Annotated in this window: 57 protein-coding genes (1 of these 57 only partly in view); 25 read left to right on the plus strand and 32 right to left on the minus strand. The window is 63.2% G+C overall.

From position 1 onward, the window contains the following. Positions 1-165 precede the first annotated feature (165 nt). Genes BGO80_RS04860 through BGO80_RS04870 form a run of 3 tightly spaced genes read left to right on the plus strand, consistent with a single transcriptional unit; the run spans position 166 to position 3117 of the window. Positions 166-1497 (plus strand): MurL-like N-terminal domain-containing, encoded by a 1332-nt coding sequence (locus tag BGO80_RS04860; protein ID WP_286719480.1) that lies wholly within the window; start codon positions 166-168, stop codon positions 1495-1497. Beyond that, positions 1487-2788: a UDP-N-acetylmuramoyl-L-alanine--D-glutamate ligase gene (murD, locus tag BGO80_RS04865; RefSeq protein ID WP_286719482.1), complete on the plus strand. Its 1302-nt coding sequence runs from the start codon at positions 1487-1489 to the stop codon at positions 2786-2788. Before BGO80_RS04860 ends, murD begins: the two co-directional genes overlap by 11 nt. Then, the gene (locus tag BGO80_RS04870) at positions 2785-3117 is read left to right on the plus strand and encodes an SMR family transporter (protein WP_286719484.1); all 333 of its coding nucleotides are present in this window, start codon (positions 2785-2787) and stop codon (positions 3115-3117) included. The genes murD and BGO80_RS04870 overlap by 4 nt, the downstream gene beginning before the upstream one ends. A gap of 179 nt (positions 3118-3296) precedes the next feature. Here the strand turns inward: BGO80_RS04870 and BGO80_RS04875 are convergent, their stop codons facing one another. Continuing rightward, positions 3297-5045 (minus strand): hypothetical protein, encoded by a 1749-nt coding sequence (locus BGO80_RS04875; RefSeq protein WP_286719485.1) that lies wholly within the window; start codon positions 5043-5045, stop codon positions 3297-3299. A 283-nt stretch (positions 5046-5328) separates the two neighbouring features. Between BGO80_RS04875 and BGO80_RS04880 the strand changes: the two genes are divergently transcribed. After that, positions 5329-5775 (plus strand): hypothetical protein, encoded by a 447-nt coding sequence (locus tag BGO80_RS04880; protein ID WP_286719486.1) that lies wholly within the window; start codon positions 5329-5331, stop codon positions 5773-5775. 284 nt (positions 5776-6059) lie between these two features. Here the strand turns inward: BGO80_RS04880 and BGO80_RS04885 are convergent, their stop codons facing one another. The 3 genes from BGO80_RS04885 to BGO80_RS04895 all read right to left on the minus strand — a co-directional run bounded on the left by BGO80_RS04885 (position 6060) and on the right by BGO80_RS04895 (position 8528). Further along, entirely contained in the window at positions 6060-6572 is a 513-nt protein-coding gene (locus BGO80_RS04885) for an MgtC/SapB family protein (protein WP_126151159.1), read from the minus strand. A gap of 121 nt (positions 6573-6693) precedes the next feature. Further along, positions 6694-7467: an SDR family NAD(P)-dependent oxidoreductase gene (locus BGO80_RS04890; protein WP_286719489.1), complete on the minus strand. Its 774-nt coding sequence runs from the start codon at positions 7465-7467 to the stop codon at positions 6694-6696. A gap of 11 nt (positions 7468-7478) precedes the next feature. Then, positions 7479-8528: an NAD(P)-dependent alcohol dehydrogenase gene (locus BGO80_RS04895; RefSeq protein ID WP_286719491.1), complete on the minus strand. Its 1050-nt coding sequence runs from the start codon at positions 8526-8528 to the stop codon at positions 7479-7481. A 172-nt stretch (positions 8529-8700) separates the two neighbouring features. Here BGO80_RS04895 and BGO80_RS04900 point away from each other — a divergent pair, with 172 nt between their 5' ends. After that, complete coding sequence (locus BGO80_RS04900; RefSeq protein WP_286719493.1) at positions 8701-10179, plus strand: sensor domain-containing diguanylate cyclase; 1479 nt, start codon at positions 8701-8703, stop codon at positions 10177-10179. 6 nt (positions 10180-10185) lie between these two features. Here the strand turns inward: BGO80_RS04900 and BGO80_RS04905 are convergent, their stop codons facing one another. Next, positions 10186-10344: a hypothetical protein gene (locus tag BGO80_RS04905; RefSeq protein WP_164550402.1), complete on the minus strand. Its 159-nt coding sequence runs from the start codon at positions 10342-10344 to the stop codon at positions 10186-10188. Positions 10345-10452: 108 nt separating this feature from the next. Here BGO80_RS04905 and ade point away from each other — a divergent pair, with 108 nt between their 5' ends. Both ade and BGO80_RS04915 read left to right on the plus strand, forming a co-directional pair. Further along, entirely contained in the window at positions 10453-12183 is a 1731-nt protein-coding gene (ade, locus tag BGO80_RS04910) for an adenine deaminase (RefSeq protein ID WP_286719495.1), read from the plus strand. A gap of 4 nt (positions 12184-12187) precedes the next feature. Next, a complete protein-coding gene (locus tag BGO80_RS04915) occupies positions 12188-13828 on the plus strand; it encodes a CocE/NonD family hydrolase (RefSeq protein WP_286719497.1) in 1641 nt (546 codons plus the stop codon). A gap of 200 nt (positions 13829-14028) precedes the next feature. Here the strand turns inward: BGO80_RS04915 and BGO80_RS04920 are convergent, their stop codons facing one another. The 11 genes from BGO80_RS04920 to uraH all read right to left on the minus strand — a co-directional run bounded on the left by BGO80_RS04920 (position 14029) and on the right by uraH (position 29039). Beyond that, positions 14029-16191: a malate synthase G gene (locus tag BGO80_RS04920; protein WP_286719498.1), complete on the minus strand. Its 2163-nt coding sequence runs from the start codon at positions 16189-16191 to the stop codon at positions 14029-14031. Between the two features lie 168 nt (positions 16192-16359). Continuing rightward, positions 16360-17655 carry a guanine deaminase gene (guaD, locus tag BGO80_RS04925; RefSeq protein WP_286719500.1) on the minus strand — a complete coding sequence of 432 codons (1296 nt, stop codon included), beginning with the start codon at positions 17653-17655 and terminating at the stop codon, positions 16360-16362. Continuing rightward, entirely contained in the window at positions 17652-18878 is a 1227-nt protein-coding gene (locus tag BGO80_RS04930) for a urate hydroxylase PuuD (RefSeq protein WP_286719502.1), read from the minus strand. Before BGO80_RS04930 ends, guaD begins: the two co-directional genes overlap by 4 nt. Positions 18879-19077: 199 nt before the next feature. Beyond that, positions 19078-20160, minus strand: a complete 1083-nt coding sequence (locus tag BGO80_RS04935; RefSeq protein WP_206437850.1) for a BMP family ABC transporter substrate-binding protein — start codon at positions 20158-20160, stop codon at positions 19078-19080. Positions 20161-20198: 38 nt separating this feature from the next. After that, complete coding sequence (locus BGO80_RS04940) at positions 20199-21125, minus strand: ABC transporter permease (protein ID WP_286719504.1); 927 nt, start codon at positions 21123-21125, stop codon at positions 20199-20201. After that, complete coding sequence (locus BGO80_RS04945) at positions 21122-22207, minus strand: ABC transporter permease (RefSeq protein WP_164550403.1); 1086 nt, start codon at positions 22205-22207, stop codon at positions 21122-21124. The genes BGO80_RS04940 and BGO80_RS04945 overlap by 4 nt, the downstream gene beginning before the upstream one ends. Then, positions 22204-23721 (minus strand): ABC transporter ATP-binding protein, encoded by a 1518-nt coding sequence (locus BGO80_RS04950; protein WP_286719506.1) that lies wholly within the window; start codon positions 23719-23721, stop codon positions 22204-22206. Before BGO80_RS04950 ends, BGO80_RS04945 begins: the two co-directional genes overlap by 4 nt. A 1-nt stretch (position 23722) precedes the next feature. After that, positions 23723-24577, minus strand: coding sequence for a xanthine dehydrogenase accessory protein XdhC (xdhC, locus tag BGO80_RS04955; RefSeq protein WP_286719508.1), 855 nt, complete (start codon positions 24575-24577; stop codon positions 23723-23725). Between the two features lie 147 nt (positions 24578-24724). Next, entirely contained in the window at positions 24725-27055 is a 2331-nt protein-coding gene (gene xdhB, locus BGO80_RS04960; RefSeq protein WP_286719510.1) for a xanthine dehydrogenase molybdopterin binding subunit, read from the minus strand. Positions 27056-27215: 160 nt separating this feature from the next. Beyond that, the gene (gene xdhA / locus BGO80_RS04965) at positions 27216-28682 is read right to left on the minus strand and encodes a xanthine dehydrogenase small subunit (RefSeq protein WP_286719513.1); all 1467 of its coding nucleotides are present in this window, start codon (positions 28680-28682) and stop codon (positions 27216-27218) included. A gap of 3 nt (positions 28683-28685) precedes the next feature. Continuing rightward, positions 28686-29039 (minus strand): hydroxyisourate hydrolase, encoded by a 354-nt coding sequence (gene uraH / locus BGO80_RS04970; RefSeq protein ID WP_286719515.1) that lies wholly within the window; start codon positions 29037-29039, stop codon positions 28686-28688. Positions 29040-29202: 163 nt separating this feature from the next. On the opposite strand from uraH, the gene BGO80_RS04975 reads away from it, so the two are divergent. The 6 genes from BGO80_RS04975 to puuE all read left to right on the plus strand — a co-directional run bounded on the left by BGO80_RS04975 (position 29203) and on the right by puuE (position 33398). Beyond that, the gene (locus tag BGO80_RS04975; protein ID WP_164550404.1) at positions 29203-30183 is read left to right on the plus strand and encodes a LysR family transcriptional regulator; all 981 of its coding nucleotides are present in this window, start codon (positions 29203-29205) and stop codon (positions 30181-30183) included. A 67-nt stretch (positions 30184-30250) separates the two neighbouring features. Continuing rightward, the gene (locus BGO80_RS04980; protein WP_126151175.1) at positions 30251-30580 is read left to right on the plus strand and encodes an ArsR/SmtB family transcription factor; all 330 of its coding nucleotides are present in this window, start codon (positions 30251-30253) and stop codon (positions 30578-30580) included. Next, positions 30577-31014 (plus strand): DUF1801 domain-containing protein, encoded by a 438-nt coding sequence (locus tag BGO80_RS04985; protein ID WP_286719519.1) that lies wholly within the window; start codon positions 30577-30579, stop codon positions 31012-31014. The genes BGO80_RS04980 and BGO80_RS04985 overlap by 4 nt, the downstream gene beginning before the upstream one ends. A gap of 4 nt (positions 31015-31018) precedes the next feature. Further along, the gene (locus BGO80_RS04990) at positions 31019-31438 is read left to right on the plus strand and encodes a DUF1801 domain-containing protein (RefSeq protein WP_286719520.1); all 420 of its coding nucleotides are present in this window, start codon (positions 31019-31021) and stop codon (positions 31436-31438) included. A gap of 13 nt (positions 31439-31451) precedes the next feature. Continuing rightward, complete coding sequence (locus BGO80_RS04995; protein WP_286719626.1) at positions 31452-31871, plus strand: SRPBCC family protein; 420 nt, start codon at positions 31452-31454, stop codon at positions 31869-31871. 108 nt (positions 31872-31979) lie between these two features. After that, complete coding sequence (gene puuE, locus BGO80_RS05000; RefSeq protein WP_286719522.1) at positions 31980-33398, plus strand: allantoinase PuuE; 1419 nt, start codon at positions 31980-31982, stop codon at positions 33396-33398. Here the strand turns inward: puuE and BGO80_RS05005 are convergent. Together BGO80_RS05005 and BGO80_RS05010 are read right to left on the minus strand one after the other, a co-directional pair. Beyond that, a complete protein-coding gene (locus BGO80_RS05005) occupies positions 33395-33847 on the minus strand; it encodes an SRPBCC family protein (protein WP_126151180.1) in 453 nt (150 codons plus the stop codon). The two genes, puuE and BGO80_RS05005, sit on opposite strands and share 4 nt — an antisense overlap. Then, positions 33844-34302, minus strand: a complete 459-nt coding sequence (locus BGO80_RS05010; protein WP_286719524.1) for an SRPBCC family protein — start codon at positions 34300-34302, stop codon at positions 33844-33846. The genes BGO80_RS05005 and BGO80_RS05010 overlap by 4 nt, the downstream gene beginning before the upstream one ends. 50 nt (positions 34303-34352) lie before the next feature. Here BGO80_RS05010 and BGO80_RS05015 point away from each other — a divergent pair, with 50 nt between their 5' ends. From BGO80_RS05015 to BGO80_RS05040, 6 genes are all read left to right on the plus strand, one after another. Next, entirely contained in the window at positions 34353-34685 is a 333-nt protein-coding gene (locus BGO80_RS05015) for an ArsR/SmtB family transcription factor (protein ID WP_126151182.1), read from the plus strand. An 89-nt stretch (positions 34686-34774) separates the two neighbouring features. Further along, positions 34775-35893, plus strand: coding sequence for a baeRF8 domain-containing protein (locus BGO80_RS05020; RefSeq protein ID WP_286719527.1), 1119 nt, complete (start codon positions 34775-34777; stop codon positions 35891-35893). Between the two features lie 74 nt (positions 35894-35967). After that, the gene (locus BGO80_RS05025) at positions 35968-36786 is read left to right on the plus strand and encodes a bifunctional allantoicase/(S)-ureidoglycine aminohydrolase (RefSeq protein ID WP_286719529.1); all 819 of its coding nucleotides are present in this window, start codon (positions 35968-35970) and stop codon (positions 36784-36786) included. A 3-nt stretch (positions 36787-36789) separates the two neighbouring features. Further along, positions 36790-37284: an ureidoglycolate lyase gene (locus BGO80_RS05030; protein WP_126151185.1), complete on the plus strand. Its 495-nt coding sequence runs from the start codon at positions 36790-36792 to the stop codon at positions 37282-37284. Positions 37285-37377: 93 nt separating this feature from the next. Beyond that, positions 37378-38151: an META domain-containing protein gene (locus BGO80_RS05035; RefSeq protein WP_286719532.1), complete on the plus strand. Its 774-nt coding sequence runs from the start codon at positions 37378-37380 to the stop codon at positions 38149-38151. After that, a complete protein-coding gene (locus BGO80_RS05040) occupies positions 38148-38777 on the plus strand; it encodes a nucleoside deaminase (protein WP_502686541.1) in 630 nt (209 codons plus the stop codon). The genes BGO80_RS05035 and BGO80_RS05040 overlap by 4 nt, the downstream gene beginning before the upstream one ends. A 9-nt stretch (positions 38778-38786) precedes the next feature. On the opposite strand, the gene BGO80_RS05045 is transcribed toward BGO80_RS05040, so the two are convergent. Continuing rightward, a complete protein-coding gene (locus tag BGO80_RS05045; protein ID WP_164550405.1) occupies positions 38787-38954 on the minus strand; it encodes a hypothetical protein in 168 nt (55 codons plus the stop codon). Between the two features lie 337 nt (positions 38955-39291). Between BGO80_RS05045 and otsB the strand changes: the two genes are divergently transcribed. Next, positions 39292-40074, plus strand: a complete 783-nt coding sequence (otsB, locus tag BGO80_RS05050) for a trehalose-phosphatase (protein WP_286719536.1) — start codon at positions 39292-39294, stop codon at positions 40072-40074. Positions 40075-40118: 44 nt separating this feature from the next. After that, positions 40119-41528 (plus strand): alpha,alpha-trehalose-phosphate synthase (UDP-forming), encoded by a 1410-nt coding sequence (locus tag BGO80_RS05055; protein ID WP_286719538.1) that lies wholly within the window; start codon positions 40119-40121, stop codon positions 41526-41528. 57 nt (positions 41529-41585) lie between these two features. Here BGO80_RS05055 and BGO80_RS05060 read toward each other — a convergent pair whose 3' ends face one another. The 5 genes from BGO80_RS05060 to BGO80_RS05080 form a co-directional block, all read right to left on the minus strand. Continuing rightward, positions 41586-43016, minus strand: coding sequence for a DEAD/DEAH box helicase (locus tag BGO80_RS05060; RefSeq protein ID WP_126151190.1), 1431 nt, complete (start codon positions 43014-43016; stop codon positions 41586-41588). 276 nt (positions 43017-43292) lie between these two features. Continuing rightward, a complete protein-coding gene (locus BGO80_RS05065; RefSeq protein ID WP_286719541.1) occupies positions 43293-43691 on the minus strand; it encodes a hypothetical protein in 399 nt (132 codons plus the stop codon). Between the two features lie 82 nt (positions 43692-43773). Further along, positions 43774-44565, minus strand: a complete 792-nt coding sequence (locus BGO80_RS05070; RefSeq protein WP_286719543.1) for a molybdopterin-dependent oxidoreductase — start codon at positions 44563-44565, stop codon at positions 43774-43776. Further along, complete coding sequence (locus tag BGO80_RS05075) at positions 44562-45410, minus strand: cytochrome b/b6 domain-containing protein (protein ID WP_126151193.1); 849 nt, start codon at positions 45408-45410, stop codon at positions 44562-44564. The genes BGO80_RS05070 and BGO80_RS05075 overlap by 4 nt, the downstream gene beginning before the upstream one ends. 85 nt (positions 45411-45495) lie before the next feature. Continuing rightward, positions 45496-45783: a hypothetical protein gene (locus BGO80_RS05080; RefSeq protein ID WP_286719545.1), complete on the minus strand. Its 288-nt coding sequence runs from the start codon at positions 45781-45783 to the stop codon at positions 45496-45498. A 159-nt stretch (positions 45784-45942) separates the two neighbouring features. Between BGO80_RS05080 and BGO80_RS05085 the strand changes: the two genes are divergently transcribed. Next, entirely contained in the window at positions 45943-46494 is a 552-nt protein-coding gene (locus BGO80_RS05085; RefSeq protein WP_286719547.1) for a sigma-70 family RNA polymerase sigma factor, read from the plus strand. Further along, positions 46491-47129, plus strand: coding sequence for a DUF1109 domain-containing protein (locus tag BGO80_RS05090; protein WP_286719549.1), 639 nt, complete (start codon positions 46491-46493; stop codon positions 47127-47129). The genes BGO80_RS05085 and BGO80_RS05090 overlap by 4 nt, the downstream gene beginning before the upstream one ends. 6 nt (positions 47130-47135) lie before the next feature. On the opposite strand, the gene BGO80_RS05095 is transcribed toward BGO80_RS05090, so the two are convergent. Beyond that, positions 47136-47786, minus strand: a complete 651-nt coding sequence (locus BGO80_RS05095) for a ThuA domain-containing protein (RefSeq protein ID WP_126151196.1) — start codon at positions 47784-47786, stop codon at positions 47136-47138. Positions 47787-48031: 245 nt separating this feature from the next. Between BGO80_RS05095 and BGO80_RS05100 the strand changes: the two genes are divergently transcribed. After that, a complete protein-coding gene (locus BGO80_RS05100; protein ID WP_126151197.1) occupies positions 48032-49639 on the plus strand; it encodes a bifunctional metallophosphatase/5'-nucleotidase in 1608 nt (535 codons plus the stop codon). Positions 49640-49683: 44 nt separating this feature from the next. Here the strand turns inward: BGO80_RS05100 and BGO80_RS05105 are convergent, their stop codons facing one another. After that, on the minus strand, positions 49684-50055 hold the full coding sequence (locus BGO80_RS05105; protein ID WP_286719552.1) for a response regulator: 372 nt from the start codon (positions 50053-50055) through the stop codon (positions 49684-49686). Positions 50056-50284: 229 nt separating this feature from the next. Here BGO80_RS05105 and BGO80_RS05110 point away from each other — a divergent pair, with 229 nt between their 5' ends. Further along, positions 50285-50680, plus strand: coding sequence for a hypothetical protein (locus BGO80_RS05110; protein WP_286719553.1), 396 nt, complete (start codon positions 50285-50287; stop codon positions 50678-50680). 70 nt (positions 50681-50750) lie between these two features. Here the strand turns inward: BGO80_RS05110 and BGO80_RS05115 are convergent, their stop codons facing one another. The 6 genes from BGO80_RS05115 to BGO80_RS05140 all read right to left on the minus strand — a co-directional run. After that, on the minus strand, positions 50751-51002 hold the full coding sequence (locus BGO80_RS05115; RefSeq protein ID WP_126151200.1) for a GlsB/YeaQ/YmgE family stress response membrane protein: 252 nt from the start codon (positions 51000-51002) through the stop codon (positions 50751-50753). A 117-nt stretch (positions 51003-51119) separates the two neighbouring features. Continuing rightward, a complete protein-coding gene (locus tag BGO80_RS05120; protein ID WP_126151201.1) occupies positions 51120-52163 on the minus strand; it encodes a Gfo/Idh/MocA family protein in 1044 nt (347 codons plus the stop codon). A gap of 157 nt (positions 52164-52320) precedes the next feature. Further along, positions 52321-53109 carry a ThuA domain-containing protein gene (locus tag BGO80_RS05125; RefSeq protein WP_286719561.1) on the minus strand — a complete coding sequence of 263 codons (789 nt, stop codon included), beginning with the start codon at positions 53107-53109 and terminating at the stop codon, positions 52321-52323. A gap of 174 nt (positions 53110-53283) precedes the next feature. After that, positions 53284-54288 (minus strand): ABC transporter ATP-binding protein, encoded by a 1005-nt coding sequence (locus tag BGO80_RS05130; protein ID WP_126151203.1) that lies wholly within the window; start codon positions 54286-54288, stop codon positions 53284-53286. 13 nt (positions 54289-54301) lie between these two features. Beyond that, complete coding sequence (locus BGO80_RS05135; RefSeq protein ID WP_126151204.1) at positions 54302-55147, minus strand: carbohydrate ABC transporter permease; 846 nt, start codon at positions 55145-55147, stop codon at positions 54302-54304. Continuing rightward, positions 55147-55628, minus strand: the end of a protein-coding gene (locus BGO80_RS05140) for a carbohydrate ABC transporter permease (RefSeq protein ID WP_126151205.1). It continues 502 nt past the right edge of the window; 482 of the gene's 984 nt are visible here — the last part of the coding sequence; the start codon falls outside the window, past its right edge; it ends in the stop codon at positions 55147-55149. The genes BGO80_RS05135 and BGO80_RS05140 overlap by 1 nt, the downstream gene beginning before the upstream one ends.

A 55628-nucleotide genomic window follows, 5' to 3' on the forward strand; every position in this document is an offset into this window, starting at 1 on the left:
CTGTAAGCGAAGGCGCGGCGGTGGCTTGACTTTAGGTCAGCAGGCCATGTGACCTATGCGCCAATGGCCGTGATGCAGCCGACTACCCATAACCGCGCTGCCGAAACCCCACTCCCGCCACACGCGCAAATCACCTATATGGAGAGAACATCCAGCGAGTTGCCCGTGACCGAATTCTTCCGCATCGAGCGTCCTTCCTTCGACCCGGCAACGGGCGAAGCCCGCTTTTTCTACCGCCTCAACGATCTCAGCTTCACCGAGACACTGCAACTGCCCATGGGGGCGGATGCTGCGATGGCGGTATCGCCGGCCTTTGCCAAGCTGCTTGGATTGACCGGGCTGGTGCTGGGCGTCAGCTATTTCAAGCTGCGCGCGCCCTTTGCCATAGAGGCTCCCGAAATTGCGCTGACCGATGCCGAGCGCGCCTTTGTCATCGATGTCTATGAAAATGGGCTCGGCGAATTCTATGCCCGCAACGAGCTCTCTCGCTTCGGCAAGCTGAGCCTCGTCGCCCCTACCGACCCGGGGGCGCGCCAGCCGGCGCTGGACCTGCCCGACCGCACGCTGCTGCCCATCGGCGGTGGCAAGGACAGCCTGGTCAGCGTCGATCTGCTCACCCATACGGGCGTCGATTTTACCCCCTTTGCGGTCAATCCCAAGGGCCCGATCCTGACTTCGGTCGCCGCCATCGGCACAGCCCCGCTTTACGTCACCCGCACGCTCGATCCGGAGATGATCCGGCTGGGCAAGGAACCGGGCTATTACAATGGCCACGTGCCCTCCACCGCCATCAATTCGATGATCGCGGCGCTCTGCGCCCTGCTCTACGGCTATAGCCAGATCGTGCTCTCCAACGAGCGCTCCGCCAGCGAGGGCAATGTGGTTTTCGACGGGCGCGAGACCAATCACCAATATTCCAAGTCCCTGGGCTTCGAATTGCTGATCGCCGACACGCTGGCCAATGCCACCGGCGGCGCGCTCAAATATTTCTCGCTGCTGCGCCCCTATTCGGAAGCGCGCATCGCCTCGCTCTTCACACAAAGCACCAAGTTCGATGCGGTATTTTCGAGCTGCAACCGCAATTTCCGCCTGACCGGCAATGACGGGCCGCTCTGGTGCGGGGAATGCCCGAAATGCCATTTCGTGTTCCTGATCTTCGCGCCCTTCATGAAGAAGGAGCGGCTGCTCGCCATTTTTGGCAAGAACCTGCTCGATGAACCCAAGAACGAGCATTCCTTCCGCGAACTGGCGGGACTGACGGGGCAAAAGCCATGGGAATGCGTGGGTGAAATTCTCGAGGCGGCGGCATGCTTCTATACGCTGACCCGCCATGCCGACTGGCATGAGGATGCCGTGGTGCGCGCGGTCAAGGCCGACCTCTTCGCCCAATATGGCGAAGAGAAGCTGCAATTGGCCATGGCCGAATGTCTGACCGACAGCCGCGACCATCATATCCCGCCGGCGCTGGCCGCCAAGGTGGCCGCCTATGCGGTTTGACGCGCCGATCCTGCTCTATGGGGCGGGCAAGGAAGCCCTCTCCACCCGCGCTTTTCTCAAGGCAAGCCAACCTGACCTGAAGGTTTTCGTGGCCGTCGACAGCGGCACGGCCGATATTGCCGAGACCGAACAGATCGCCATTGCCGATCTGCCCGACGCCATGGCGGCGGGCCGCTTCGGCCTTATCGTCAAAAGCCCGGGCGTGTCTCGCTACAAGCCGATCTTCGAGACGGCGCGGGCGCATGGCATCGCGGTCACCTCCAACCTCAATCTCTGGGGCAGGACCTATCGGCGCGACCGCACCGTCATCGCCATTACCGGCACCAAGGGCAAGTCGACGACGGCGACGCTGACCCATCTGATGCTGGTGCAATCGCGCATCGATGCGGGGCTGGCCGGCAATGTCGGGCTTGCCCCGCTCGATATCGCCGACAAGCATCAGGTGGTGATTTTCGAGCTCTCGAGCTACCAGACCGCCGATATGGATTTTCTGCCCGACGTGGCGGCAATCACCAATCTCTACCCCGAGCATGTGGACTGGCACGGTTCGGTCGAGCGCTATTATGCCGACAAGCTCCATCTGGTGGATCGCGACGGACCACTTACCGTGGCTCTTGGCGCCGCGGCCAAGGGCAATGCTCTGGTGGCCCGCGCCGTGCGCGACCATCGCCGGCTGCTGCGCGATCTCACGCCGGAGGAGGCATTGGCCATCGAGAATGCCAGCGCCCATTCGCGCCTGCGCGGCGCCCATAATCTCGACAATGCCCTCCTGGCAGCGCAGATCGCTCTCGCCGTCGGCGGCACCATGGACGGCGTATTGCGAGGGATTGCCGCCTTCCGCCCCCTGCCCCATCGGCTCGAAGAGCACAGGCTGGCCGCGCTGACCATTGTCGACGACTCCATCTCGACGACGCCCGAAGCCACCAAGGCGGCGCTGGCGGCCTATCCCGGGCGCCGCATTGCCCTGATCGCCGGCGGCCACGAGCGCGAGCAGGACTATGCCGAGCTTGCCGGCCTGTTACACGGGCGCGGCGTCACCACATTGGCCACATTGCCGGTGACGGGGCTGCGCCTGGCCCAGCAGGTACGGGCTGCGGCGCCACAGATCGAAGTGGTGGAGGCCCCCACACTCGAAGACGCGATCTCTGCGCTGGCCGGTCTGCGGACGCGGTTCGATACCCTCATCCTGTCGCCCGGCGCGCCGTCCTATAATCAGTTCAAGAATTTCGAGCAGCGCGGCGACCGCTTCGTGGCCTTGTGCCGGGACCATTTTGCGGAGAGTGCGGCATGAACGGGGCACTTTACCTGGCCATTGCCATTGTCGGCGAGGTCATCGCCACCTCCTTCCTGCGCGCCTCGGCGGGGTTCACCCAATTGGTGCCCAGCGTCGTGGTGGTGGTGGGCTATGTCATCACCTTCTATTTCTTCTCGCTGGCGCTGCAGACCATCCCGGTTGGTATCGGCTACGCCATCTGGTCTGGCGTCGGCATTATCCTCGTCTCCATCATCGCCTTTTTCGCCTATGGCCAGACGCTGGACCTGCCGGCCCTGATCGGTATCGGGCTGATCCTGGCGGGCGTGTTGGTGATCAACCTCTTCAGCCACGCCTCAACGCACTAAATCATTTCAAACCGAGGTGGACGCTGGGCGCTCTCGCCTCCCTCCCCCTTGAGGGGAGGGATTGAGGGAGGGGGTCTATCAGTGAATCACTGAACCACCCCCCACCCCGGCCCTCCCCCTCAAGGGGGGAGGGAGCGATGGAGCCGCGTCAACAAGAGCGTGAAAAGCTCTAGCAGGGGTCAGAAGGGGCCGACCAGGGCCGCGGGTGAGAGGCCGGCGGCGACCAGCGACTGCCGCACCCGCGCCAGCAAATCGTCATCGGTAATGCGGCGGCGCAATTGCGTCAGCACCCCGGCGCGGCGGAAGGCCTGCACATCGAGCACGCGCGGCAGGTAGCGATTGACCATTTCCCCGTCGCCCAGCCCCTGCGCCGCCATGATGGTGAGGATAGGCCCCAGTTCCCGGTCGGTCTCGGCATAGCGCTCCGCCAGCTCCATGGCTGCGGCAAACTCTCCATCCTTGAGCGCCACCAGCAGCGGCACGCAGAGATACCAGGCCGGTGCATCGGGCGCGGTGTTGATGGCGCCCCAGGCCAGCGCCTCGGCGGCCTCGAGCCGGCCGGTAAAGGCCAGGTGTCGGGCCCGGGCCGCAATGGTGTCGGTATTGGCGGAATTGAGTTGCAGCGCCGAACCATAGGCCGCCTCCGCCTCGCCATGGCGCCCCATGGCTTCGAACAGGCGCGCGCGCTGCTCCCAGACAAAGCCGCTGGTGGGCGATGCTTCGATCGCTTCGTTCAGCATGACCTGGGCAAGGTCCACCACCTCCATGCGCGAACGCCCGCCGGAATCGGCGCCGGTGGTCTCGACCAGGAGACTGGCGAGGCCAGCCAGCGCCTGGCCGGAGCGCCGGTCGCGCTCAGGCAGGGTCTGGAAGCAGTTCGAGGCCCGTTCCGCCATGGCTGCATTTTCACGCTCGCGATAGAGGTCGAAGAGCATGCGGCAGAGATAGAGATTTTCGTCGGCGGCGCTGAGCGAGCCATTGAGCAGCAGCGCCCGCGCCTTGGCATGCACCGGTCCGCGCGGACTGCCCAGCACCCGGCCCAGCAGTCCCGACACGTAATCCAGCACGTCCGGGCGCGCCGCCTCCTCCGGGGTCAGTGACACCACCTTGCTCCACACCACCGAGCTGGTGACAACTTCGGTGAGGATGGCGCTATATTGCAGCATCTGCCCCTCGCGCCGCACGATGCCGCTGAGAATATAGTCGACGCCATTGCCGGCGGCGCTGCCGCCCATGCTACCGCCGTAAAGCGTGGTGATGGTCTCGAACTGGTCGAGATCGGTGACCAGCTCTACCGCCAGCCCGGCGGCGAGACGTGTGTCGGCGGGATCGCCGGTGAGGCTTTGAAATTCCACCACCGAGGCGATGGGGCGACTGAGCAGGCCTGCGGGACTGGCCTGCACGGGCTGGCGGGGGCCGAGGGTCAGCAGCGAATAGGCCAGGGCCAGGATGGCGAATATCCCAACCACCAGCACGAACCACGGCACGGTGATTTCGCCACGTTTTCGGCGCGGCGGAGCGACGGAGACAGCTGGCGGCGGCGGTTGTGGGGGCGCCATGTCCTGCTCTATTTCGGCTTTGGACGCGGCACCGGCGGCGAGGAAGTCGGGGATGTAACGGCCCACCGGCAAATGGATATGCACCACGTCCCCGGCGCCATCGGTGCGATAATATTGCTCGAGCAGCGCACGTAACCGACGCGCCTGCACGCGCACGATGGGATCGGATTGCGGATCGAAATCAGGCGGCCGGCCGAGCACATCGACGGCAATGGAATAGGCCTTGATCGACTGCTCGTCGCCGTCGAGCTTGCGCCGCACGATATAGTCGATGAAGCGGGCCAATTGCGGGGAGCGGGCGATCTCGGGCCAATCGAGCACTTTGGCGAGCGCCCGTTCAATATCATCCCGATTTGGGTCCCCCGCCACCAAATCTCCCCCTCTCATCAGCAGATGACTTTCGGCGCGTTACATGTAAAACGCAAGCCGGGTTACATCAGTTTTACCTCAGTTTGCCTGTTCAGCTTCCCGGACATCCACCATATGCCGGCCAGTCGATGTGTTGCACTCGGCGCTTTTTCCGACGGCTAGGCCCCGCCGGATGATTTGACCACCCGTTATAAATCCATCTGCCCGCGCCGGTCTTGTCGACGCGCAGGGCGAAGTTTTTGCTTTCGAATTGTCCCGCGCGGCGCGGGGCAAGAGGTGTCCCATGAGTGCTGCGTCCCACGACAATTCCTTTATCGCCCTGATCGATGATGATGGGCATTCGGCATATCTGCTGACCCGCATGCTGCTCGGCCAGGGCTCGCCCGATGTCCGTCATCTCGGCGACGCCGCTTCAGGCGAAGCGGCCCTTCTGGCGCTGCTTGCCGACGCCGGCGGCGACTGGCCGGACCTGGTGATCGTGGACCTCAAGTCTCATAGCGGCGCCAATCTCGAATTCCTGGCGCGCAATCAGGCGGTGCTGCGCCCGAAGGGCGTGCGCATCGCGGTGATGGCGCAGATCGCAGGGCTGCAAGCCCGCGAAGCGCTGCTCGCCGCTGGCGCCACGGCAGTATTCTGCCGCCATGCCGAGCTAGATGCCTATCGGCACGAGGCGGCTGATATCGTGAGTTTCTGGGCGCAATCGCAGCGCCCCGATGCGGTTGGCATGTGACACCTGCGTCCACAGGTTGCATGCCTTAGACGGAGAACAGCGCTGCAGTTATGGTCCCCCGACCAAGCCTGCATTCCCAAGTGCGTTCTCCGTCGCTGAATACGGTCACCGGTTTGCACCGCCAGTGATCGGACGTGCCCTTCCCCCTCGGGGATGCCGGCACGAAGGGCACGGGCGCGACACCTCCCGGTCGCGAACCGTACGGGGGGAGAAGCATTGTGCTGGATCGCGCCTGTCCCTCAGCGCGCCGGCAAGCGTTCCGCTTCTCCCCGCGGCCCCCTCTGCTAAATTTCCTTGTTTTTGCTCTCCGCCAGCGCGGCCTCCCTTTGTCCCACCACCCGGTGGGCAAAGACGCGCAGCGACGCCATGACCAGCACGGCCAGAAGCGCCACGCCGCCCGCAACCACATAATGGCCGAGCGCCGTGGCCACGCCGACCGCGCCCGCCAGCCACATGCCGGCGCCGGTAGTGAGCCCGCTCACGCCCGCCCCGCTGCGAAAGATCGCGCCGGCCCCGAGAAAGGCGATACCGGCGGTAACCGCCTCGACGGCACGGATCGGATCGGCCTGCACCGTCTCGGTCGTGCCCAGCGTGTGGTAGATTTCAAAGGCCAGTATGGTGAAGAGCGCCGCCGCCACGGAAACCAGAATATGGGTACGCAACCCCGCCTGAGCGGTATGGATTTCGCGCTCGACACCGATCATGGCTCCGAACACCGCGGCCAGCAGCAGCCTTATGGCGATGATCGGCGTGGGGAGGTAGGTATCGACCAGACCAAAACTGTTGCCGACTTCCATGCTCGGGGCCTCCCATTGTGACGCTGCCCCCACAACACCCCATTCGGCTCACCGGTTCCCCGCAGGGCCGGCAGGAGGCTCGGTGCACCTGCCGCGCCAGACGTTCTCGGGGCGAAACGCCCTAGACGGTCTTGAGCCAGCCGCCATCGACGAAATAAGTGCTGCCGGTCGAGTAGCTGGCCTTGTCCGAGCAGAGGAAGACGATGAAATTGGCCACCTCTTCGGGCGCGGCGAAGCGTTTCATCCCGCCGGCCTCGTCGGCAACTGCCTGCAGATGGGCCTGGTAGCCGTCCTCGCCGGCGATCTGCCTGGCGGTCTTGATCCAGTCCGGCGTCAGCACCAGCCCGGGATTGACGGTGTTGACGCGAATATTGTCGCCCACCAGCTCATTGGCCAGCGTCTTGGAGAACATCATCAAGGCGGCCTTGGTGGTGTTGTAAATGGGCTCGTACCACAGCGGCTGCACCGCGCAGATCGAGGCATTGTGGATGATCGCACCACCGCCGCGTTGCTTCATGCCCGGGACCAGTCCGCGCGCCAGCCGCACCGCGGCCATGACGTGCAGATCCCAATAATATTGCCACTTGGCGTCGTCGGCTTCCTGGATGGTTTCGTTGGAGCCAGTGCCGGCATTGTTGACGAGGATATCGACAGCGCCGGCGGCCGCGATCACCGCGTCACAGCCGGCGGCCGTCGCCACATCGGCCGAGACCGCTATTGCCCGCACCCCGAACTCGGTGGCAAGGCGATCTGCTTCGGCTTGCGCCCGCGCGCCATCCCGCCCCACCAGCACCAGATTGCAGCCCTCGGCCGCCAGCCCTTCGGCAATGGCCAGACCGATGCCCACCGTACCGCCGGTAATGACGGCAATCTTGCCTTTCAGCCCCAGGTCCATATTCGCCTCCCCTATTCGGCAGCCACCTTGATCTGCAATTTGACATCGGTGGGCCGCGCCTCGACCGCACGATCGAACGCCTTGATCGCGTCCTTGAAGGCGAAGGTTTCCGAGATCAGCGGCTTGAGATCGACTTTGCCCGAAGCGATCAGCGCAATGGCGCGATCATATTGATGGGCATAGCGGAACACGTTTTCGATGCGCAGTTCCTTGACCGAGGCCCCAGCCACGTCGACCGCCACCGGCTCGACCGGCAGGCCGACCACCACGATGCAGCCACCCGGACGCGGCAGATCCATGATGGTCTTCCAGGCATGGGGCGAACCCGAGCACTCGAAAATGACATCGGCGCCCCATCCTTCGGTGAGCCGCGCCACTTCGGCGACTATGTCCTTGTCGCGGATATTGACCGGAATGAGCCCCTGATACTGCGCGGCAATGTCGAGCTTGGGCTGGGCGAGATCGGCGACGATGACGCGCGCACAGCCACCGGCCAGCGCCGCCAGCGCCACCATGACCCCGATGGGGCCCGCACCAAGCACCACCGCCGTATCGCCGGGCGTGATCCGCGCCTTGGTGGCCGCCTGCATGCCCACGGCAAAAGGCTCGACCATGGCGCCTTCGGCGAAGCTGACATTGTCGGGCAGTTTGAAGGTGTAATTGGCAAGATGCACGACAAGGGGCGTCAGCACCCCATGCACCGGCGGCGTTGCCCAGAACTGCACCGCCGGGTCGACATTATACATGCCCAGCCGGCTGGCGCGGGAATTGGCATCGGGAATGCCTGGCTCCATGCAGACGCGGTCACCCACCTTGAGGTGGCTCACGCCCTCGCCCAATTCCACCACCGTGCCGGCAGCCTCGTGCCCCAGCACCATCGGCGCGTTGACCACGAAGGGACCGATGCGCCCATGCGTATAGTAATGCACGTCCGAACCGCAGACCCCCACCGTATGGATGGCGATCTTGACCATGCCCGGACCGACCTCGAGCGGCAGCTCGATGCTGCGCAAGGCCAATTCGTGCTGCCGCTCCAGCACCAATGCATCCACCAACGCCATGACGACCATCCTTCTCAACAGACAAGCAGAGCAATAGCCCAGCTCCGGGGCAAAAGTCAGCCCCTAGACCCCGCGCTAACCACATGTTTACGACTTTCATTGTCGTGACCGGCGCCTTCATTGCCCAATAAGGCCCTGTGCGGACAATAGCTTATCTCCAAGGAGTGCGCCTATGCCCACAACGACCCAGTTCACCATAAGGCTGCTGCTGCCTATCGCGGCCGTTGCCGCGCTGACGCTTGTGGCACTGGCGGGGTTCTTGTGGTGGTCGGCCGAGCAGATCGACAACAGCGAACTCGAGCGCGAAAAGCTGCTGCTGACGCGGGCGCTGGAAGGCGAACAGTCGGAGATGCTGCTGGCGCAGCAGGGCGTTGCCATCTGGGACGACAGCATCGCCGCGCTGGAGCGGCGCGATATCGGCTGGCTCGTCGAAAATCTGGGGACCTACCACTTCGACGCCTATGACTATGAGCGCGTCATCGTCGTCGATCACGCGCTGAACCCGATCATCTCGGTGGTCAACGGTTATGCCATTCCGCCCGAGAGCGCGCGCGCCGCCATCAGCAGCCTCGACCCCATGTTCGACATGCTGCGTAATCCCGCAACGGAGGCCCATATCGCCGCATTCGGGCGCGGCGGGCACGATACACCACCCCATGTCATCGCGTTCAATCGCTTCGAGGACAAACCGGCTCTGGTCGGCATCATGCCGATCCTCTCCTTCAGCGGCGTGAACGCCCCGGCGCCGGGCACCGAGAGCTATCTGGTCTCGGTGAAATATCTCGATTCCGACCTCGGCGCGGCACTGGGCGACCAGTACCGCATGGATATGGTGGCCTTTCTCGACGCGACCACATCCACCATCGAAAACCGCGCCATGCTGCCCGTCACGGCGGCGGATGGCACGGTTGTGGCGCAACTGAGCTGGAAGCCGGGCACGCCGGGGGCAAGCCTGTTGCGCTCGGCGCTGCCGGCGATGATGGCGGCGCTGGCCATCGCCATGCTGATTGTGATCATGTTGCTCAGGGGGCTCTATCTCGCCCTGCTGCAGTTGCGCATCGAGCGCGAGGAGGCCAGCCACAATGCCCTGCACGATCCGCTGACCGGGCTGGGCAATCGCGCGCTGTTCCACCTGCGCTTGCTGGCCGCGCTGCGCGATCTGCCGCCGGGTGGTCCGCGCGTCGCTTTACTGGCGCTGGATCTCGATCGCTTCAAGGAGGTGAACGACACTTTGGGACATGCCGCGGGCGACGAATTGTTGCGCCACGTGTCCCAGCGGCTGAATGGGACGCTGCGGCCCGATGACACACTCGTCCGCCTCGGCGGAGACGAATTCGCCATCATCCAGACCGGCATCGTCAATCATGACCAGCCGACCAGATTGGCGCAGAGCATTATCAGCGTGCTCAGCGACCCGGTTGCCCTGCGCGACGGCACCGCATCAATCGGTGTCAGCATCGGCATAGCGACCGCCCCCGACGCCGCCGGCACCGAGGATGACCTGACCCGCCTGGCCGACGACGCGCTCTATCGAGCAAAGGGCGGCGGTCGCAATCGTTACGTCATCCATCTCGGCCAGAAGGCAGGCGAAAACCCCGCTGCCGATAATGGACTGTTAGAAGGCCTCGCCAACCGGCGGAGTAGCATCTGAACCCTGTTATGCCGGCTGCGGCTGCATGGTGGAATAGACGATGAAAATGATCGCGAACAACACGACGATGGCGACCATCGAGGTGACAAGCACGCGAAGGTTCATCTTGCGCGGGCTGGCCTGACGGACATCGGTGGCGTCTTTCTTGGGATCATAGGTCTGCATGGGGCGCTCCAATTGGTGTTCACAATGCCAATGTGCAGCGGCGCCGGAGGTTCCGTCCTGCGGCAAGGAGGGGCTTGACGCGCCATCGCCGCCGACCCAACGTTCGGCATGCATAAAAATCAGAATTCGCCGGTTTCGCCCGAAAATCTCACCCGCATGATCATGGCCGGACAGGGCAAGGCCCCTGCCGATCTGGTGATCCGCAATGTCGGCCTGCTCGATGTGATCACCGGGGCAGTGACGACCACCGATATCGCCATTGTCGGCGACCGGATCGTGGGCACCCATGGCAGTTATGAGGGCAAGCAGGTGATCGACGGCAGCGGCCGCTTTGCCGTGCCGGGCTTTATCGACACACATCTGCACATCGAATCCAGCCTGGTGACGCCGCTCGAATTCGACCGCTGCGTGCTGCCGCATGGCGTCACTACAGTGATCTGCGATCCCCACGAAATCGCCAATGTGCTGGGAGCGGAGGGCATCACCTATTTTCTCGACAGCGCCGAGCGCACCATCATGGATGTGCGGGTCAACCTGTCCTCCTGCGTGCCGGCCACCGGGTTCGAAACCGCTGGCGCGCAACTGGAAATCGACGACCTGCTGCCCTTCCGCGACCACCCCAAGGTGATCGGCCTCGCCGAAATGATGAATTTTCCCGGCGTGCTCAATGCCGATCCCGGCATTCTCGCCAAGCTGGTGGCGTTCCAGGACGGGCATATCGACGGCCATGCGCCGCTGCTGCTGGGCACGGCGCTCAACGGCTATCTCGCCGCCGGCATCCGCACCGACCATGAAGCGACCTCGGCGGTCGAGGCGCGTGAAAAGCTGGCCAAGGGCATGGCCATCCTCATCCGCGAGGGCTCGGTCTCCAAGGATCTGAAGGCGCTGGCGGAAATCCTCGACGAAAACACCTCGAGCTTCGTGGCGCTCTGCACCGACGACCGCAATCCGCTTGATATCGCCGAGGAGGGGCATCTCGATAGCTCCATCCGCCGGCTCATCGCCATGGGACGACCGCTCCACCATGTCTATCGCGCCGCCAGCCATTCGGCGGCCCGCATCTTCGGGCTCAGGGATCGCGGCCTGATCGGACCCGGCTGGCGCGCCGATATCGCGCTGCTCGACAATCTCGAAACCTGCCAGGTATCCGACGTCATATCGGCAGGCCGGTTGGTGACTGCGGACCTGTTCGAAACGCGCGAAGAGGTTGCGCCGGTTGGGCTCAGCTCGATGAAAGCGACGCCGGTGAACGCCGAGGCCTTCATCACCGCGCCCAAGCCGGGCCAGAACCGGGTGCCGGTGATCGGGGTCAAGCCCGGGCTGATCCTGACCTTCCGCGAGGAGGCGACGCTGGCCGCCACCGCAGATGGCCTGCAGCCCGATCTCGCCGCCGATGTGATCAAGGTCGCGGTGATCGAACGACACGGCAAGAACGGCAATATCGGCCGCAGCTTCGTCACCGGCTTCGGTCTGAAGCGCGGCGCCATCGCCTCCTCGGTGGGGCATGACAGCCACAACATTACCGTGGTCGGCGCCGAGGATGGAGACATGGCCGTCGCGGTCAACCGGCTGATCGAGCTGGGCGGTGGCTTCGTGGTCGCCGAGGGCGGCAAGGTGACGGCCGAACTGGCGCTGCCCATTGCCGGGCTGATGAGCACCAAGAGCTTCGAGGCGGTCGCGCATGATCTCCATATCCTGCGCGACGCGGCCAAGGCGCTCGATTGCGTGCTGCCCGAGCCGTTCCTGCAGGTGGCGTTCCTGGCTCTGCCGGTCATACCCCATCTCAAGATGACCGATCGCGGACTGTTCGATGTCGACAAGTTTGATTTCGTGAGCTGAAGCGGTGAGCCTGCCCTCGCTTTACCTGGCCTGGGTCGAAGACCTGCCGCCGCGCCTCAACGCGGTGCGCAAGACACGCGGCATCGCCCTGTCCATGCCCGATGGCGTGGTGCTGAAGACCGACCACTATGCGCCGCGCGCCGAGGGACCGCATCCCACCATATTGATGCGCCTGCCCTATGGGCGGCGCGGCTTCGGCCCCATTGCCGAGGCCTATGCGGAGCGCGGCTTTCATGTCGTGGTGCAGGCCTGCCGGGGCACGGAAAAATCGGGCGGCAGCTTCGACCCCTTCGCCAATGAGCGCGCCGATGGGCTGGCGACGCTGGACTGGATCAAGGCCCAGCCCTGGTTCGACGGCCGTATCGGGCTGACCGGTCCCTCCTATCTCGGCTATGCGCAATGGGCCATTTCCGACGCGCTACCACCCACAGCTGCACTCGCCACCAAGGTGACCACCGCCGACTTCCGGCCCGTGGTATTTCCGTCGGGGGCCTTTCACCTCAATCTCTGGCTGAGTTGGGTGCAGGTGATCGAAGGGTTGCGCAGCAATCCCCTGGCCACCGCAGCCCGCATGTTTTCGGGCGACATCGAGAGGCGCACCGAGCGCGCCGCAGCGACCCTACCGCTGATCGAAGCCGACAAGCTGGCGGTGGGACACAAGATCGGGTTCTGGCGGCACTGGTTCGAGCATGCCGTGGGCAATGACCAGTTCTGGACCGAGCTCGACCACCGGCACCGGCTGACTAGGGACACGCCGCCGGTGCATTTCATTTCTGGCTGGTACGACTTCATGGTCGATCCCCTGCTTGCCGACTATCAGCGGCTGGTGGAGCTGGGGCATAGGCCCTATCTCACCATCGGCACCTGGTTTCACATCGCCGAGGAATTGCAGCGCGACAATCTCAGCGAAACGTTGATCTGGATGCGCGCCAAGCTGCTGGGCGACACCTCGGGCCTGCGTCGCAATCCCGTGCGCATCCATATTTCCGGCCGCGACGAATGGCACGAATTCGACCGCTATCCACCGGGGCCGGTCGTGCCCAGAACCCAGTTCATCGCTCCCAATGGAAGGCTGGAGGATAGGCTGGAGGACAGTCCGGCGGTGCCGGGCAGCCATGATGGCTATCGCTACGATCCCGCCGAGCCAACGCCCAATCTGGGCGGCGCCATCTTCGCCTTTACCGGAGCCGGTGCGGTGGACAATGCGCCGCTGGAAAACCGGCCCGATGTGCTGACCTATACCGGCCCGGCGCTGCTGGCGCCGCTGACCTTTATCGGCCAGTGCCAGGTGCGCCTGCACGCGCGGGCCGCCCTGCCCAATGTCGATTTCTTCGTCCGCCTCTGCGATGTCGGGCCCGATGGCGTCTCGCGCAACATCGCCGATGGGCTGGCCCATGTAACGCCAGATACACCGACCGAGGCCGACGGCTCCTGGCAATTGAGCATTCCGCTGCATGCCATGGCCCATAGTTTTGGCGCCGGCCACCGCCTGCGCCTGCTCATCGCCTCCGGAGCCCATCCCCGCTATGCCCGCAATCCCGGCACCGGCGAAGCCATCGCTACCGCCACCACGCTGGTCGCCAATGATGTGGAGATCGTGCACGCGGGCACGTCCATCACGCTTCCCACCTACGCGCTCGACTGACGCAGGCTGTATTTTTCCCCGGCTGGTGCCCATGCTGAAAGCTCGGGTTGGGTCCCGGCTGCCTTGGGGATGATAGCCGGCGACCTGGCGTGTCCTTTGCCCACCTGCCGCAAGCGCAGGGCCCTCGGGTCAGGCCCGAGGGTGACGATAGAGTGTGTGGCCGACGCCAGTCAGCCGAGCACGCCGCCGGACAGTATAGGCTACTTCCGATCCCGCGCCTTCACCTTGCGCCGCGCGGCATGCAGCAGGGGTTCGGTATAGCCGCTGGGCTGATCGGCACCGTGCAGGGCCAGATCCAGCGCGGCGGTGAAGGCGACGGAATGGTAGTTTTCGCTCATCGGCCGATAGATGGGGTCGCCGGCATTCTGCTCGTCCACCACCTTGGCCATGCGCTCGAACACCGAGGTGACCTCGTCACGGCTGACCAGGCCATGGCGCAACCAATTGGCCACGGCCTGGCTGGAAATCCGGCAGGTGGCGCGATCTTCCATCAGCCCGACATTGTTGATGTCGGGCACTTTGGAACAACCGACGCCCTGCTGCACCCAGCGCACCACATAGCCCAGAATGCCCTGGGCATTGTTTTCGAGTTCGCGGGTGATCTCCTCGCGGCTCAGCGCAAAAGGCGCCAGCACCGGCATGGAGAACAGCGCGTCGAGCCCCGGCGTCGCCTCGTTGTGGCGGCGGCGCTGAGCGCCGAACACATCGACCTGATGATAGTGCAAAGCATGCAGCGTCGCGGCGGTCGGCGAAGGCACCCAGGCGGTATTGGCGCCAGATTTGGGATGGCCGATCTTGGCGTCCATCATCGCCGCCATGTCGTCGGGGCGCGCCCACATGCCCTTGCCGATCTGCGCCTTGCCGGAGAAACCGGCGGCCAGACCGATCAGCACATTGCGATCCTCATAGGAGGCGATCCAGCGCTCGGACTTGATCGCGTCCTTGCGCAGCACGGCGCCGGCTTCCATCGACGTGTGGATCTCGTCGCCGGTGCGGTCGAGGAAACCCGTATTGATGAAGAACACTCGGGCCCGCGCCGCGTAGATGGCGGCCTTGAGATTGGCCGAGGTGCGACGCTCCTCGTCCATGATGCCGATCTTGATGGTGTTTTCGGCAAGGCCCAGCAGCTTTTCGACCGAGGCGAAGATGGCGCAGGCAAAGGTCACTTCCTCGGGACCATGCATCTTGGGCTTGACCACATAAATGGCGCCATGACGCGCATTGCCCCCCTTGTCATGCAGCGCGCAGAGCGCCGTCACGGCGGCATCCATCAGGCCCTCGCCGACTGGCTTGCCATTGAGCAGCACCGCATCGGTGGTCATCAGGTGGCCGACATTGCGCACCAAAAGCAGCGAGCGGCCTTTGAGCACCAGGGGCTGGCCATGGATGTCCTTATAGGTCCGGTCAGCCTTGAGCTTCCGGGTGACGGTCTGACCGCCCTTTTCGAACGTGTCTTGCAGCGTGCCGGTCATCAAGCCAAGCCAGTTGCGATAGACCCCGACCTTGTCCTCGGCATCGACGGCGGCGACGGAATCCTCGCAATCTTGAATGGTGGTCAGCGCCGCTTCCACCACCACATCGCTGAGGCCGGCCGCATGGGTTTTCCCGATCTCGGTATCGGGAACGATAACCAGCACCACATGCAGTCCATTGTGCCGGAGCACCAGTTCGCCGGCGCTTTCGCTGCCGCCATAACCGACGAACTGAGACGGGTCGCGCAGACCGGTGCGGCCGGCGGCGGTGTCGACGACAAAGAGCCTCGTATCGCCCTCCTTGATCACGTGATAGCCGGTGACATCGGCATGGCTGCCGGCGGCGAGCGGAAAGCTCTCATCGAGAAACTGTGCTGCCCGCGCCACCACTGCGGCCCCGCGCGCCGGATTATAGCCCTTGCCGGGGGCCAGATCGCCGTCGCGGGGGATCACATCGGTGCCGTAGAGCGCGTCATAGAGACTGCCCCAGCGGGCATTGGCGGCATTGAGCGCGTAGCGGGCGTTGGAGACCGGCACGACCAGCTGCGGACCACAAAGGCTGGAGATTTCGGGATCGAGCCCTTCGGTTTCGATGCTGAAATCACCGGGTTCATCGACGAGGTAACCGATCTCGCGCAGGAAGGCTTCGTAGCCGGCCGGATTGTTGCCCACCGGGCCGTTCTGGCGATGCCAGTCGTCGATCTTGCCCTGTAATTCGTCGCGCTTGGCGAGGAGTTTTGCATTGGTGGGCACATGCTCGGCCAGCAGGGCGGCAAAGCCGGACCAGAACTGCTCCGCCGACACCGACGTCCCCGGCAGGGCTTCCCGTTCCACGAAATCCACCAGCAGAGGATGCACGGACAGGCCGGATTTGGTCAGGTAGTCGCTCATGGGGGATCCTCGGGTTCTGGGTGCGAATGCGGCCTCGTGATGCCAGATCAACCCTGCCGGACCCAAAGGCCCAGCCGGGTCGGATCGCCGGCCAAGGCCAGGCGATGCGGCGACAGGAGTGTTCGCATTCCTCGTTTCGTCCCCAGCTTTAGGACAGCATCGGTCTCGTCACAACCCGCCTAAAGTGGACTTCGCCCTTGCGCCAGCCACATAGACCTCGGCAATGGCGCGATCGTCGCCCATTGTCTGGAGCAGGAAGAGCTCCTCGATCAGCGTCTCGAAGCGGCGCATGCGCATGGTGGGCGTAGCCCGCGCATCGAGCACCACGAGATCGGCGGCACGACCCGGCGCGATGGAGCCGATGGTCTCTTGCAGGCCCAAGGCCTCGGCATTGCCGCGCGTCGCCATGTGGAAGGAGGCGAGCGGATTAAGCCTTTGCCCGCGCAATTGCAGCACCTTGTAGCCCTCGTCGAGCGTACGCAGCATCGAGACACTGGTGCCCCCGCCAATATCGGTGGCGATGCCGATACGCACCCCGTTCTGCATCAGTCGGTCGCGGTCGAACAGACCGGAGCCGAGAAAGAGATTGGAGGTGGGGCAGAAGACGGCCACGGCGCCGGTCTCCGCCAACACGCCCACTTCGCGGTGATTGAGATGGATGGAATGGCCGAGCAGCGTTTTGGAGCCCAGCAGGCCGTAATCCTCGTAAATCCCGGTATAGTCGGGACTATCGGGATAGAGCTCCATGGAAAAGCTGATCTCGGCGTCGTTCTCGCTGAGATGGGTCTGCACATAGCAATCGGGATGTTCGGCCACCAGCGCCCGCGAGGCTTCGAGCTGGGCGGGCGTCGAGGTGATGGCAAAGCGCGGCGAGATGGCATAGAGCCCCCTGCCCCGTCCGTGCCAGCGCGCGATCAGCGCCTTGGTGTCGTCATAGCCAGACTGGGCGGTGTCGCAGAGCTCTTCGGGGGCATTGCGATCCATCATCACCTTGCCGCCCACCATCAGCATATTGCGGCGCTGCGCCTCGGCGAAGAAGGCATCGACCGAGCGCGGATGGCTTGAACAATAGGCGACGGCGGTGGTGGTGCCATGGCGGATGAGGGCGTCGTAAAACTCCACCGCCACCGCATCAGCATGGCCTTGCTGGGAGAATTTCTGCTCTTCGATGAAGGTGTAGGTATTGAGCCATTCCAGCAGCGATCCAGCATAGGCCGCCATCATCTGGCTTTGCACATAATGCAGATGCAGATCGATGAAACCGGGCAGGATCAGGTTGGGGCGATGATCGACGACCTGGGCCCCGGCAAGATCGGCCGCGGCGAAATCGCCCACGGCAACCACCTTGCCGTTCTCGATGCTGATCGCGCCGTCCGCGAGATAGAGATAGCTCTCGGTATCGTCGAGGTCCTGCGGCGCGCGGTGAAAACTCAGCACCCGACCGCGCAGAATGGTCCGGCTCATGAATTCGCGCCTTCGCGATACCATTCCACCAGCAGCGCCCGTTCGGCCTCGGTCATCTCGGTCAGGTTGCCGGGCGGCATGGCGTGGCTCCAGCCGGCCTGGATGACGATCTCATGAGCCCGATTGGCGATGGCGATGTCATTGTCGAGAATGACGTTTTTGGGGGCTTCGTAAATACCCTCCCAGACCGGCTCGGCAGTGTGGCACATGCTGCAGCGCGTCTGCACCGCAAGGCTCGCCGCCTTGAAATGCTCGGTGGACATGAAGCGCTCCCCCGTCGCGGTTGCCAGCGTCGGCGTGTCGGCGCTCGGCAGCTTGGGCGAGGTCGAGAGCCAGGCGATCACCAGCATCAGGATGACGGCGACGCCCCAGGTCCAGTGCGGATTGCCCTTGCGGGCATGGCGGGTGTTGAAATAGTGGCGCACGACCACGCCGACGAGGAAGATCAGGCTGGCAATGACCCAGTTCCACTGCGTGGCAAAAGCCAGCGGATAGTGGGACGAGAGCATGAAGAAGATCACCGGCAGGGTGAGGTAATTGTTGTGCAGGCTGCGCTGCTTGGCGATCTTGCCATATTTCGCGTCGGGAACGCGACCGGCCTTGAGATCGGCCACCACGATCTTCTGGTTGGGGATGATGATCATCGCCACATTGGCGGTCATGATGGTCGCGGTGAAGGCGCCCATATGCAGCATGGCGGCGCGGCTGGTGAACAGCTGCGTATAGCCCCAGCTCATGGCCACGAGAATGGCGAACAGCACCAGCATGAGCCCGGTGGTGGACTGGCCGATGGGCGATTTGCACAGCGTATCGTAGAGCAGCCAGCCCAGCACGATGGAGCCTGCCGAGAGCATGATTGCCACCCAGCTGGGCACGTCGAGCACATTGCGATCGACGAGGAAAATGTCGGCGCTGACATAGTAGAGCAGCGCCAGCAGCATCGCGCCCGAGAGCCAGGTCGCGTAGCTTTCCCATTTGAACCAGGTCAGGTGCTCGGGCAGGAATTCGGGCGCCACCAGATATTTCTGAATGTGATAGAAGCCGCCGCCATGCACCTGCCACTCCTCGCCATGCGCCAGAGGCGGCAGGCTCGGGGTCTTGCGCAGGCCCAGGTCGAGCGCGATGAAATAGAAAGACGAGCCGATCCAGGCAATGGCGGTGACCACGTGCAGCCAGCGCGCGGCAAACATCGCCCATTCGTAGAAAATTGCATAATCGGGCATTCATCGCTCCCCATTCACCGGCACCACCTCTTCCTGAGTGGGAGAGGCGATCAATAGGCGGGTGAGGGGTTGGTCTCAGCCCGCATAGAACTCTCATCGGGCGCTAAGCGCCACTTTCTTCCGCAAGGGGAGAAGGAAGAGAGCAATCGTCAAAAAGGGGCGGACGTCAGCCCGCCCCCACACGTAAAACCCTGAAAAATCAGGCCTTCACGCCTTCCACATACCAATCCATGGCCCACAGGCCAGCGTCGTCGACGGTGGCGCCGGCGGCAACGCGCTCAGTGCCGGCATTGTCCACGATCGGGCCGGTGAACGGATGCAGCGAGCCATCGACGATACCGGCCTTGACGGCTTCGGCAGCGGCGACCACGTCGGCCGGGATCTTCTCGTTATAGGCACCGATAACCACTTCGCCATCGGCAATGCCCGGCCAGCTGTCGGCCGACACCCAGGTGCCGTCCATGACGCTCTGCACGGCCTTGATGTAGTGCGGGGCCCAGACGTCGATGATGGCGGAGAGGTGCGACTTGGGCGCGAAAGCGCTCATGTCGGCGCCCTGGCCGAAACCACCCACGATCCCACGCTCTTCGGCAACCTGCAGGGCGGCCGGACCGTCGGTGTGCTGGGCGATGATGTCGGCACCCTGGTCGATCAGCGCGCGGGCGGCGTCGGCTTCCTTGGCCGGATCGTGCCAGCTGGACAGCCAGACGACGTTCACGGTGATCTCGGGATTGACCTTGCGGGCCGCCAGGGTGAAGGCGTTGATGCCCATGACCACTTCGGGGATCGGGAACGAACCGATATAGCCGATATTGTTGGTCTTGGAGAGATGACCGGCCAGCGTGCCCATGACGGCGCGGCCTTCATGGAAGCGGGCATTATAGGTGCCGACATTGTCGGACCGCTGGTAGCCGGTGGCGTGCTCGAACACCACGTCCGGGAATTCCTTGGCGACCTTCATCACATAGTCGCCGAAGCCGAAGCTGGTGGCGAAGATGATCTTGTTGCCCTGCTGGGCGAGCTCACGCAGCACGCGCTCGCAATCCGGGCCTTCCGGCACGCTTTCGACGAAGGTGACTTCGATCTTGTCGCCGAATTCGGCTTCCAGCGCCTGGGCGCCGACCCAGTGGCCATAGGTCCAGCCATTGTCGTCCTTGGGACCGACATTGACGAAGCCGATCTTGAACGGGCCATCCTGGCCGAAGGCCAGCGAGCCCATGAGCGGCAGGGCCAGGCCGGCGGCGCCGATCCTGAGGACATTACGGCGGGTAATCTGTGTCATTGGTTTCTCCTTGACTGACGGGTTTCCGGTTATTGTGGTTATTGGCCGGGCATGAACGGCTTGCCCAGGCAGGCAGGCGCGGCGGAATTTCCAGACCGCCGCAGCGAGATCAGAACGAGCACCGCGATCGTTGCGAGATAGGGAAGCGCTGCCCAGAATTCGGACGGCAGCAGCCCCATGCTGCCCGATGCCTTGGTGTAGAGCTCGATGGTCATGACGAGACCGAAGAGATAGGCGCCCGCCAGGAGGCGGAACGGCCGCCATGCGGCGAACACCACCAGGGCCAGCGCGATCCAGCCGCGGCCGGCGGTGAGCTTTTCGGCCCATTGCGGGGTGAGCAGCAGCGGAAAGCAGCTGCCGGCAATCCCGGCCATGGCGCCACCAAAGGCCACCGCCGCATAGCGCACCCCGATCACCGAATAGCCGATGGAATGGGCGGAAAAGTCGTTCTCGCCGACCGCCCGCAGGATCAGCCCGGCGCGCGACTTGTTGAGGAACCACCAGACGGCAAAGACCAGCAGCAGCGAGAAATAGACCAGCGGGCTATGACCGAATATCAGCCGCCAGAACGGATCGGTGGCCAGCTCGGTCGGGAACACCGAACGGAAGATTTCGATGGGCTTGCCGGTATAGGCCTGCCCGAACAGAGCGGAGAAGCCGGTGCCGAAAATGGTCAGCGCCAGCCCGGTCGCCACCTGGCTCGATGAGAGCGAAAGGGTGAGGAAGGCAAAGATCATCGAGGCGGCGGAGGCGGCAATGGCCGCGCACAAAATGGCGAGCCAGGGATTGCCCGTGTGATAGGTCACCGCAAAGGCGACCACCGCGCCGATGAGCATCATGCCCTCGACGCCAAGATTGAGCACGCCGCTCTTTTCGACGACCAGTTCGCCCAGCGCCGCGATGAGGATGGGTGTCGCCGCACCGATCAGGGTGATGATGATGGGAATGAGCAGATCGGCGTTCATCGGGAGGCCTCCAACTCACGGGTCGCGCCGAAGCGCAGCCGATAGCGGACCAGCACGTCGCTGGCCAAGAGGAAGAACAGCATCATCGACTGGAAAATGCCCACGGCGGCCACCGGCAGCTTGATTGTGGTCTGCGCCACCTCCCCGCCCACCACCGCAACTGCCATGGCGAGGCCGGCAAAGATGATGCCCACCGGATGCAACCGCCCGAGAAAGGCAACGATGATGGCGGTAAAGCCGTAATTGGTGGGGAAGGACGGCACCATGCGCCCGAAGGGCCCGGCTGCTTCCAGCACACCGGCGAGGCCCGCCAGCGCACCGCTGGTGAGCAGGGCCAGCCAGATGGTCTTGTTGACCGAGAAGCCGCCATAGCGCGCCGCGTCGGGCGCCGCCCCGACCACCTTGATCTGGTAGCCGAACACCGACCGGCTCATGAAGAACCAGGCGGCCAAAGCCACGACAATGGCAATGGGCACGCCCAGATGCACGATGGTGCGCGGAATGATGTTGGGCAGCATCTGGTCGGACGTGAACATCCGCGTCTGCGGGAAGCCGAAGCCCATCGGGTCCTTCCACGGGCCGATGACCAGATAATTGAGCAGCTGGATGGCGACATAGGTCAGCATCAGGCTGGTGAGAATTTCGTTGACCTGCAGGCGGGTGCGCAGAAAGGCCGGCACCACCGCCCAGGCCATGCCCCCGGCAATGCCGGCAGCGATCATCAGCGGCAGAATCCAGGGGCCGCTCATGTCGCGAGTAAGCAGGGCCACGCCGGTGGCGGCGAGACCGCCGAGCACATATTGCCCCTCGGCGCCGATGTTCCAGACATTGGCGCGATAGCCGATAGAGAGGCCCACCGCGATGATGATCAGAGGCGCCGATTTGACCGCCAGGTCCTGCCATTTCAGCGGATTGAGCAGCGGGGTGAGGAAGATTTCGCGCACCGCCCCGATGCCGTCATAGCCGATGAGCGAAAACACCAGCGCGCCCACCAGCGCCGTGACCAGCACGGCCGCGATGGGCGTCAGATAAAGCATGGTCTTGGAGGGTTCGAGACGCTTTTCGAGGCGGATCTGCATCATGCCGCCTCCGTGCTTCCATGCACGCCGCCCATGAGCAGGCCGATTTCTTCCACGCTAAAATCCCCCACCGGCCGCGCCGGGCTCAGCCGTCCCATATTGATCACCGCCAGCGTGTCGCATAGCGCCCGCAATTCATCGAGGTCCTGGCTGATCACCACGATGGCCGAACCGGCCGAGGCGAGATCCACCAGCGCCTGGTGAATGGCCGCGGCCGCACCGGCATCGACGCCCCAGGTCGGCTGGCTGACGACCAGCACGCTGGGCTTCTGCAGGATTTCCCGCCCCATGATGTATTTCTGGAGATTCCCGCCCGAGAGCGAACCGGCCGTCGAGGACGGACCCAGCGCCTTGACCGCGAACTCGGCGATGACCTTGCCGGTATAGGTGCGGGCGGCGCCCGAATTGATCAGGCCCATCACCACCATGCCGAGCCGATCGCGGGCGGTGAGAACGGAATTGTCGGCCAGCGAAAAATCGCCAACCGCAGCATGGCCGTTGCGCTCTTCCGGCACGGCGCAAAGGCCCTGGCGGCGGCGCTCGGTGGTGTCCATCATGCCGATGCCGAGCCCGTCAATGGTGATGGCCTCGCGATCATCGCCCCTGATCTCGCCGGACAGTGCATCGAGCAGCGCGTTCTGCCCATTGCCCGCAACGCCGGCAACGCCCAGGATTTCCCCGGCGCGCACGGTGAAGCTGACATCGTTGACCGGCACATCGAAATGCCCGCCCTTGCGCGTCGCCAGCCGGTTGACCACCAGCTTGGGCGGCCCGAAGGCACGCCCCTCGGCCTTGACGATATCCTTGAGCCCACCGCCGATCATCTTTTCGGCCATGGAGCGGCTGGTTTCATGCTTGGGATCGCAGGTATCCACCAGCTTGCCGCCGCGCAGGATGGTCGCCGTATCGCACAAGGCTTTGATTTCATGCAACTTGTGCGAAATATAGAGAATGGAACAGCCCTCGCTGGCCAGCTGGCGCAGCACGGTGAACAACTGCTCCACCTCCTGCGGCGTCAGCACCGAAGTGGGCTCGTCCATGATCAGAAGTTTTGGATTGAGCAGCAGCGCGCGGACGATCTCGATACGCTGGCGCTCGCCCACCGAGAGGGTCGCCACAGTCCGGTGCGGATCAAGGCTCAGCCCATAGGTCTGCATGACCTCGCGGATGCGGGCTTCGAGTTCACGCGATGGGATTTTGGCATCCATGCCCAGCGCGATGTTTTCGAGCACGCTCAGCGCCTCGAACAATGAAAAATGCTGGAACACCATGCCGATGCCCAGCTTGCGCGCCGCCTTGGGATTCTGCACCACCACCGGCTGGCCATCCCAGAGGATTTCGCCGGCATCGGGCTGCATGATCCCATAGATCATTTTGACGAGGGTGGATTTTCCGGCGCCGTTTTCGCCGAGCAGAGCGTGGATTTCGCCGGGCCTGACCGAGAAGGAAACGTTGTCATTGGCGAGAACGCCGGGAAACCGTTTGGTGATGCCCCTCAATTCCAGGCGACTATGCATATCAGCGTCCACTCCCCACCCCCTCCATTGCGGGGGTGGGCTTACGCCCGACAGATGCTTCCCGTCCCCCAATCTGGACTATAATTTCAGCGGCTGCCAGTGCCGCAATCACCGATGGCCGTTTATCCCCAAGCCCTTGCGCGCCAATGGGCAATATCAATCGCTCGAGCGTGTCTTCGTCGCCGCCCTGTTGCAGGTACCAGCTCGAAAACTTGGCGCGCTTGGTCTTCGAGCCCACCATGCCGACATAGGCGGCGTCGCGGCGGGCCAGTGCCTCCCCGGCAATCAGAAAATCCAGGGCGTGGTCATGGGTCATGATGACGAAGGCGCTGCCCGCGGGCGCCGCGCGGACCACCGCCTCGGGCATGGCAACCCGCCGATGGGCAATGCCGGGCGCAAGCATGTCGAGCTCGGCCTGGCGGGTATCGATCACCTCGATGCGCACCGGCAAGAGCGCCAGGATCTGTGCCAGCACCCGCCCGACATGGCCGGCGCCGAAAATATAGACCTGCGCCGCCGACGCCTCTTCCTGGGCAATGCGCATGACGAGGTCACGGCGCAAGGACGTATCGGCATAGCGCAAGCAGACTTCGACGCGCCCGCCGCAGCACTGGCCGATTTCAGGGCCGAGCGGCACATCCATCGCCTCCTCGGCTCGCCCTTCGACCAGCAGGCGCCGCGCATGGTCGATGACCATATATTCGAGCGCCCCACCGCCAATGGTGCCGAAAATCGCCCCCATGCCCACCAGCATGAACGTGCCCCGCTCCCGCGGCGACGATCCCCGCACTTCGGTCAGTTCGCAAACGATGGCGTGGGGATTGGCGGAGAGGAAAGCGGTGAGGTCTTCACTCATCGAAATACCCCCACCCGGCCTCCCCCTCAAGAAGGGGGAGGAGAAGATCGGAGTGCAACGCGAGAAATTCGTATCCGAGTGGAGCGGCCCCTCCCCCTATCAGGGGGAGGTTGGGTGGGGGTACTGCAATGAAGTCAGTGACCAATCTCACCCGCGCGCCTCCCGTTTGAGCCGCTCGACGCCCATCAGCACCCGCTCTGGGGTCACCGGGGTATCGAGGCGCGGGGCGATCTTATAGTCAGCGACGCTCGCCACCGCCATGCTGAGGGCTTCCACCACGCTCATGGCCAGCATGAAGGGCGGCTCGCCCACCGCCTTGGAGCGGCCGATGGTTGGCTCGCGATTGACCGACCATTCGGCTAGGTGGACGTTGAAAACCGGCGGAATATCGGAGGCCAGCGGGATTTTGTAGGTCGAGGGCGCATGGGTGCGCAACTGGCCCTTGGCGTCCCAGACCAGCTCCTCGGTCGTGAGCCAGCCCATGCCCTGGATGAAGCCGCCTTCGATCTGGCCGATATCGATGGCGGGGTTCAGCGACTTGCCGACATCGTGCAGGATATCGACGCGATCGACCGTATATTCGCCGGTCAGCGTGTCGATGGTGACTTCGCTGACCGAGGCACCATAGGCGAAATAGTAGAAGGGGTGACCCTTGCCGGTAGCGCGATCCCAGTGGATTTTCGGGGTCTTGTAGAAGCCGGCAGCCGACAGCTGCACCCGGTTCATATAGGCAGAGGCGGCAAGCTCGGCGAAGGGCACGAATTTGCGGCCGACATCAATGCCGCCCTGCACCCATTGGCAATCGGCCTCCTCGGCACCGTAGAGCTTGGCCGCATGGGCCACCAGCCGCGTCTTGATCTGCTCGCAGGCATCCCAGGCGGCCATGCCGTTGAGGTCGGAGCCCGATGAAGCAGCAGTCGCGGAGGTATTGGGCACCTTGCCGGTGGAGGTGGCCATGATCTTGACGGTATCGAGATTGACCCCGAAGGCGTCGGCGACGACCTGCGCCACCTTGATATAGAGCCCCTGCCCCATCTCGGTGCCGCCATGGCTGAGATGGATGGAGCCGTCCTTGTAGACATGCACCAAGGCGCCGGCCTGATTGTACCAGGTGGCGGTGAAGGAGATGCCGAACTTGACCGGCGTCAGGGCAATGCCCTTTTTGAGAAGAGCATTGCCGGCATTGAAATCCAGAATAGCCTGGCGCCGCGCATGGTAGTCGGCGTTCTTTTCCAGCTCCTCCACGACACGGTGGACGATATTGTCCTCAACCGTCTGGTGATAGGGCGTGATATTGTCGGTGTCGGTGCCGTAGAAATTGGCCTTGCGGATATCGAGCGGGTCCTTGCCCAGCGCATAGGCGATATCCTCGATCCAGCGCTCGGCGCCCATCATGCCCTGCGGCCCGCCAAAGCCGCGGAAAGCCGTGTTGGAGACGGTATTGGTGTAGAGCGGCTGCGACTTGGCGCGCACCGCCGGATACCAATAGGCATTGTCGCAATGGAACAGCGCCCGGTCGGTCACCGGGCCGGACAGGTCGGCGGAAAAGCCACCGCGCGCCGCATAGAGCGCGTCGACGGCGTGAATCTTGCCGCTATCGTCAAAGCCCACTTCGTAGTCGACGACGAAATCGTGCCGCTTGCCGGTGGCGCTCATGTCGTCGTCGCGGTCGGGACGCAGCTTGCAGGCGCGGTTCCATTTCTTGGCCGCCAGCGCCGCCACCACGGCAAAGAGATTGCCCTGGGTTTCCTTGCCGCCAAAGCCGCCGCCCATGCGACGCACATTCACCGTCACCGCATTCTGCCGGATGCCCAGCGCATTGGCGACAATCAGCTGCACCTCGCTCGGGTGCTGGGTCGAGGAATGGACGATCACATCCTCGTCCTCGCCCGGAATGGCCAGCGCGATCTGGCCTTCGAGATAGAAGTGATCCTGCCCGCCAATGGTTATGGCGCCCTTGAGGCGGCGCGGGGCTGATGCCATGCCCGCCTCGACATCGCCGCGTTCGAGCTTGAGCGGCTTGGTCACCTCCTTGCCACCCGCCGCCTGGGCCGAGCGCACATCGGTGAAGAAGGAGAGATCGCGATAATCGACCTTGGCCAGTTGTGCCGCCCGCCGCGCCTGATCGCGGGTTTCAGCGATCACCGCAAAGATCGGCTGGCCCCAGAAATGCACCACGCCATCAGCGAACAGCGGCTCGTCATGCACATGCGCCGAACTGATATCGAGCGCGCCGGGCACGTCGGCATTGGTGAGCACGCCGATCACCCCCGGCGTATTCAGGACATCGGTAAAATCCATGCCGAGCACTTCGGCATGCGGCTTGGTCGAAAGGCCAAGATAGGCATGCATGGTGCCCAGCGGCTCGGCCATGTCGTCAATATATTCGGCAGTGCCCGTCACATGCTTGGGCCCGCTGTCATGGCGGGTATTGGTGTGCAGCACCGAAAGGTTGATGGCGGCGTCGTGCTTGTTCATGGACAAAACCCCTCATCCGTCTCCCGCTGTGCGGGAGCCACCTTCTCCCACAAGTGGAGAAGGCTAGCATGGTGCCTCTCTGGCCACTGCACGTCCCTTCTCCCCCCGTGGGAAAAGGTGCCCGAAGGGCGGATGAGGGGGCCTGTCACGAGAACGCCCATCATGCCACCTCCCGCGTCAGCCGCGCGCTTTGGCCCTGCGTTTCAAGAAAGAACCGCTTGAGCAGGTTTTGCGCCGTCAGCAGCCGGTATTCTGCCGAAGCCCGCATATCGGACAATGGCTGGTAGTCGATGGCGAAGGCTGGCAGGGCAGCTTCCACGCTTTCAAGCGTCCAGGGCTTGCCGAGCAGCGCCGCTTCCACCGCGCTGGCGCGCTTGGGCGTTCCGGCCATGCCGCCATAGGCAATGCGCGCCAGGCTCACCATGCCGTCTCCACCAACCGCGACCCGGAAGGCGCCGCACAGCGCCGAAATGTCTTCGTCGCGGCGCTTGGAAATCTTGTAGGTGGCGAAATGCTCGCCTTCGGGAAGCACGGGCAGCGTGATGCTTTCGACAAACTCACCCGGTTGGCGGTCCTGCTTGCCATAGGCGAGGAAATAGTCCTCGAGCGCGATGTCGCGCCGTTCGCTGCCGCGACGGAGGCGCAAAGTAGCCCCCAGGGCGATGAAGGGCGGCGGCGTATCGCCGATGGGCGAGCCATTGGCGATATTGCCCCCGATCGTGCCCATATTGCGCACCTGTTCGCCGGCAATGCGGTTCCACAATTCATTGAGGTGCGGGAAACGGGTCTCGATCAGCGGGAAGGCTTCCGAATAGGAAACGCCGGCAAAGATTTCGACACCGGCCTCGGTCTCGACGACGCGGCGCAGTTCCTGCAGATGGCCGATAAAGATCACCGGCCCGATCGGGCGCATGAACTTGGTGACCCAGAGCCCCACATCGGTGGAGCCGGCCACGATGCGCGCCTGCGGATTGGCAGCGTAGATATCGGCAAAATCGTCGAGGCTGGCGGGGATGAAAATCTTCTTTTCGCCCGCGCCCAGTTCCACCCGCTTGCCGTCATTGAGCGCCTGGATGCGGGCCCGGGCGGCAATGCGCTCGGCCCAGAGCGGATCGCCCTGCGGCTGGCCATATTGGGAAAGGGACTCGGCCGCGCGGATGATCGGCGCATAGCCGGTGCAGCGACAGAGATTGCCCTGCAACGCCTTCTCGATGGCCGGGCGCGTCGGATTGGGTTCGCGCATCCACAAGCCATAAAGGCTCATGACGAAGCCAGGCGTGCAGAAACCGCACTGGCTGCCATGGTGATCGACCATGGCCTGCTGCACCGGATGCAAGACGCCGTTTTCACCGCGCAGATGTTCGATGGTCACCACATGGGTGCCGTGCAGGCTGGCGACGAAGCGGATGCAGGCGGTGACCGAGTCATAGATGATCTCTTCGCCCGCAAGCCTGCCGACCAGCACCGTGCAGGCGCCACAATCGCCCTCGGCGCAACCTTCCTTGGAGCCGCGCAGGCGCCGCTCCAGCCGCAGCCAGTCGAGCAGGGTCAGGTCCGGCGCCACATCGGTCAGCGTCACCTCCTCGCCATTGAGCAGGAAGCGGATGGCATTGGCGACATCGACCATGGCTCAGCTCCCCCGATAGGTCGAATAGGAGAAGGGGCTTACCAGCAGCGGCACGTGATAGTGCTTGTCCTCGGAAATGGTGAAGCGGATCGGCACCACATCGAGAAATGGCGTTGCAATCTCGACGCCCAAGCGCTCGAAATACTGACCGACATGGAAGCGGATTTCGAATTCGCCCTGCTGGAACTGATCCGGCCCAAGCAGCGGCTGGTCCACCCGACCGTCTTCATTGGTATAACTGTCGAGCAGATGATGGGTGTGGTCGCCATGCACGAAATGCAGCTCGATGCGCATGCCGCGCGCCGGCTTGCCATGCATCGTGTCCAGCACGTGAGTGGTGAGGCGTCCGTCCGCCATGCTGCTGCTCCTTCCGCATGCCGGGTCGAAACATGGGGCCGGTCCGAACCGCAGCATGCACAATCAAAGTCATCCCCGTCCCGACCATAACACGCGTTACTGCTCTTGATACTCTTAAATTGGAAGCACTATGCTGCCAATTCGGCAACAACGGAGCACCAGCATGGATCCTCGTCAGCCCCCGGACCGGCCGCGAGAACATGCCCTGTCGGCAAGCCTCCTGGCGCGGGTGTTCCACCAGCCCTCGCTGCTTTATTTTAACGCCGTGGCCACCCACCTCTCCATTCGCGAGGCCTCGCGGCGGCTTAACGTGGCCTCATCGGCGGTCACAAGGCAGGTGGCGCAGCTCGAGGATGCACTGGGCATTGCCCTGTTCCTGCGCGAACGAAGACGCCTGCGCCTCTCTCCCGCCGGTGAAATCCTGTTCCGCCATTCCCGCCGCCTCGCCGCGCCGATGGAGGCTGCCGTATCGGAGATCGAAATGCTGCGCGGGGTACGGGCCGGCTCGGTACGCATCGCCACGGTCGAGAGTGTCGGCCTCTCCTTCCTGCCGCAGCTGATCAGCGATTTCGGCCGCCGCTATCCCCGGCTCAATCTCGATGTTTCCATCGTGCCCTCGGCCGAAGTCATCGAGCGACTGGTCGATGAGCGGGTCGATATCGGCTTCGGCTTCACCGCCAAGGCAACGCGCCATGTCGACATCGCCTTTCGCCGCGACGTCAGCATCGGCGTGGTCATGACTCCCGACCATCCGCTGGCGACGGCGCAGAACCTCACCATGGCGCAATGCCTCGAACACCCGCTGGCCGTGGGCAAGCCGGAAATCTCCATCCGCGAAGTCATCGAGCCCTTTCTGCGCTCCTCGGCGGCCATCACCCCGCCGCTGGTGGAGGTGGATTCGATCCGCATGCTGGTGGAACTGGCGCTGGGCGGGCACTATGCCTCGATCATGACCCCGATCGGCGCCCAGAATGACATCGCCGCCGGGCGGCTGGTGTTCAAGCAATTGCAGGATGGCGGCCTGCCCACTAATCGCTTCGGCATTCTGGTGCGCAATGGTGGCGCCCTGCACCTGGCGCCGGCGATCTTTTACGAACACGCCAAGGGCTATTTCGAAAGCCTGTCCATGCCCGGGGCGATTTAAGCAAGCCCGGACGCTTGACACGCATAGCCATTCAGCTATGAATTAATTCATAGCCAACGGTGAATATATGTCAGCACCCCTGCCCCACGACCTGCTCTTCCGCTCTCTCGCCGATCCAACGCGGCGGGCGATCTTCGAGCGGCTGTGTCGCGATGGCGAGCAGACCGTGGGCGCGCTTACCGACTGGGCCGGCGTATCCCAGCCGACCGTCTCCAAGCACCTGGTAGTGCTCAGGCAGGCCGGCCTGGTGCAGGACCGCCATGCCGGGCGCCAGACCCATTACACCGCCCGCACCGATGCGCTGGCGCCGCTGCTGGACTGGACCCGCGAGATGACCAGTTTCTGGAACACGCGTCTCGACGCGCTGGAAAACACGCTGACAAGGATGGATCAATGACCCGGCGCCCCGCCCTAAAGCCCGGGCCGGATGGCATTGCCCGCCTGGCCGGCGGCAATCCGCAAATCGCCAAGGGTTATGGCGACGCCGTGGTGCAGCGCTACATCGCCGCCATGCCCGGCTGGCAATCAGAAGTCGGCCGCCGCCTCGACGCCGTGATCACCCAAACCCTGCCCAATGTCGAAAAGGCGGTGAAGTGGAATTCTCCGCTTTACGGAACGGAGACGGATGTCTGGTTCCTCGGCTTTCACTGCCTCACCCGCTACGTGAAAGTCTCGTTCTTCCAGGGCGCCCATCTCGATCCGGTCCCGCCGGGCACGTCCAAGCAGGCGCATGTGCGCTATCTCGACATTTACGAAACCGATGAATTCGACGCGGGCCGCTTCGCCGAGTGGGTGAAGCAGGCCAGCCTCCTGCCCGGCGAAAGGATGTAACCCCATGGCCTTTTCCAAGAACAGTGCCGCCGACCTCGCCACCGGCGCCACGCCGAGCGAACTCATTGACCAGCGCATCGCCGCCCTGCCCGATTGGCGTGGCGAAAAGCTCGCCACGATCCGCCGACTCATCCACGAGGCGCTGCCCGACGTGGTCGAGGAATGGAAATGGGGCAAGCCGGTATGGTCGGCGGACGGCATTCTGTGCACCGGCGAAGTCTACAAGGCTTACGTGAAAACCACCTTCCCCAAAGGCGCAGCACTGGCGGACGCCGAAAAACTCTTCAATTCCAGCCTTGAGGGCAATGTGCGCCGCGCCATCGATTTCTTCGAGGACGAGAGCATCAACGAGGCCGGTTTCATCGCCCTGATCCGCGAAGCCGCTGCCGCCAACCGCGCCAAACCCGCCAAAACCAAAACGTGAGATTCTCATGAGCATCGCCGAAACCCGCTCCGTCGTCATCGAGCGCGAGCTCGCCCATGCGCCTGAAAAGGTCTGGCGCGCCCTGACGCAACAGCAGCTGATCGCCGACTGGCTGATGCAGAACGATTTCGCGCCGGTGGTCGGCCACAAGTTCAAGCTGCGCGGCGAATGGGGCGGCGTGCTCGACTGCGAAGTGCTTGAAATCGATCCCCAGCGCAGCCTCTCCTATACCTGGGACTTCACCAACGATGACCCGACCTATGCGCTGAAAAGTGTCGTCACCTATACGCTTACTCCCAGCGGCACCGGCACCATGCTGCGCGTCGAGCAATCCGGCTTCCGCCCCGACCAGAAACAGGCCTATGGCGGCGCCCATGCCGGCTGGAAGGGCTTTTTCAACAAGCTGGATACTCTGGTGGGGACGTTGGATTAGGCGGGTGGCGCGGAACGGTGGATCGCGACGCTCCATCGCTCACCCCCTAGCGCCGCACCCTGCCTTTTGCTTACCATTGGTCTCAGCCTGACTTTGAAGAGACCTCCTATGAACCGCTACCCCCGTGACATGCATGGCTATGGCCAGACCCCTCCCAATGCCAACTGGCCGGGCGGCGCGCACGTGGCGGTGCAATTCGTGCTCAATTACGAAGAGGGCGGGGAGAACTGCGTGCTGCATGGCGATGCGGCCTCCGAGGCCTTCCTGGTCGACGTGCTCGGTGCTGCGCCCTGGCCGGGCCAGCGCCACGCCAATGTCGAGTCCATGTATGAATACGGCGCCCGCGCCGGCTTCTGGCGGCTGCATCGGCTGTTCACCGAGGCGAACCTGCCGGTCACCATCTATGGCGTCGCCACCGCGCTGATGCGCGCGCCGGCCCAGCTGGCCGCCATGCAGGAGGCCGGTTGGGAAATCGCCAGCCATGGGCTCAAATGGGTGCAGCACAAGGACATGCCGCCCGAGGAGGAACGCGCCCAGATCGCCGAGGCCATTCGGCTCCACACCATCGCAACGGGAGCGCGCCCGCTCGGCTGGTACACTGGACGCTCCAGCCTCAATACCGTCGAGCTGGTCGCCGAGGCCGGCGGCTTTGCCTATATCTCGGACACCTATGACGACGACCTGCCCTATTGGAAGGTGATCGCCGGCACCCCGCAGCTCATCATCCCCTATACGCTTTCGGCCAACGACATGCGTTTCGTGACCGCGCCGGGCTTCGACAATGGCGAGGAATATTTCACCTTCCTCAAGGACAGCTTTGACTGCCTTTATGCCGAAGGCCAGGCGGGCTCACCCAAGATGATGTCGCTGGGCCTGCATTGCCGTCTGGTGGGACAGCCGGGGCGCTATCAAGGGCTCAAGAAGTTCGTCGACTATATCAAGGGCTTCGACAAGGTCTGGATCCCCACCCGGCTCGAGATTGCCCAGCACTGGGCCAAGGAACATCCCTATATGGCGCCAGAAATGGTGCCGAGCCAGATGGAGAAAGCGGAGTTCGTCGAACGCTTCGGCTCAATCTTCGAGCATTCCCACTGGATCGCCGACCGCGCCTGGGCAGGCGAGATGGGTCCCGCCAATGACACCGCCATCGGCCTGCATTTCGCGCTGCGGACCCAGTTCCGCCTGGCGACGCCCGAAGAGCGCCTCGCCGTTTTGCGCGCTCACCCCGATCTGGCCGGCAAGCTGGCCGCCGCCAAGCGCCTCACCGCCGACTCCACCGCCGAACAGGCCTCGGCCGGCCTCGACGCGCTGACCGATGCCGAGCGCGAGAAATTCACCGCGCTCAACACCACCTATGTCGAAAAGTTCGGCTTTCCCTTCATCATCGCGGTGCGCGACCACGACAAGGCGTCGATCCTGGCCAGTTTCGAGAAACGCATAGCCAATTCCGCGGCCGAGGAATTCGCCACCGCCTGCGCGCAAGTCGAACGCATCGCCCTGCTGCGCTTGAAGGCAGTTCTGCCCTAGCGCGAACCGAACGCTGTATCGATCGCGGCCAACATCGCGCCCCATGCCGCTGCCGTCTGGGGGACATACTCGGCCCATTCGGCGTCCATGTCGTGCGTGACCCGCACCTGGCACCCTTTGCCGCGCGGTTCGATCTCCAGCGTCACCAGCGAACTGTCCTCTGCCTCTTCTTCGGGTGTCACGAACCAGCTGAATGCGATACGGGTCGGCCGATCGAGGCGCTTGTAGGTGCCCCAGGCCTCCGACCCATCCCGGCTATCGGCGAAGACGAACTTTCCGCCGGTCACCGGCTCGATCTCTACCCGGGTAACAACCTCGTCCGGCGTTTTTGCCTGCAATTGCGCGGTCATCCACTGTCTTGCACGTTCAGGCATCAGCCAGGCGTCATACACCTGTTCGGCCGAAAGACTGGCAAATTCGTACTCGGCCCGTGCGGTCACCGTGCTCATTTGTAGAAGCCGTCCCGCAGGTTGATACCGTGCTCGACATAGGCCTTCATCGCGGCCAGCATGCCGGTCCAGCCTTCGCAATTGCCATAAGACGCCTTCTGCCCCGCTTCGTTTTCGCGCCAGCCCGCCTCGTGGATGTGCACCAACGTACGGCCATCTTCCAGCGCCTCGAAGGTCATGGTGACCGTCGTCTGGTAGAGGCCGGCCGCATCATCATCGGGCGGCGCATCCCAGCGCAGCACGATCTTCCGGTCGGGCACGACTTCGACGACATGCACCGGAAAAGCGCCGGGGAAGTCATGAAAGTCCCAGGTCACCACGGCGCCGGTTTCGAGCCGGCCCTTGGCGCCGCCCGTGGTGAAATAGCCCGACAGCCTGGCCGGATCGGCCACCGCCTCGAACACGTCATGGACCGGACGGGATATACGTCCACCCACTGTGAACTCATAAGCCATACCAACCTCCTCGGCTTGACCTCGATCACAATATGTTATATTTTTATAACATGTCAAATGACGACGCCGACGACCTGATTTTCAAGGCCTTGAGCCACCGCGCGCGCCGCCGCATTCTGGATGCGCTGAAAGCAGAGCCGTTGACGACAGGCATGCTCTGCGACCGGTTTCCCGGTCTGGACCGCTGCACCGTCATGCAGCATCTGGGCGTGCTGGAGAATGCCGGGCTCGTCGTCGCCGAAAAGCGCGGCCGCGAGCGTTGGAACCACCTCGATGCAATGCCTGTTCACGCCATTCACGAACGCTGGATCGGCCCCTACGCCGCCTATGCCGCCGGCATGCTCAGCCGTCTCAAGCGCCATGTCGAAGAGCCCGCCGTCTGATCACGCTATTGTCAGGCCGATTTCGGAACAGACCCGGCGGGCAGGCCTTTTGCCTTCAGTAACTCTGTCACTGAAAGGACTTTGGCCGCATGCTTTATGTCGACATCCCGACCCAGAAGGACCTCACCGCCCTTCGAGCCGCACGAGACGACGCCAGCGTTTCCATCTACCTCGAAACCACGCCACTCACCCAGGATATCGAAAAAAGCAGGATAACCTTTGGCAATCTGGGCAAGGATGCCCTGACCCAATTGGCAGACGCGGGTATCGACAAGAAGCGTCTTGCCAGCCTCATCGAAGAACTGGACGATCTGGCCGAGGACGACGATTTCTGGCGCCAGCAGGCGCACAGCCTCGCCATCTTTGCCACCCCGGACAATATCCGCACGTTCCGGCTGGCCAATCGACTGACCGATATGGTCGAGGTGTCCGATCGCTTCCATCTCAAGCCGCTATTGCGCGCCGTGACCTTCCGCAATGCCGCCCATGTGCTGGCCATTTCTGAGAACAAGGTGCGGCTGGTGGAGATCGCCGCCGACCTGCCGGCCAGCGAAGTCGCCGTATCCGGCTTCCCGGACGGTGCCGCCGACGCGGTGAACAAGTCTACTATCAATGATCGCTCGCATAGCCGCCGCATCCATGGCTCGGAAGGCCAGAAGGTGCAGCTGGCCAAATATATCCGCCGCGTCGATGCCGCCTTGCGCCCGGTCCTCGCACACCAGGACCTGCCGCTGATCCTCGCCGCCACCGAGCCTGTGGCGTCGCTGGTCCGTTCGGTGAGCGGCCTCGATTTCGAGCCCGACATCATTGCCGGCAGCCCCGACCGACTGGCTGAAGGCGAGCTGGCCGATGCCGCCCGCAAGGTGCTCGATGCCCGTTATGCGCGCAAGATTGCCGACTTCGCCACGCTGTTCGACACCCGCAACGGCCAGAACCGGGCAACCACCGATCTCTCCGATGCCGCCCGTGCCGCCACTTTCGGCGCCGTCGATACTCTGCTCGTCGACATCGACAATGTCGTCAATGGCACCATTGACGAGGAAAACGGCGCTATCAGCTTCTCGGATACGCCTGATGCGGTCGACTACGGGATCGTCGATGAAATCGCCGGCCGGGCGCTGGCCAGTGGCGCAACGGTAATGGCCGTCCGGCGCGACGATATCCCCGGCAAGGGCGACCTCGCCGCAGTGCTGCGCTACACCGTCTAGCCAAAGGCCCCGACTTGCCGCTAAGCATTCGGGTGGCGGGCCAGTCTCGCCACCCCTTTATTCGGTAGCGCATCATGACCTCGACCTATGCCACCCCGCCCGCCGGACTGCCCGGACAGATGACCCTGCATACCCAGCGCGCGGTTTTCACCGAGGCCTATGCCTTCCTGCCGGCCGGGGTGATGCGCGACATTGTCACCTCCTACCTGCCGCATTGGCGAGACACCCGCGCCTGGATCATCGCCCGCCCGCTCAGCGGCTTTGCCGAAACCTTCTCGCAATATATCGTCGAGGTGCTTCCTGGCGGCGGCAGCGAAAGGCCCGAGCCCAATCGCGAAGCCGAGGGCGTGCTCTTCGTGGTCTCCGGCCAGATGACGCTGACCCTGGAGGGTGAGACGCATCTGCTCAAGGAGGGCGGCTATGCCTTCCTGCCGCCGGGCTGCGCTTGGAGCCTGGTCAACAAATCCACCGTCCCGGTGCGCTTCCATTGGGTGCGCAAGCGCTACGAGCTGGTGGACGGCGTCGACATACCGTCCGCCTTCGTCACCAACGAGCAGGACGAGCCTATTCGCTGGATGCCCGGCACCAATGATCGCTGGGGCACGACCCGCTTCGTCGAGCCTACCGATCTGCGCCACGACATGCATGTCAATATCGTCACCCTCGAGCCCGGCGCGGTCATTCCCTTCGAGGAAACCCACGTCATGGAGCACGGGCTTTATGTGCTCGAAGGCAAGGCGGTCTACCGGCTCAATCGCGATTGGGTCGAGGTGGAAACCGGGGACTTCATGTGGCTGCGCGCCTTCTGCCCGCAGGCCTGCTATGCCGGGCCGGAGCGCTTCCGCTACCTGCTCTACAAGGACGTCAACCGCCACGCCAAGCTGCCGTTCTGAGCCATGACCGACCGCCCTGTCATCATCGAACCGCTGACTGCCGAGGCCTTCGCCCCCTTCGGGCAGGTGATCACCACCGAAGGCGCCCACCATTATCCCATCAATTCGGGGATGACCGAGCGCTACCACGATCTGGCGCGGATCGAGCTGGGCGGCGTGCATCCGCGCCCGCTGATCTCGATCTTCCATGGACAGCCCTACGCCCTGCCCCTGGCGCTGAAAATGGTCGAGCGCCATCCTCTCGGCAGCCAGGCCTTCTATCCCTTGTCCGACGCGCCATGGCTGGTGATCGTGGCCGAAGACCAGGGCGGCATGCCGACCCGGCTGCGCGCCTTTGCCCCGGCAGCGGGCCAAGGCGTCAACATCGCCATGAACACCTGGCACGGCGTGCTGACCCCGCTCGAAAGAGAGAGCCGTTATCTGGTGGTCGATCGCGGCGGCGACGGCAATAATCTCGAAGAGCATTTCTTTGAAACGCCAATCGAGATCAGGCGTTGATCTGACGCCGGCCTCGTAACCCTAATGGGCAGAGTCGGTCGCGCCCCGATGGGGACTGCGCTAGAATGCGTCGACCCTTGAAGGAATTTGGCTATGTTTGCGTCCCGCCTCGCTCAGGTCATCGCGGCCTTTCTGCTCATGCTGATGCCGGCACTGGCCGCACCGCTGACCCTTTCCGGCGACGTGGTCTATCGCGAGCGCATGGCCCTGCCGGCAGGCGCCGTGCTGCATGTCGGCGTGGTGTCCCTGCCCGATGGCAAGCCGGTGGTGGGCGCCGGCCAGACCATCGGCACCAAGGCGCAATCCCCACTCAGCTTCTTGCTCAATGTGCGCAGCAGCCTCGACAGGACGCCAGGTCGCTATGGGCTGGTCGCCGAAATCCGTCATGGCGACATGCTGGTGTTCGCCACGCCCGCTCCGGTCCCGATAGACCTCGCAAACCCGACCGGCCTCAGCATTCTCGTGCAGCGGGTGGCCAGCCAGCCGGTGCCGCCCACCCCCGAGCCGATTTTGCCCATGCCCGACCCGGCGCTCATTGGACAGGCATGGGAAGCGACCAGCATTGGCGGCAAACCGGTGACCGGCCAGCGCAAACCGACCATGACGATCGAAGCCGATCTGCGCACCAGTGGCTTTGGCGGCTGCAACCGCTACTTCACCGAAGCGAGCATTGATGGCGCAGCTTTGAGCTTTGGCCCGGCAGCGGCGACCCGCATGGCCTGCGCTCCCGATGCAATGGCGGAAGAGCTGAGCTTTTTCGCTGCCCTGGCGGCGGTTTCGCGCTATGAGGTCAGCGACAACAGCCTGCGTCTGCTCGACGCTGCAGGCATCCCGCTGATCGGCTTCGTTGCCGCCAAGGAGCAATAGACTTGGACACTGCCAATCTCGTTTCCCGCCTGCTCGACGTTATCGAGCACGATATCGCTCCGGTGACATCGAAGGGCGTGGCCAGGGGAAACAAGCTCTTCGGCGCCGCCATCCTGCGCAAGTCCGACCTCTCGGTCGTGGTGGCCGAAACCAATAACGAGATCGACAATCCGCTGTGGCACGGCGAAATGCATGCCATCAAGCGCTTCTTCGAACTCCCCGCCGACCAGCGCCCGGCGACGAAAGACTGCCTGTTCCTCGCCACCCACGAACCCTGTTCGCTTTGCCTTTCCGGCATCACCTGGTCGGGCTTCGACAATTTCTATTATCTGTTCAGCCACCAGGATAGCCGCGACAGCTTCGCCATTCCCTACGATATCCAGATCCTGCAAGCGGTCTATGCGGTACCCGAGCCGGGCATGGAAGCGGCCTCGCCGGATCGCCCGCTCTATAATCGCAGCAACGCCTTTTTCACCAGCCATGGCTTGCAGGAACTGATCGCCGGCCTCGACCGGGACCATCGCGAGAGCCTGACCGGGCGTATCGACGACATCAACGCGCTCTACAACAACCTGTCGGCCACTTATCAGGCGGACAAGGGCAACAAGGGCATTCCCCTGGCCTGAGGCACAATTCTAGGCCGGTTTGCGCACCGATTTCAGCGGGCGGCGCACCGCCCGAACGGCCTCTACGGCTTCAACCGGCGAGGGCACCTGCGGCAGGTGCCGCTGAGCCATCCACTGCCAGAGGCGGGCACCGATCCCGTCGGCGCGCAGCGCCCGCAGCTTGACGATATTGACCATTTTATTCAGCCACCAGAATCGCGGGAGACATCTCGCTGCGTGGCACTTCCGCCATGGATGCGGCAAAAGTAAGAACGCTGAGGGCAAGGGCGAAAAGGGCTGTTAGGACGATCTGGTACATCGGTCTCGGTTCCGGACGGGTTGACGCTTGGACTTTCCGGCCTGGCCGGGTTGCGATCCTGTCCGTTGGATATGTGTGTCGCTTTGAACCGCTGTCGAATGCCCCATTAAGAATGCATTCAGAAAGCCGCCTTCGCGCATGGCTGCCATGAGGCACGAACCTTTTGCCACGATGGGGCGTTGAAAGGTTAAGACGCAATCCAGACAAGGCTCGACCATGACCGATGCAATCGTCCAGCACGGCGACGCCACGCCCCGGCTCGCCGTTTTCACCGATTTCGATGGCACGCTCGTCGATATCGCCGAAACCCCAGATGCCGTTTCGGTGCCCGACGAATTGACCGAAGAATTGGATCAGGCGATCCGCCGCTTCGATCACGCCTTTGCCGTCATCACCGGGCGCGAAATCGCCGATATCGACCGGTTCCTGCACCCACTGCAATTGCCTGTCGCCGGCGCCCATGGCGCGCAACGGCGCCGGGTGGACGGCTCACTGGAATTGCCCGACGACAGCATCGTCAGTGCCGCGCATGATATTGCCCGGGCCATCGAACCGCTGGCGCAGGCCAATCCTAATCTCCTGGTGGAAACCAAGGAGGGCTCGGTGGCCCTGCATTTCCGCCAGGCCCCCGAACTCGAGGGCGCCTGCCATCTGGCTATGGAAGAGGCGCTGGTGGACTATCCCGGCTTTACCCTCGTTCCCGGCAAGATGGTGATCGAAGCCCGCCCGGCGGCCTTCGACAAGGGCGCTGCCCTGCGCGCCTTCATGCAGGAAGAGCCCTTTGCCGGCCGTATTCCGGTCTTTATCGGCGACGATCGCACCGACGAGGATGCGTTTCTCGCCGCCCAGGAACTGGGTGGGATCGGCATCAAGCTGGGGCCTGGGGAAACCTTCGCCCGCATGCGTATCGCCGATGTGCAATCGGTGCGGGCGCTGCTGCGGGGCCTGGGCGACATGGCCGAACGCGTCCATTTGAGCGGAGACATGACAGAGCACTGATCCGCCACACATCCTTCAACCAGAAAATAGGGACCGACAGACCTATGAGCCGCATCGTCATCGTATCCAATCGCACACCCGGGCGTGAGCCCGCCGCAGGGGGGCTCGCCGTCGCCCTGCGCAAAGTGCTCGACGAGAGAGAGGGGTTTTGGTTCGGCTGGTCCGGCAAACTCTCCGAAGACCCGGCGCGCGAGGCCAGGTTCGAAAATATCGACGGCCTCGACATCGCCCAGATCGACCTGACGCGCGACGACTACCATGCTTATTATTCCGGCTTTTCCAACTCCATCCTCTGGCCCAGCTTCCACCTGCGGCTCGACCTCGCCAATATCGAGAGCCATTGGTACGAGGGTTACAGGCGGGTGAACCAGCAATTCGCCAAGGCCCTGATGGCAGTTCTGCGCCCCGACGATGTCGTCTGGGTCCACGACTACCATCTCATTCCGCTGGCCACCGAATTGCGCAATCTGGGGGCGCGCAACCGCATCGGTTTCTACCTGCACATCCCCTTCCCCACGACCGATGCGCTTTACGCCATTCCCCACCATGGCGAACTCATGCACGATCTCTCGCGCTATGACCTTATCGGCATGCAGGCGCAGCGCGACGTCGCCGCCTTCACCGAATTTGCCGAGCACCAGGCCCCGTCGACTTTTGGCGCGCACACGCAGCCGGTGGATTTCAGCCGCACCGAAATCGAAGTCTTCCCGATCGGATCGGAACCGGATGCCTTTGCGCGCATGTCCACCAGCCCGGCCGCCACCAAGATGGTCAAGCGCATGGAGCGCGTCCTGGGCAACCAGCGGCTTGTCCTGGGTGTCGATCGTCTCGATTATTCCAAGGGCCTGCCGCAGCGCGTCGAAGCCTATGAAAAGCTCCTCGCCAATAATCCGCGCCTACGCCGCGGCGTGCATTTCCTGCAGGTAGCCCCGCCCTCGCGCGACACCATCAAGCAGTATCAGGAAACCAGCGATGCGCTCGATGCCATGTGCGGGCGGGTCATGGGCCGCTTTGCCGAGCCCGATTGGCAGCCCCTGACCTATGTGAAACGCGCCTATGGCCAACCCAGCCTTGCCGGGCTTTATCGCCTGTCACGCGCCGCTCTGGTCACGCCGCTGCGCGACGGCATGAACCTCGTCGCGCACGAATTTGTCGGCGCCCAGAACCCGGATGACCCGGGTGTGCTGGTACTGTCTCGCTTTGCCGGCGCCGCCGAGATCTTTCCCGACGCGCTGCTGGTCAATCCCTTCGATACCGACGAGACCGCCGAAGCCTTACGCATGGCTCTCGACATGCCGCTCGATGAACGCCGCCAGCGCTGGACCGCGCTGATGGAAGCCGCACGGCACCACAATGTCAACGACTGGGCCCTGCGCTTCCTCGACCGCCTCGCTCCCGGCGCCACGTCCACGAGCAGCAGCCGCGACATTCTCTATCTGGCTTCGGTGGCTTGAGGACGTCATCCAAGACTGCCAACGAAAAGGGCGACCCGAGGGCCGCCCATTTCATTATCAGCTATTGGCGGCGCGACGGGCCTTGCCGGCGTCGCGCTGACCCTTGGTCCAGCGCGGCTTGCCCGGCTTGGCATTGATCACCTTGCCGGTTTCGGAATCGCGGCGGACCATCTTGCCGGGAGCAGCGCCGGTGCGCTCACCATTGGCAGGCACTGCCGCCTTGGTGCGTTCGCCGCCGGGACGCGGCGTGTTGAACTTGCGCGGGTTCGGCTTGGGATTGCGAGCGGTGCGCGCGCCGGCCGGTGCACCCGGGGCATTGCGCGGTGCGCGCGGCGCCTGCACTTCCTCGACCAGATTGACGTCGCCGGAGACCGGCAGGGTCCGGCGGATCAGCTTTTCGACATCCCGCAGCTTGCCCTTTTCGGTGCCGTCACACAGGGTGATGGCGATGCCGGAAGCGCCATTGCGGCCGGTGCGACCAATGCGGTGGACATAGTTTTCCGGATCGTCGGGCAGCTCATAATTCACCACATGGGTGATGTCCTTGACGTCGATACCGCGCGCCGCGATGTCCGTAGCGACGAGAATGCGCACCGAACCACTGGCAAAGCCCTTGAGCGCCGCCTGGCGAGCATTCTGGCTCTTATTGCCGTGGATGGCTGCAGCCTCGTGCCCGTCGATGGCCAGATTCTTGGCGACGCGGTCGGCACCATGCTTGGTGCGCGAGAAGATAATGACGCGATCCATGCCTTCCTTCTCATCGGCGAGCAGGTCGTTGAGCACGCCGCGCTTGGCCTTGGAGCCGGACATGATCACCCGCTGGTCGATCTTGACCACGGTGGAGCCCTGCGGCGCGGCCTCGACCTTGATCGGCTCCTTGAGGAGCGTCTTGGCCAGGTCTTCGATCTCGGCCGCCATGGTGGCGGAGAACAACATGGTCTGGCGACGCAGGCCGATCTGCTTGGCAATGGCGCGCACCGGGGCGATGAAGCCCATGTCGAGCATGCGGTCGGCTTCGTCCAGCACCAGCCAGCGCGTTTCGTTGAGGCGGATCTTGTTGTCGTCCATCAGGTCCTTGAGGCGACCCGGCGTGGCCACGACCACGTCGACGCCCTTGGCGATCTTGCCGACCTGGTGGTAGCGCGACACGCCACCGAGCACCAGCACGGTGTCGAGCTTCATCTTGGAGCCGGCGAATTTGCGCAGGTTCTCTTCGATCTGCACGGCCAGTTCACGGGTGGGGGCAAGAATGAGCGCGCGGGTGGTCATCGGCCGCGGACGGCCGGTAAGGCCCATGATCCCGGCCAGGATCGGCAGGCCGAAAGCCGCCGTCTTGCCCGAACCGGTCTGGGCGATGCCCAGCATGTCCCGGCCTTCGAGCAGTTTGGGGATCGCCTGGGTCTGGATTTTAGTGGGCTCGGTGAAGCCGCCGGCAGTCAGGCTGTCGGTGAGAAGGGTCGGCAGGCCGAGCGAAATGAAATCGTTCAAAGTTTTCGTCTTTCATGTTGCGCGAAACCGCGCAGGCGCCTGAGCCGCGATGCGGCTGGCGCTTATTGGAATATGCAATCGGGCGATAGGGAGATATCGCGCGGGTGCTGGCTCAAACCCGGACCATTCTGAGGTCTCCGGGCTGACTTCGCCGCTCACCGCGTGAGTAAGAAGAGAAGTCCATCGACGGTCATTCTGCCGCGACGTGACCCCCATATGGGGGAGATAGGAGAAAAAGGCAAGCGCGGCAGTTGCCCGCTGGGCGCATGGCCGCCATCAAATCTCGAATTCGATCGCCAGCCTGTCCACATCCAGCGCGCCAATCCGCCTCCTCCCGCCATCGACGCAAACAAAGCCGAGCAGACGATCCCCAAGCGGCCAGAGCGCTTCTATCCAGCACAATTCCCGCAAATGGTGAAGCCGCACCCCCTCGCTTTTCAGGATGTCACCCCGCGGCGGCGCGACGCGCACCCAGACCGATGCGCCACCCACGGCACACCAGCTCTCGTCATCGGCAATTGCAGCGCATTTCGGATCACCATAAACCGTGCCCGCTTCGGCGAAAACCTTGCCATCGGTAATCACGGCCGTTTCATAGACCTTATAGACCACCAACCGCTCGGACACGGTCAATAGGGTTGCTCTTTGTCGGTCTGGCAGGTCGGGAAACAGCATGGTCTTGGGCTCCGTTGATAAAACAACACTGCCTCACCCGACCTAATGGGGCTGTTTCTTGGGGAACAGCGATCCGTTCCCGTCAAATCCCGCCATACCAATCATAGCCATTGTCTTCCCAATAGCCGCCCTTGCCGCCACCAAAGGGGGTGAGGTCATCGACCAGCTCGATGGTGTGGAGATATTTCGGCTGCTTGTAGCCGAGCGCCCGCTCAATGCGCAGGCGGATAGGCGCACCATTGCTGACCGGCAGCACCTGATCGTTGAGCCCATAGCTCAGGATGGTTTGCGGGTGATAGGCATCGATGAGGTCGGAGCTGGTATAATAGAGAATGTCCCCGCTCAGCGTGCGCTGGATATTGTCGAAGCAGTGATAGACGCAATAGCGCGCTTCCGGCTTGACCCCGGCCTGGTCGAGCACCGGCCCCAGCGGTGTGCCGGTCCATTTGGCGATGCAGCTCCAGCCTTCGACGCAGTCGTGCCGGGTGATCTGACTGCGCGCCGGCATATTGCGCAATTCATCGAGCGAAAAGCTTACCTCGCGCTCCACCATGCCCTTGATGGTCAGCTTGTAGGAGGCGAAATCCTGCATGCGCAGGAAATTGTACTCCGGCGTCGAAGGCTCGACCGAGCCATTGGGCTTCATGCCCTGGCGGATTTCGCTGGCGCTATATTCACGCGCCAGCACCTGGTCGCCGATCAGTGTGCGCTGCGCCTTGTAGGTGAGCACATTGGCCCGTTCCATCACCTGCCGCACCGGATTGCCGCGCTGGCCGAGAAAATCGAACTGGTCGCAGCCCGAGAGCACCAGGCCCGAGCCCACTGCGGCAGAACCGAGCATGAAGCGGCGGCGATTGACGATCAGTCTGCTCATGGCTTGTCCCCTTGCTGGGTCGGCGTGCCGGGGCTGGTGCGATACCAGCCGGTGATCATCGAGCGCATTTCATTGAGCGGGCCGGCCAGCAGCACCATGGCGATATGGACGATGAAGAAAGCAAGCAGCAGCAGCATCACCACGAAATGGATGGTCCGCGCCGTCTGCCGACCGCCGAATACATCCAGCAGCCAGGGCCAGGCCGCGTCCATGCCGGGGCTCATGGTCAGCCCGGTGAGGATGATCAGCGGAAACAGCACGAAGAAAACGGTAAAATAGCTCAGCTTCTGCAGCGGGCTATAGCTGCGCCCATGGTGAAAGCGAAAGCGCGCATGGTCGAGCGCATCGCGTGGCAACGCCTTGAGATCGGCGCCCCTGGGCAGCACGTCGCGGCGGATATGGCCATTGATGAAGCTGGCAAGGAACCAGACGAACAGCGCGCCGACGAAAATCCAGCCGAAGAAGAAGTGCACGACGCGCCCGGTGGCCAGGTCACGGAACGAGGGAATCGTGACCTGCGCGGGGAAGGCAACGAAACTGGGCTGCGCGTCGGATCCGCTCATCCCCAGCACGCCGGTTGTGTCGAAGGTCTGGCCGAAAACCGTGGTTTGTCCGCGCGGCCCCTCCGGCGTATTGACCGCCCCGATGCGCAAAACCGCATTGTCGAACTCGAAGCCCGATTGCTGCCCTACATAAAGCGCCGGATGGGCGTTGAAAATCTGCAGCCCCGTCAGCAGCAGGAAAAACAGGCAGATCACCCAGACCCAATGGGTCAAGCGGGTAAAGATCGACTGGCGATAGACCAGCGGCCCGCGCTTTGGCCTGGCCTCTTCAACTTGTGTCATTCCATCCCCCGCCTGTCCGTGAAAGTGACCATCTGCCGTAAAGCAACGCTACCGCATCGGGCCAATGGTCACCATCACGACAACTTTATTTCGTCGACATCATGCTGTCGCTGCCCATGGCGTCACCGCCCATCGCACCGTGCCCGTTATGCATGTCATGACACGCCTGTTCGGCAACCATGGCCACGTCGGGAAAACTGATGGCCTTGGCCTGCTCGACACATTTGGCCAGGTCCGCGTCGCTCATCATCGGCGCCATGGCCATGCCATCGCTCTTCATGGCGCCGCTCGACATTGCCTCCTCGGCCTGTGCGCCCACGCCCAGCATCATAAGCGCGGCAATGGCGGAAAGGGTGAACATTCTGGTGATCATCGAAAACTCCCTTGTCGGACCGCAGCCCCTGCCACGGTTCATGACCAGCCATTCGCGCCATCCAGTGTCGCGGTTACAGCTTCACGCGAGCGTGTTCGCCTGTCGCTTTTTTCTCGCCCGCGTGTAACCTTCCCCCACCCCGCTGCGAATGGGTTGGCAATGCGGACTGATGCCACGGAACAGAAGATGCGCACGCTGATGCTGGCGGCGCTGGATGGCGATGCGGTCGCCTATCGCGCACTGCTGTCCGAATTGACCCGCTATCTGCGCCCCTGGTTTGCCCGCCGCCTCACCCCCGCCCATGCCGCGCACGCGGAGGATCTCGTGCAGGAGACATTGCTGGCCGTGCACACCAAGCGGCACACCTATGACCGAACCCGTCCGTTTACCGCCTGGCTGCACGCTGTGGCGCACCACAAATTCGTCGATCACATCCGCCGCTATGCCATCCGTCCAACCGTGCCGCTCGACGACGATGCCCCGATCTTCGCCCCGGACAGGGCGACGGACAGCGCTGATCGACATGATGTCGAAGTCGCCCTGGCGCTGGTACCGGGGCGCACCGCAGACCTCATTCGCCAGACCCGGCTGGAAGGCGCCACGGTGGCCGAGGCGGCCGCCCTGCACAATATGAGCGAGACCGCCGCCAAGGTGTCGATCCACCGCGGCCTCAAATCGCTGATGCAGAAATTTGCGGGGGGCGGAAAATGACCGACGACCTCATCGCGCGTCTCGCCAGTGACCTCCGGCCGATACCGCCGAGGGCGCTGGAGCGGCGGCTTGTCTTGGCGCTGGTGCTGGGGCTCATCGTCACGCTCGCCGGAGGCTATGTGCTGTTTGCCATGCTGATGGGCCGCCCCTTTGGCGCTGCCTTCGGCGGGCCGATGTTCTGGGTCAAGTTCGCCTATACTTTGGGGATCGGTGCCCTGGCCGCTGCCGCCGCGCCCACGCTGTCGCGCCCGGATGGGCAAAAGCTCTGGCCGCTGGCCGCTATCGGCGCGCTGATCTTGCTTGCGCTGATATCGGGCGTTCTGGTCTGGAGCGGCACGCAATGGAGCATGCCGGAACTGATGGGGGCCACCGCCATGGTCTGCCCCTGGCTCATCACCCTGTCGGGCGCACCCATCCTGGTCGCGATGATCATGGCCATGCGCCGCTTTGCGCCGCACTCGCCCACTCTGGCGGGCCTGGCTGCCGGGCTGGTTGCCGGCGGGCTCGGCGCCTGGGCCTATGCCTTTTACTGCGGTGAGACCGGCATGATGTTCATGGCGGTCTGGTACACGCTGGGCATTGCCATGACCGCACTGCTCGGCGCGATCATGGGGCGTGTGCTGCTGCGCTGGTAGGCGGACCTATTCGTCGCGGGCGGCCCAGTTCATACCGCGGCGCATAATGGTGGCCATGTTGGAATTTTCGAATTCCTTGGCGGCGTGGCCGAGCGTCATGTGGAAGACACGGCCCTTGCCATGCTTGCGCTTCCACACCACCGGCATCACCACGCCCTCGATCCAATGCGCATGCTCGCCCGTGAACGTCGTCGTCGCCAGCACCTCGTTGGAGGGATCGACATGCATGTAATATTGCTCGGACGTATAGGGGAAGGACGGCTTGATGCCGGCCATGATCGGATCTTCGGGCTTGGTGACATCGACAGTGTAGTCGATGATATTGCCCGGATGGGCGACCCATTGGCCGCCAACCATGAACTGATAGTCGACCGCCTCGCGGAAGGCGTCGCTCATGCCGCCATGGTGGCCGGCAAGGCCCACTCCGCCTTCCACCGCCTTGGTGAGGTTCTCGGCCTCTTCCTTGGCGATCTTGCTCATGGTGAAGATCGGGATGATGAGCGACAGGTCATGAATGGACGGATCGGCGAAAGCGCTGGTTTCCGTGGCGGTGCGAACCGAGTAGCCGTCTTCATGCAGCCAGCGACGATAAATGGTCGCGCACTCTTCCGGATCGTGGCCTTCCCAGCCGCCATAGACAATCAAAGCACTACGCATAGAGAAATACCCCGCAAATCAAACGCGGCGGAGAATACCCTACTCAGTCGGTATTGAAACCCCGCACGATGTCATCCCCCGCGGACGTGTTCAGCCGAACCGATTTTGACCAAAAGGTCCACTTTCCCCTGTCACAAATACCTGCTTAACTGTTTGCGACGCTGCCAGCCCGCCGCAAGGGGACTTATCAGGCCCCGTCCCGGCGCTGGCGGTGTTTCTCGCCAAGAGCAAAAGGGATAACAGGGATGAAGAAGTTACTGCTGGGCGCCACTGCGCTCACACTCTGCGCTGGATTCTCCAGCGCCGCCTATGCCGAGTTTACGCTCAACATCCTGCATATCAACGATTTCCACTCGCGCTTCGGCCCGATTACCAGTTCCGATTCCAACTGCGCCCCCGACAATGATGCGGCCGGGGAATGTTTCGGCGGCGTTGCCCGCCTCAAGACCGCCATCGACGCCAAGCGTGCCGAGCTCGACGGCCAGAATGTCGTCCTGCTGGACGCCGGCGACCAGTTCCAGGGTTCGCTGTTCTATACCCAATATCGTAGCGAGATCATCGCCGAGTTCGCCAATGACCTGGGCATCGAAGTCATGGCCGTGGGCAACCACGAATTCGACGACGGCCCCGAAGAGCTGGCCAAGCTGCTCGATGCGGTGAAGTTCCCGATCATTTCGGGCAATACCAATGTCGACAACGAGCCGCTGCTGGCCGGTCGTATCGCCGGCACCCATGTGCTTGATTTCGGCGGCGAAAAGGTCGGCATCGTCTCGGCGCTGGCCGAAGACACCGACGAAACCTCCTCGCCGGGCGACAATGTCGAGTTCGAAGACACTTTTACCAGCCTGCGCGCCCAGGTGGATGCGCTCAAGGCGGCCGGCGTCAACAAGATCATCGCCCTGACCCATGTCGGCTATGCCCAGGATCTGCAGATCGCCGCCAATGTGCCGGGGATCGACGTGGTGGTTGGCGGCCATTCGCACACCCTGCTTTCCAACACCGATGAAAAGGCGCTTGGCCCCTACCCCACCATGGTCAATGGCCCGGACGGCCATGAAGTGCCGGTGGTCACGGCCTATTCCTATGGCAAGTATCTCGGCGACCTGGTCGTCACCTGGGATGACGATGGCAATGTGACCACCGCCGATGGCGCGCCCATCCTGCTCGACGCTTCGGTCGCGCCCTATGAGGCCTATGTCACCCGCCTCGCCGAGCTCGAAGAGCCGATCCAGGCCCTGATGGCCGAGGTCATCGGCGTCGCCACCGCGCCCATCGATGGCAGCCGTGAAACCTGTCGCGCGGTGGAATGCGAGATGGGCAATCTCGTCGCCGACGCCATTCTTGATCGCGTCGCCGATCAGGGCGTCACTATCGCCTTCCAGAACGGTGGTGGCCTGCGCGCCTCGATCGACGCCGGTGACATCACCATGGGTGAAGTGCTGACTGTGCTGCCCTTCTCCAACACCCTGGCTACGGTGGAACTCTCCGGCGCCGATGTCATCGACGCGCTCGAGAACGGTGTGTCCGATGTCGAGAATGGCGCTGGCCGCTTCGCTCAGGTTGCCGGTCTCAAATACAGCTATACCCTGGCCAAGCCAGCCGGTGAGCGCGTGAGCGACGTCATGGTCAAGGGTGATGGCGACAGCTGGGTGCCGATCGACGAGGAAGGCACCTACAAGATCGTCACCAATAACTATACGCGCGGTGGTGGCGACGGTTACGGCACCTTTGCCGAAGGTACCAATCCCTACGATTTCGGCCCGCCGCTGGAGCAGGTTCTGGCCGACTACATCGCCAAGCAGGGTGGCGAATACACGCCCTATACCGACGGCCGTATCACCGTCATCAAATAGGGCCCACCGCCCTCAAACAGAAAGGGCGCCGCTGGCGCCCTTTTTTATGCCCTCTGCATGGCGCTGACGATCTGTTCGGGCCGCCATGGCTTGGCAATGAAAGCGCTGTCCTCCGGCAATTCGCCTGAAAACGGCCGGCGACCGCCCGAGACCACGATAATGCGGATATGCGGCCACATGAACCGCACATGGTTGGCCAGCACCAGGCCGCTGCGCGTGCCCGGCATCTGCACATCGGTGATCAACCCGACAAAGGCGTCGCCCGACGTTTCGAGGATGCTGAGCGCCTCTGCCGTGCTCGCGGCTTCCCAGGCCTTGTAGCCATGTTCGGCAACCAGCTCCGCGATTTCCATGCGGATCATGGGTTCGTCATCGACGATCAAGATGGATTTGCCAAACGCGGTACTGGTGCTCATGGCAGCATGAACCCGCCGCATCACACGAAGTTCCAGCGGGTGTCGATCACATTCCAAACACGCCGGCGGTTCGCGCATGGCACAAAAAGCGTCCATGCGCCTTTTCCTTTGCAATCAAGGCTTTGCCTAAACTTGACCTTGGTGTTGCCCAAACTTTGCCGGCATTGGCGGCCACTCGGTCACGGTCTCGTGAAGAGGCAATTTGAGTTCATTCAGCAGAGTTTCGAACATGAAGCCATTTGCAATTGCCGCCATTCTCGCCACCACACTGACCCTGACCGCCTGTGGCGATGCGCCGGACAAGCCTGCCGAAACGCCCGCCGCCACGACCCAGACCGCTCCGGCCGCCGATCCAGCGCCAAGCGAGGCGCCGGCCGTCTCCATCGAAGTGCCGGCCAACACCATGGTTCCCGGCACCAACATGACGGTGGAACAGGCTCAGCAGCAGGTGCAGGCCCAGGTGGAAGAGCTGAAGCTGACCGACGATGAAAAGCGTCAGGCGGTGGCCGATGCACGCAAGGCTGCAGAAGATGCCGCCCGTACCGCGGGTCTCACCAATGAACAGATCACCCAAGCCGGCGACGCCGCCGAGCAGGCCGCCAAGACCATGTTCGGCATCCAGTAAGCCTGAAATCTGCTGCGAACAAAAAAGGCCCCGCCGATTGTGGCGGGGCCTTTCTCATATCTTGGGTGCTTCAAGCGCGACGGGCGATCTGACTCCAGGCCAGCAGGATGATCACCGCGCCGACGATCGAGGCGATAAAGCCGGCGCCATCACCGGGCGAATACCAACCGATCGCCTGGCCCAGCCAGGTCGCGACAACCGAGCCGACGATGCCGAGCACCGTGGTGAGAATGAAGCCGCTCGGCTTGTTGTCGCCGGGAGTGATCCACTTGGCGATGAGGCCGGCGAAAAAGCCGATGATGATGGCCCAGAGAATGCCCATTTTTGACGCTCCGTGTTCGGGTTCTTCAATAAGTCGGCATGGGCCCCGGCGGTTGCAAGGCCCATAAAAGAAAGGCCCGCATTGCTGCGGGCCAGGATTGGCTTGGAGGCCTGAAAATTACACCCGATGTTCGGTGCGGTCGCGGTCGGTGACCGTGGCCAGATCCAGCACCTTCTGGATATTGGTGGCGTGGCGGAAGCTGGGCTCGAGATTTTTGCCCAGCCGCACCGCCTCGGCAAAGCGCTGGTAATTGGTCGGCACCGGGCCAACCTCCACTTCGCTCCAGGTGCCGGTCTCGACGTCATCGCCGAGGCAGGTGAGCAGCTTGGACCAATCGTGGCGGTGCTGGATTTCGATCGAGCCCTTCTCGCCATAGACGCGCAGCCGCAGCTCGTTGAAGTGGCCGGTGGCCCAGCGGCTGGCATGCACCACGCCCAATGCGCCATTTTCCAGCTGCGCCGTCATGGCAAAGCTGTCATTGGCGTCGAGATCATATTCGCCGATCTGGTTGCCCGGCGCCTTGTCGAAGGTTTCGAGCCGGCAGAAGACGCGCGAGAAGTCGCTGCCCGCGCCATAGGCGGCGAAGTCGAGGATATGCACGCCGATATCGCCCAATACGCCATTGGAACCGTGCTTCTTGGAAAGGCGCCACAGCCACTGGCTTTCGGTGCGCCAGTCGCCCCAGGCCTTCGACACCAGCCAGCTCTGCAAATAGCTCGCCTCGAAATGCTTGACCGTGCCCACGGCGCCGGACTGCACGATTTCGCGCGCCTTCTGCAATTGGGCGACATTGCGATAGGTGAGATTGACCATGTTCACGAGGCCCAGCCGCTCGGCCGTCTCGGTCATTTCCATGGCCTTGGCATGATCGGTCGCCAGCGGCTTTTCGCAGAACACATGCTTGCCGGCATTGAGCGCGGCCATGGTGGTGGGATGGTGGATGCTGTCGGGGGTGACATTGGCCACCGCGTCGAACTCGCCCCAGGCCAAAGCTGCGTCGAGCGAGCCGAAACCGCGCTCGATGCCATGGGTCTGGTTGAACGCCTCGACCCGCGCCGGATCGACATCGACGCCACCGGCCAGGGTCACGCCCTCGATCGCAGCAAAATGCTTGGCATGCTGATTGGCCATGCCGCCGGTTCCCAGGATGAGGATCCGCATCTTCTTTATTCCCGTATCGGCCCGTTGGACCGGATTGTTTCAAAGCACTCGATGTCACCCCGGCACCGGCCGGGGTCCATCTTGAAATATCAACTCGTCCAACCACTTCAGGATGTCCCCGGCCTTTGCCGGGGTGACACCGTGAGTCTGGAAAGGCCTACTTCTTCACTTCACCCGCATGATCGGCGGCGGAGAGTTTTGCACCGCGCTCCTCGATCTTCTCGATGGCTTCGCCCACCGGGGTGTTCGGGGCCTTCATCAGATGCGCGTGGCGATCGCCGTTATAGGCCCAGTTCACCGCATTGCGCAGCACCTTGCCGACATTGGCGTCGTGATAGGTCGGATAGGTTTCGTGACCAGGACGGAAATAGAAGATATTGCCCGCACCGCGCCGATAGGTCAGACCCGAGCGGAAGACTTCGCCGCCCTGGAACCAGGACACGAACACCGTTTCCAGCGGCTCGGGGACGGTGAAGGGCTCGCCATACATTTCTTCATATTCGAGCTCGAAATAGGGCGGCAGGCCCTTGGCGATCGGATGGCCGGGATTGACAACCCAGAGCCGCTCGCGCTCGCCGGCCTCGCGCCAGTGCAGGTTTGCGGGCGAGCCCATCAGGCCCTTGAACACCTTGGAATGGTGGCCCGAATGCAGCACGATCAGGCCCATGCCTTGCCAGACATGCTCCATGACGCGCTTGACCACCACGTCGTCGACCTTGTCATGGGCGGCATGGCCCCACCAGATCAACACATCGGTATTGCTCAGCGCCTCTTCGGTGCAGCCATGTTCGGGCTCTTGCAACGTCGTGGTCTTGACCGAGATATTGCTGTCCTCGGACAACAGGGATGCGATCTGGTTGTGCATGCCCTTGGGGTAGTTCTCGGCCACGACCTTGTTCTTCTGCTCGTGAACGTTTTCGCCCCAGACCAGGGTACGGATCGGCATCGTGTAGTCTCCTATTCGAGATTGGGGTCCCGCCTGGGGCGCCCTATATCATTGGGGGTGTCCCCGGAGAAAGCGGGACCTCCGGGATTGACCTCGGAGCCCCCGCCATTCGGAGCCACAGTCTTGCAGTCAAAGGTGACGGAGTGAGGACCGCACCGATGAAAATGTCGTGCCTCAGCGGATCGGCTTGCCGGCCTCGTCGAAGCGGTGGATCTTGTCTTCCAGCGGCGAAACGCGCACGCGGTCGCCGCTATGGTGCTGGGCGGTGCCTTCGAGGCGCACCACAACCGGCTCTTCGGTGCCCATTTCCAGATAGACATAGGCGTCGGCACCGAGATTTTCGGTATGGATCACCGTGCCCTCCCAGATGCCGTCCGGCTTGATCTGCATGTGCTCGCCGCGAATGCCCAGCGTCGTGCAGTTGAACGCGGCAGCCTTCTCCCCGGCGAGGAAATTCATCTTGGGCGAGCCGATAAAGCCGGCGACGAAGATGCTGTCGGGCTTTTCATAGAGCTCGAGCGGCGTGCCGACCTGCTCGACCAGGCCATCGCGCAGCACGCAGATGCGGTCCGCCAGCGTCATCGCCTCCACCTGGTCATGAGTCACGTAGATCATCGTGACATTGTTCATTTCCTCATGCAGCTTGGCGATCTCGATACGGGTCGCCACGCGCAGCGCCGCATCGAGATTGGACAGCGGCTCGTCGAACAGGAACACTTTGGGGTCGCGGGTGATGGCGCGCCCGATTGCGACGCGCTGGCGCTGACCGCCCGACAGCTGCTTGGGCAGCCGGTCGAGATATTGCCGGATTTGCAGCATGTCGGCGGCCTTTTCGACGCGCCGGCGGATCTCTTCCTTGTCCTTGCCCTTTTCCAGCGTCAGCCCGAAGGCCATGTTCTCGTAGACCGTCATATGCGGATAGAGCGCATAGGACTGGAACACCATGGCGATGCCGCGCTTGGACGGCGCCAGGGCGTTGACCACCTGTCCGTCGAACAGCATTTCACCCGAGGTGATGTCTTCGAGACCCGAGATCAGGCGCAACAGCGTGGACTTGCCGCAGCCCGACGGGCCGACAAAGACCATGAATTCGCCCTTCTTGATGGACAGGTCCACCCCCTTGATGACGTCGACGACGCCGAAGGACTTGCGGACATTGCGAAGCTCGATGCTTGCCATTTTTGTAAACTCCTTAGCCCTTCACACCGCCGGCGGTCAGGCCGGACACGATCTTGCGCTGGAAGACGAGAACCAGAAACACCAGCGGCACGGTGACGACAACCGACGCGGCCATGATGATGCCCCAGGGGATTTCATATTGTGACCCGCCCGACAGCAGCGCGATGGCCACCGGCACGGTGCGCGTCGCATTGGACGAGGTGAAGGTCAGAGCGAACAGGAACTCGTTCCAGGCGCCGATAAAGGCGAGCAGGCCCGTGGTCACCAGCGCCGGCCACATCAGCGGCATGAACACGCGGGTAATGATGACCCAGGGGGTGGCCCCGTCGACAATGGCGGCCTCCTCGATCTCGATCGGCAATTCGCGCATGAAGGTGGTGAGCACCCAGACGGTGAATGGCAGGGTGAAGATCGTATAGGAGAAGATCAGCGCCCAGGGCGTGTTGTAGATGCCCAGAAGACGGATGACCTCGAACAGGCCGGCCAGCACCGCGATCTGCGGGAACATGGACACGGCCAGGATCGTCATCAGCAACAGCCCCCTGCCCCGGAACCGCACGCGGCTGAGGGCAAAGGCGGCGGTCACCGCCAGGAACAGTGCCAGGATCACCGTCACCGAGGCGACGAAGATCGAGTTGAGCAGGTTCTGCACGAAGCTGCCCTGACTGAACACCTGCACATAATTGTCGAGACTGAAGCTGGTCGGCCAATAGGTGACGCGGAACAGGTCAGTGCCCGATTTGAAGCTGGTCAGGATCGCGTAGTAAAACGGGAACACCGCCACCACCACGATGAACGCCACCAGCGCGTAGAACAAGACGCTCTTGGTGAATTTCCAGAGATCGAAGGTCGCGCCCATTACCGGTCTCCCCCATCGAAGCGCACGCGACCCAGCCAGATATAGAGAACGGTCAGGATGGCGATGATCAGGAACAACAGCGTCGACATGGCCGAGCCATAGGCGAAATTATCGAAGTCGAAGAGGTTTTCGCGCGCCAGCACGCTCATGGTCTTGGTGGCGGCGCTATTGGGCGTCAGCACATAGATCAGGTCGAAAATGCGCAGTGCGTCGAGCAGGCGGAAGATGATCGCTACCATCAGCGCCGGGCGAACCAGCGGCAGGGTGATGCGGAAGAACTGCTTGATCGGATGCACGCCATCGATCTCGGCAGCTTCATAAATGTCGCGCGGGATCATCTGCAGGCCGGCCAGGATCAGCAGCGCCATGAACGGGGTGGTCTTCCAGATATCGACGATCAACACGGCGGTCATCGCCGTCTCGGGATTGGCGGCCCAGGCGATCTTGGTGCTGATCAGGCCCAGATTGAACAGCATGTCAT

The organism is Devosia sp. 63-57 (genome assembly GCF_001899045.1).
GTDB lineage: Bacteria > Pseudomonadota > Alphaproteobacteria > Rhizobiales > Devosiaceae > Devosia > Devosia equisanguinis.

What these genes read in the sequence shown, in the direction of transcription:
- BGO80_RS04985 (WP_286719519.1), top strand. Translation starts at nt 30,577, where the DNA reads ATGACCCGGCGCCCCGCCCTAAAGCCCGGGCCGGATGGCATTGCCCGC.
- BGO80_RS05025 (WP_286719529.1), top strand. Translation starts at nt 35,968, where the DNA reads ATGACCTCGACCTATGCCACCCCGCCCGCCGGACTGCCCGGACAGATG.
- BGO80_RS05045 (WP_164550405.1), bottom strand. Translation starts at nt 38,954, where the DNA reads ATGGTCAATATCGTCAAGCTGCGGGCGCTGCGCGCCGACGGGATCGGT.
- BGO80_RS04895 (WP_286719491.1), bottom strand. Translation starts at nt 8,528, where the DNA reads ATGGCGTTGGTGGATGCATTGGTGCTGGAGCGGCAGCACGAATTGGCC.
- BGO80_RS04990 (WP_286719520.1), top strand. Translation starts at nt 31,019, where the DNA reads ATGGCCTTTTCCAAGAACAGTGCCGCCGACCTCGCCACCGGCGCCACG.
- BGO80_RS05010 (WP_286719524.1), bottom strand. Translation starts at nt 34,302, where the DNA reads ATGGCTTATGAGTTCACAGTGGGTGGACGTATATCCCGTCCGGTCCAT.
- BGO80_RS05100 (WP_126151197.1), top strand. Translation starts at nt 48,032, where the DNA reads ATGAAGAAGTTACTGCTGGGCGCCACTGCGCTCACACTCTGCGCTGGA.
- BGO80_RS04950 (WP_286719506.1), bottom strand. Translation starts at nt 23,721, where the DNA reads ATGCATAGTCGCCTGGAATTGAGGGGCATCACCAAACGGTTTCCCGGC.
- xdhC (WP_286719508.1), bottom strand. Translation starts at nt 24,577, where the DNA reads ATGAGTGAAGACCTCACCGCTTTCCTCTCCGCCAATCCCCACGCCATC.
- BGO80_RS04905 (WP_164550402.1), bottom strand. Translation starts at nt 10,344, where the DNA reads ATGCAGACCTATGATCCCAAGAAAGACGCCACCGATGTCCGTCAGGCC.
- BGO80_RS05055 (WP_286719538.1), top strand. Translation starts at nt 40,119, where the DNA reads ATGAGCCGCATCGTCATCGTATCCAATCGCACACCCGGGCGTGAGCCC.
- BGO80_RS05005 (WP_126151180.1), bottom strand. Translation starts at nt 33,847, where the DNA reads ATGAGCACGGTGACCGCACGGGCCGAGTACGAATTTGCCAGTCTTTCG.
- otsB (WP_286719536.1), top strand. Translation starts at nt 39,292, where the DNA reads ATGACCGATGCAATCGTCCAGCACGGCGACGCCACGCCCCGGCTCGCC.
- BGO80_RS05085 (WP_286719547.1), top strand. Translation starts at nt 45,943, where the DNA reads ATGCGGACTGATGCCACGGAACAGAAGATGCGCACGCTGATGCTGGCG.
- xdhB (WP_286719510.1), bottom strand. Translation starts at nt 27,055, where the DNA reads ATGAACAAGCACGACGCCGCCATCAACCTTTCGGTGCTGCACACCAAT.
- BGO80_RS05015 (WP_126151182.1), top strand. Translation starts at nt 34,353, where the DNA reads ATGTCAAATGACGACGCCGACGACCTGATTTTCAAGGCCTTGAGCCAC.
- BGO80_RS05075 (WP_126151193.1), bottom strand. Translation starts at nt 45,410, where the DNA reads ATGACACAAGTTGAAGAGGCCAGGCCAAAGCGCGGGCCGCTGGTCTAT.
- BGO80_RS05095 (WP_126151196.1), bottom strand. Translation starts at nt 47,786, where the DNA reads ATGCGTAGTGCTTTGATTGTCTATGGCGGCTGGGAAGGCCACGATCCG.
- BGO80_RS05110 (WP_286719553.1), top strand. Translation starts at nt 50,285, where the DNA reads ATGAAGCCATTTGCAATTGCCGCCATTCTCGCCACCACACTGACCCTG.
- uraH (WP_286719515.1), bottom strand. Translation starts at nt 29,039, where the DNA reads ATGGCGGACGGACGCCTCACCACTCACGTGCTGGACACGATGCATGGC.
- murD (WP_286719482.1), top strand. Translation starts at nt 1,487, where the DNA reads ATGCGGTTTGACGCGCCGATCCTGCTCTATGGGGCGGGCAAGGAAGCC.
- puuE (WP_286719522.1), top strand. Translation starts at nt 31,980, where the DNA reads ATGAACCGCTACCCCCGTGACATGCATGGCTATGGCCAGACCCCTCCC.
- BGO80_RS04930 (WP_286719502.1), bottom strand. Translation starts at nt 18,878, where the DNA reads ATGCCCGATTATGCAATTTTCTACGAATGGGCGATGTTTGCCGCGCGC.
- BGO80_RS05080 (WP_286719545.1), bottom strand. Translation starts at nt 45,783, where the DNA reads ATGATCACCAGAATGTTCACCCTTTCCGCCATTGCCGCGCTTATGATG.
- BGO80_RS05115 (WP_126151200.1), bottom strand. Translation starts at nt 51,002, where the DNA reads ATGGGCATTCTCTGGGCCATCATCATCGGCTTTTTCGCCGGCCTCATC.
- BGO80_RS05030 (WP_126151185.1), top strand. Translation starts at nt 36,790, where the DNA reads ATGACCGACCGCCCTGTCATCATCGAACCGCTGACTGCCGAGGCCTTC.
- BGO80_RS04890 (WP_286719489.1), bottom strand. Translation starts at nt 7,467, where the DNA reads ATGGACCTGGGGCTGAAAGGCAAGATTGCCGTCATTACCGGCGGTACG.
- BGO80_RS04920 (WP_286719498.1), bottom strand. Translation starts at nt 16,191, where the DNA reads ATGAGCGACTACCTGACCAAATCCGGCCTGTCCGTGCATCCTCTGCTG.
- BGO80_RS05120 (WP_126151201.1), bottom strand. Translation starts at nt 52,163, where the DNA reads ATGCGGATCCTCATCCTGGGAACCGGCGGCATGGCCAATCAGCATGCC.
- BGO80_RS04870 (WP_286719484.1), top strand. Translation starts at nt 2,785, where the DNA reads ATGAACGGGGCACTTTACCTGGCCATTGCCATTGTCGGCGAGGTCATC.
- BGO80_RS04900 (WP_286719493.1), top strand. Translation starts at nt 8,701, where the DNA reads ATGCCCACAACGACCCAGTTCACCATAAGGCTGCTGCTGCCTATCGCG.
- BGO80_RS05070 (WP_286719543.1), bottom strand. Translation starts at nt 44,565, where the DNA reads ATGAGCAGACTGATCGTCAATCGCCGCCGCTTCATGCTCGGTTCTGCC.
- ade (WP_286719495.1), top strand. Translation starts at nt 10,453, where the DNA reads ATGCATAAAAATCAGAATTCGCCGGTTTCGCCCGAAAATCTCACCCGC.
- BGO80_RS04945 (WP_164550403.1), bottom strand. Translation starts at nt 22,207, where the DNA reads ATGATGCAGATCCGCCTCGAAAAGCGTCTCGAACCCTCCAAGACCATG.
- BGO80_RS05125 (WP_286719561.1), bottom strand. Translation starts at nt 53,109, where the DNA reads ATGCCGATCCGTACCCTGGTCTGGGGCGAAAACGTTCACGAGCAGAAG.
- BGO80_RS04935 (WP_206437850.1), bottom strand. Translation starts at nt 20,160, where the DNA reads ATGACACAGATTACCCGCCGTAATGTCCTCAGGATCGGCGCCGCCGGC.
- BGO80_RS05090 (WP_286719549.1), top strand. Translation starts at nt 46,491, where the DNA reads ATGACCGACGACCTCATCGCGCGTCTCGCCAGTGACCTCCGGCCGATA.
- xdhA (WP_286719513.1), bottom strand. Translation starts at nt 28,682, where the DNA reads ATGGTCGATGTCGCCAATGCCATCCGCTTCCTGCTCAATGGCGAGGAG.
- BGO80_RS04975 (WP_164550404.1), top strand. Translation starts at nt 29,203, where the DNA reads ATGGATCCTCGTCAGCCCCCGGACCGGCCGCGAGAACATGCCCTGTCG.
- BGO80_RS05065 (WP_286719541.1), bottom strand. Translation starts at nt 43,691, where the DNA reads ATGCTGTTTCCCGACCTGCCAGACCGACAAAGAGCAACCCTATTGACC.
- BGO80_RS05135 (WP_126151204.1), bottom strand. Translation starts at nt 55,147, where the DNA reads ATGGGCGCGACCTTCGATCTCTGGAAATTCACCAAGAGCGTCTTGTTC.
- guaD (WP_286719500.1), bottom strand. Translation starts at nt 17,655, where the DNA reads ATGAGCCGGACCATTCTGCGCGGTCGGGTGCTGAGTTTTCACCGCGCG.
- BGO80_RS04980 (WP_126151175.1), top strand. Translation starts at nt 30,251, where the DNA reads ATGTCAGCACCCCTGCCCCACGACCTGCTCTTCCGCTCTCTCGCCGAT.
- BGO80_RS04940 (WP_286719504.1), bottom strand. Translation starts at nt 21,125, where the DNA reads ATGAACGCCGATCTGCTCATTCCCATCATCATCACCCTGATCGGTGCG.
- BGO80_RS04885 (WP_126151159.1), bottom strand. Translation starts at nt 6,572, where the DNA reads ATGGAAGTCGGCAACAGTTTTGGTCTGGTCGATACCTACCTCCCCACG.
- BGO80_RS04880 (WP_286719486.1), top strand. Translation starts at nt 5,329, where the DNA reads ATGAGTGCTGCGTCCCACGACAATTCCTTTATCGCCCTGATCGATGAT.
- BGO80_RS05105 (WP_286719552.1), bottom strand. Translation starts at nt 50,055, where the DNA reads ATGAGCACCAGTACCGCGTTTGGCAAATCCATCTTGATCGTCGATGAC.
- BGO80_RS05035 (WP_286719532.1), top strand. Translation starts at nt 37,378, where the DNA reads ATGTTTGCGTCCCGCCTCGCTCAGGTCATCGCGGCCTTTCTGCTCATG.
- BGO80_RS05130 (WP_126151203.1), bottom strand. Translation starts at nt 54,288, where the DNA reads ATGGCAAGCATCGAGCTTCGCAATGTCCGCAAGTCCTTCGGCGTCGTC.
- BGO80_RS05020 (WP_286719527.1), top strand. Translation starts at nt 34,775, where the DNA reads ATGCTTTATGTCGACATCCCGACCCAGAAGGACCTCACCGCCCTTCGA.